We start from the raw sequence: 57,671 nt of genomic DNA, 5'->3' as shown, positions 1-57,671 counted from the left end.
TCCGGGAGGCCGACGAGGCCCGGCGGGGAGCTCCGCTGCCGCAGACGACGGCAGCGCCCGTGCTGCCGCGGCTGGTCGAGCCGCCATTCACGCTCAAGGACAAGACGACGCTGTAGGTGCGCGGCTTCGGGGTCGAGGGCCAAAATCTCGCCAGCGAGGCCGAGTTGCGCGCGATCGTGGCGCCGTATGAAAATCGCAAGCTGACGCTTGCCGATATCTACGAGGTGGCAGACAAAATTACGACGCTCTATCGCAACCAAGGCTATCTGGTAGGCCATGACCGGCCCGTCGCATCATCAAGCTCGTGGTCGTGACGCAGACATGCCACGACCGACGCCCGTCGCAACGTCATGATATTGATGCCGTCGGGCAAGGGAGCAGAAGGCAAACGCACAAGGGCGACATCGACACGCCCCTCGCTGAGAAAGACAAGCTGGGGCTCGAGATCAGCCTCATGAAGGTCGCAGATTGTGTGAGCAGACTTCTCCTCAGCGGGGCCATAATCTTCGCTCGGCATGCTCGCCAAAATCGTCAGTTCCGTTGTGCGCTCCTGCATTGGCATTGGAGCACATCGCTCTCAATCAGCCTTTCCTGCTTGGAGAGCCCCTGCCGGGGCAGCGACGGGCGGTCAAGGTTGGCGCGGCACGCGCCAACCTTGAGGGGCCGGCGCTGGTCCGGCCCACTCGCCACAAGCAGCAAAGGCTTCTCGGCCTCCATCACAACCCCAGCCCGCGTTTCCGCCCGAAGCCCCATTCGATGCCACCGCTGTCGCGCATGACGCCGGAGATGTGCTGACCGATGTGCTTGTCGAGAACGGGTTGCCAGGGCACGAGCTGGAAACCGAGTCCATCCTCGATCATGGCGAAGCGTCCGCTGGCGAGGGTGGCGCCGCCCGTGAGGCGGCCCGGTCACATATTCCCCTGGCTTGCTCGGTTCGTAGGTGAGCCCGCGCTCGGCCGCCATCTGCCGCCCGACACGATTGATCTCGGTCGCTTCCAGGCGGGCGATGAGGTCTTTCGGCGCGCGAATGCGGCCATCATCGAGCCGGGTAGCGAGGCCCTGATCGACAAGGCTCTGGCGGCGACGCTCCATCGCCTCGCTCACCTCTCTGCCGAAGCCCGCCTCCGAGAGCGGCGTCCGGTTGGGTGACGCCAGCTCCCGGTCGAGCCAGGTCGCCCCGTCGCTGCCGATCTGCCGTTCGAGGTCGAGGGTGGAGAGCGTGCGGATCGCGAAGTCCTTGGGGCGTGCGGGGGCGTCATAGGCCATGCCGCGCTCGTCGATGTCGCCGGGGATTTTCCAGTGGTCGGCGTCGATGCGCTCGACATGGCCGGCGCGGCGCAAGGCTTCCAGCCGGCGGACATGGGAGCGGATGAAGGCGTCCGGGTCGCCCTTGAATCGTTCGATCTCGGCGCGGGCCGCTTCCAGATGCTCGCTCGGCCGGTAGATGCTGCCCGATATCGCCGCCATGTCGCGGATGTTGAGGTCCGACGCCCTCGGCTCGGCCTTGGTGGCGACAGGATCGAGCGAGACGACGTGGCCGCGTTTGATCTCGTCGAGCTTGGTCGCATCCGCCGTTTCGACATAGTGAGTGCGCCCGTCCGCGCCGTCGATGACGAGATGCAGCCGGTCGCCCATCTCGTCGCCGGCCAGTCCCTTGGCGAGGACCCGCCCGACGACGGGCTCGGTGATCCGCTTGCCGTGGGTGACGTATTGAGTGGGCGCACGCTCGTCGGCAAGGCCGTGATCGGCGAGCGCCCGGTGCATGGTCTTGATGACGTCGCCGCGTTCGCCAAGCGCCTTCAAGGTCGGCTCGGCCTTGTCGGAGATGGTCCAGCGTCCGGGCTCGGTCTCGGTGGCGAGGTCATAGCGTTCCAGCCGCTTCGCCCGGTCGATCAGCAGATGCCGGTTGGCGCGCACCGTATAGCGCTCGGCGGCATCCGGTCTCAGGTCCACGATGCCCTGGTCCTGTTGCTCGGCGATCAGCATCTTGTCGAGCCGAGTCAGCCGCTCGGCCTCCACCTCGGTCGCGAGCTTGCGGGCGACATCAAGCTCGGTCTGCGGGCCAAGCTCCAGCGTGACCAGTTCGCTCGCCCGGTGGCGGACACCATGGGCGATATAGTCGCCGGCAATGTTAAGAATCCGCCCGTCGTCGAGCGCACCCCGGACGATAATATGGGTGTGAGGATGGCCGGTGTTGTGATGATCGACCGCGATCCAGTCGAGCTTCGTGCCAAGGTCGGTCTCCATCTCCCGCATCAGGTCGCGGGTGAACCCGCGCAGGTCGCCCATCTCGACGGAATCCTCCGGCGCGACGATGAAGCGGAATTGGTGGCGGTCCTCCCGTCCGCGCTCGATGAAGGCGCGGCCGTCCGCTTCGTTCTCGATGGCAGAATAGGCACGGCCCTTCTCGCCGTCGCGCGTCACTCCGTCGCGTTCGAGATAGCGCAGATGGGCGTCGGCCGCCTTGCTCGCCGTGCCGCGCATCTTCGGGCCGCGCGAGCCGCGCTGCGGGTTGAGCTTGACCACCCGCGCCTTGACGACGACCCGGCGCGACCGGAGCCGCGCGCCGCTCCCGTCCCGGCTCCATCCGCCGCCGTCTTTCGGAAAGGAAGCCACCACCTTCGCGCCCCGGCCATGCGCATTGAATCGCCCGCCGCCTTCTCCTTTCCGGCCGCCTGCCGATCCCGATCCACGGCCGATCCGATTGGGGTTGCCGCCGGCCTTGCGGACGGCCACCTTGACCTGTTGCAGGAACGGCAGATCACGCGAACGGACACGCGTTCCCCTCGTGCGGGAGCGCCCCGGCCTGATGCGGAAATCGTCTCTGTCGTTGCTTGCCATGACAGGACGATCGGCATCGGATTCGCGGTGCGCAAGTGCTCGCAAGCACTGATCGTGATATGGCGTAAAAATGATTGCTGTAGCGTAGAAACGGCGGAACGCACCTCGCAGCGGCACTGCGCTTTTTCTATTCTGATCAAGCTGATAGCGAAGCGCGCGGCACTCTCCACACATCGCACAGTGCCGCAAGAGTGCCGATGTCGCGAAGCAAAAACAATGTGCAGACAACCACTTGCGACCGAAGGGAGCGCGGATTGAAAATCCGCTTTATCTTGCCATCTCCGATCGGCTGCCCTTGCTCCCCCGACACAACTCGAAAGACGGCAGAATGCGCGACGTACTCGTTCGCAATTGAAGTTATCATTTGCGAGTTCAGATGGCTGCAGTTTTGCATGAGACATGCGTCCGACAGGCGTCAGTGCAGTCAATCGGGTGTCAATCGGGTTGCAGCCGGGCCGGCGGCGACCTGTTGAACCTGGGGCGTGCGAACCGCATAGAGCTTGCACTCCGTGGAACGATCAATGCAGCGCAATGCCGGCAACGGAACAGCGGATGCGGCGCAAGCGCCGTGCGCTTGCCGAACCGAAATCTGGTCGCGGAAACCTGAGGATTGCCATACCATTCCACCCTTCGGTACCGTGGTTTGTGAGCCTGCCGATTCACGTTATGGTAGACGAAATTCAAGCCGCTTGAGGACGGCGCGCCGGCAACGTAAAGCGCTTCTCCTGCGGCGTCCGACGAGTGCCGCCATGGCGACCGACACCGACCGAATCGATGACTGCGTGCTCGCTCTGCTTCTCCTGGGGCGCCATAATGGCCAGCGCGTTTGGAAATCGTTCGACTGGGATGCAATGGATCGGCTTCACAAGAAGGGTTTGATCTCGGACCCTGTCGGGTGCGCAAAATCCGTGGTTTTGACAGACGAAGGGCTGGAGAGGGCCGAGCGACTGTTTTGCGATTTGTTTGCGGCAAATCCGTGAGGCGGGGCCTGAATAACTTGAACCCGATTTGCAGATTGTGGTCGACATGAACGCGGCTCGGAACGCAAGCCAAGTCGCGAAACCACGCATCGCGAAAGAGACAATTCGTGCCCTCGCGAGCGCCGAATCCTTTGCGCGAGGTCGGAGCTACGCTGACGATGGAGCTGTATCCGACCTGCTTCGACGCGGCGACCGGTTGACCGCGGAAGTCGAGGGCAGCGAGTTCGAGCCTTACCAAGTTTCGATCCGGCTGCACGGCGGTGGCGTTGCGGATGCGCATTGCACCTGCGCCTACGATTGGGGCGGATATTGCAAACATATTGTCGCCGTCTTGCTGAAATTTGCGGACGAGAAGACGCCCATTATCAAACGCAAGCCCCTTGCCGAGCTCCTTGCAGAGCTCGATCAATCGCGATTGATTGAGCTCTTGGAGAAGCGGACCGAGAGCGATCCTGAGCTCGTAACTTGGATCGAGGCGGAACTGGCAACAGCAATCCCGGCGCGACCGCCGCACCGCCCGGACGCCGGTCGACGACGAACGCCGGTCGACCCTGCGCCGGTACGTGAACAGGCCCGCGTCCTGCTCGCCGCACGCAATCGGCGGGGGCGCTATTGGGACGGCTATCGGCCGTCAGGCAACATCGAAGAGCTGCAGCGCCTCGTCGAAAAGGCCGTGCCATTTCTCGAAGTGGGGGATGGTGGCAATGCGCTGCGGATCCTGGAGCCGATCGGCGAGGCCTTTGTCGACGACTGGCTCGATCACTCCTACGATACCGACGAGCACCTGTACGAGCTCTTCGCCGATCTCGGCCGCCTCATGGCAGAGGCGGCGCTGATGAGTGAGCTTGCCGCCGACGAGCGCGACGCCTTGGCCGAGACACTGGAGAAGTGGCAGCGCCGGCTTGAGGAGTATGGTATCGACGAGGGGTTTCACGTCGCCATTCGGGCGCTGCAGACAGGTTGGGACGATCCCGCACTCGCTGCGGTCATGGCCGGGAAGGGCAGGTCATGGCCGCTCTCGGGCGGGGACGACTGGCTGGAGGATTACCTGACGGCGGTGCGGCTGCGGGTTCTCGAGGCTTGCGGCCGAACGGAGGAATATCTGAATCTCGCCCGCGCGGCACGGGCGCACACGAGCTACGCGGGCATGCTGGTCAAGCTTGAGCGGACGCCGGAGGCCATCGCCCATGCGCTGAAATCGTTCAAGAGGCCCGATGAAGCGGTGGTCCTCGCAAAGGCGCTACGCGAAGCGGCGGCGCATGACGATGCGCTGAAGATCGCAGAGACCGGTCTTGGGCTTGCCGGCGATAACGATGATGAAATAGCGGGTTCTTCCGCCGTCCCGCTGGCGTGTTGGCTGCGCGACTACGCAGGCGGCATCGGTAGGACGGCGGTGGCTCTCAAGGCCGCGCTGGTGGCATTCGAACATTCGTTGTCGTTGGAGGATTTTTGCGCCATCCGAACATGGGCCGGCACGGATTGGGATGTGATTCGAAAAGACCTGCTGGAGCGCTTGGCCAGCGCCCCTCATGCCTATGACAGGATTCGCATCTACCTCTCCAAAGGCTTGATCGATGAAGCGGTCCGCGCCGTCGGCGATCGGTTCGGGTACGGCGCTCACGACGAAACCCTCATGCAGCTCGCCAGCGCGGCGCACGCGAGCCATCCCGAATGGGTGATCCGCCTCGCGGTGCATCAGGCCAACAGCATCATGGACGCCAACCGGGCCGGCCATTATTCGCTTGCGGTACAATGGCTGGAGAAAGCCGCGCTCGCCCACGAGGTCCTGGGTCGCGAGGACGACTGGCGGGCCTGCCTCGACGAACTGATCGAGCGGCACCGCCGCAAGTACAAGCTGCGGCCGCTGCTGGAGGGGTTGCGAGGGAGGTAGGGAAGGGCCTGACTTATCAAGTCCCGGAGCGGAAAGCTTGAGCGAGCCAGAGATCGTGGAGTAATGAGGAGTAGTGAAGATTCTCCACTCTCGCTTCAATGAGGCCCATTGGCAATCGGCAGGTGCACGCCGATTCAGATTCTGGCGTTCGGAAGTGTAAATAAGCGTGCAATATTGCACGCCGAAACACAGTTCGAGTATTCGAAACTGTCCGGATGCAGATGTCGTATCGCTACGTCCGGTGGCTCCCAACGCCGTCGACGATAATCGCGCGACCATCATGCTGAACGATCGTCGGTTCTGGGGACATGCTTCTGGCCCCTCATCGCCAGGTAAGACGCTCCATCGTCTGATCCATTATTGGCACCCCGTGCCACCCACAGCAGCGGCCTACCGCACGAGCGGTTTAGTCCATTGGCAAGAACCGGCCTAACCAGGCCGGTCTCACGATGTCCGTTGATGGGGGTAGACCGCCTGCTGGCGGCAGCGAATTATGCTAATTGTCTTTTTATGACGACAATTCCTCCGTATGAATTTGTTACCCCGAGACTACGATTGAGGGCGGGCGAAGCTATGGACGCGGATTCTCTATTCGAGAACTATACGAGTAGCAGAGAGGCATCCATATATTTGCAGCGAAAGCCACATGCATCGGTCAAAGATACTCAATCGATGCTGGAGGCTTGGGGTCAAAAATCATGGAATATTGATGGCCGTTTTGCTTGGGTAATTTCGGAAGACAAGAATGGCGAAGCAATAGGCCTCGTTTTATTGATAACCCGAGGTTAGGAATAATTAGGTCCGGTTTTGTTTACAGGATCGACTTGCATCAAGCGGCATCCGGCGGAAAACGGCAACTAATCGTGACAAAAAAGATCAACTCGCAGAGGAGAGAAAGCTCATGAAAAATCTGACACTAGCCGCAGCAATGCTGCTTATGACCGCGAGTTCCCCGTCTTGGGCTCAGTCGGCCACCGATCGACCGGAGCAAAAAGAGGCACCGGCGGCCACTCAACCGACACCGCCGGCAGGCCAACCTGGAATGGGTAGCTCGCAGGGTATGATGGGTGGGGGCATGATGAACATGATGGGAGGCAGGATGCCCATGATGGACATGATGCAGATGATGATGCGACATTCGGGCGGTGGAATGGATGGCATGGCCACCATCGACCATGTCGAAGGCCGGATTGCCTTCCTGCGCACCGAGCTCAAGATCACGGACGCGCAAACCAGCGCCTGGAACGCAGTCGCCGATGCGCTGCGCGCAAATGCAAAGAGTCTCGGCGAGGTGCGGGCATCGATGATGGCGGGTGCAGCGCCGCAGACCTTGCTTGATCGCCTCACGCTGCAGGAGAAATGGCTGGCTGCGCGGCTCGAAGGCACCCGCGCGATCAAGTCGGCCCTGACAAACCTCGACAGCAGCTTGTCCGACGAACAGAAGAAGACGGCCGACGAACTCCTCGCCCCCCATATGGGTATGATGGCGATGATGTCTGCGATGAAGTCGGGACAGATGGGCCCGGGCCAGATGCAGCCTGGAAGGATGATGCCTGGGCGATGACGGATCGTCCCCTTTGATCTTGTGTAGTGCCAACCACCCGGCCCGGTGCAATCCGCCAAATGGAGGCAAGCCAATGCCAAAAGCTCTGATCAGGATCGTCGCCTTGGCGGGGTTCGCCCCCGCGCTTTCATGCAGCGCCGCTTGGGCGCAGACGCCGTCGGATGCCGACAAGTACTTTTATGGACCGCATATGATGTGGTGGGGTGGAGGGTACGCCATGATACTCGGTCCGCTGTTCATGATCTTCCTGCTGGCGCTGCTCGTCGCTGCCGTCGTCCTGCTCGCGCGCTGGGCCGGCGGGCCGTGGCCCGGAACATACCCGCCGCATCATATGCCGCCGGCTCGCACACCTCTCGACATTCTCAAGGAGCGCTTTGCGCGGGGTGAGATCGACAAGGAGGAGTTCGAGCAGCGGCGCCGGGTGCTTGGCGATTAGGCTGTCGTTGCCGGAGCATGATCCGGAAAAGTGGCTACCGGTTTTCTGAAAAGATCATGCTCAAACAAAAGGATAGAGCGAGATGACGTTTCAACGAAAACATCTCGCTCTAAGCCTGGTTGTCGGGGAAATCGCGCGGAAGCGCCATCGAAAGAAGAAAGCAAGTCCATGCAGATCCTGTTCATTCTGAATGATCCGGCCTACAGCAGCGAGCGCTGCTACAATGGGCTGCGTCTTGCGCTTGCGCTCATCAAGAGCGATCCGGCGACCGCCATCACCGTATTCTTGATGGCCGATGCCGTGGTTGCGGCAAAGACCGGCCAGAAGACCCCCGACGGCTACTACAATGTTGAGCGCATGCTAAAGGGAGTGGTTGCCGGCAAGGGACAAATTCTGTTGTGCGGCAGTGTATGGAGGCTCGCGGCCTTGCTGATACCGAAATGATGCCGGGCGCGCGACGCAGTACCATGGCGGAACTTGCGGGTCTGACGCTCGCCGCTGACAAGGTGCTGGTATTCTAAGCAAGCTAAGGAACTTCCCAGGCGTGCTCACACCGGCATTCGCGTGTGCTGCTTTAGCGGGAAGGCACGTGGTGTCATGACGGCGCGTCGCATTTATCTCGACTATAACGCCAGCACGCCGATCGATCCGGCGGTCGCCGCCGCGATGAAGCCGTTTCTTGCGGATCACTTCGGTAATCCGTCGAGCGGGCACTGGGCCGCGGCGTTCGCGAAAGCCGCCCTTGAAACGGCGCGCGGGCAAATTGCGGCCCTGCTCGGCTGTGAAAAGGATGAGGTCGTATTCACCAGCGGCGGAAGCGAGGCCAACAATCTGGCGCTCAAAGGCGTGTACTACGCACGGCGCGACAGGGGCGATCACATCATCACCACGCAGATCGAACACCCCGCGATTATCGCACCTTGCCAGTTTCTCGAACGCCTGGGCGCGCGGATAACGTACCTGCCCCTGGATCGATTCGGGCGCGTCGATCCCGAAGACCTCAACAGGGCGATCACGCCGCGCACCATCCTTGTCAGCATCATGCACGCCAACAATGAGGTCGGCACCATCCAGCCGATTGAAGCGTGCGCGCGCATCGCCCGCGAGCATGGCGTCCTCTTTCATACCGATGCCGCCCAATCGGTCGGCAAGATTGCAACTGACGTGAACGGGCTCGGCGTCGATCTGCTCTCGATCGCCGGACACAAGCTCTACGCGCCCAAGGGCGTCGGCGTCCTGTTCGTGCGCCGTGGCGTCACGATCGAACCTCTCATTCACGGAGCTGGGCACGAAAGCGGGCGACGCGCCGGAACTGAAAGCGCCTTGTTGGCGGTCGGTCTGGGTAAGGCTTGCGAGCTGGCGCACGATCTCTCGTCGATGGACCGGGTTCGGGCCTTGCGCGACCGCTTCTGGCGCGAATTGCAGTCGCAATTCGCCAACCGCATCGCCCTCAACGGACACCTAACGCATCGCTCAGTTCGTTACTTGAGCGCCACAGGCCCGGAACCAATCGAAGGTTCGCGGCGGAACCGCCCAGGCTCGCGGGCCGCCCGGGGCTATGGTTGCTTTCAAGAGCTCATTTGATTCTAAACCGTCACTAGCCCGTCCTATTCGTGAGAGAGCGGTTTTTTGGTCCGGCGGATACGGCCGCGGATGTCCTCTGACGGGGCGCACAGGATTGCCTTCGGCTTTTCACCGCCTGACGACCCGTACTTTGCAAACGCGCTTGAGGGATGGGGGTTGGGCGAACGGGGGCTCACGCCCCGGCGGTCAAGGACCGAGCGGCAGCAGCGCGCCGGGCAAGCTGCGGATCAGATCGGCTTCGGAACATGCCGCGGCGAAGGCGAGGCGAATGCGGCTCGCGGTCTCGACGACCCGGGCGGCGACTTTCAGGAGACGAAGACGCAGCGTCGCGAACTCGGCAGTGGCCAAATCCCGGACTTTGGGAATGGCGTCGCGCACTGTCAGCATCAACCAATAAGCGGCGGTATGGAGAACGAGGCGGACCTGGTTGGCAAGCGCCGAACGGCAGCTGGTGCGATCGGAGGCGAGCTGCGTCTTGTGCAGCTTGATCAGATTTTCGGCCTGGCCGCGCGCGCAATAGAGGCTGTCGTAGATCCATTCGGCCGAGCCGACATCGAGGCTGGTGACGACGAAGCGGATGTCGAGGCCGAGCGTGGTCGCCTCAATACGAGCGACGGCGCGTCGTTCGCGATCCCAGGATTTTGCCTTGTGGCGCGTCTCGGTATAGCCGCGCAGAACAGCCAGGTTCTCGATGGCGCGTCGCGTGCGGATGTCGTCGGCGACCTCGTCGACTTTTCTGGCGAGCGGCCTGGTACCGGACAGACCGAAGATGTAGTCGATGCCGTTGTTCTCGCACCAGCTCATCGCCTCCGGCCGGGCATAGTGCCCGTCGCCACGAAACGTAATTCGCGTCTTGTGCCACCGCGTCCGGATGTGCCGTACCAGGCGTCGAAGATGGGCACGCACCTCGATGCCGCCCGGCGTCTTGCCGGGCCGCAGCACGACCGCCACGGGCCGGCTCTTCTCCGTGTCATAGACGTGGATCGGCAGGAAGCAGCGTTCGTCATAATGGGCGTTGAACAGCGAGAGCTGCTGATGACCGTGGACGACATCGCAGGTATCGTCGATGTCGAGCGTGACGGATGCCGGCTCGCGCGGGTAGCTATCCATCCATGCGTCGACCAAAGTGTAGGTCAGGCGGATCACGTCGCGCAGGCGCGGAGCATTCTCCAGGCGCGACAGGGTCGGTTGGGAAAACAGATCCCGGCCGGTGTCCGGCAGCCGTCCGCAGGCCAGCTTGAATGCCGGATCGGAGCGCAGATGATCGAGGTCGTCGGCGTCGCCATGCCGGCGCAGAATATCGGCAATCTCGATGGCGGGCCTGTTGGAGCGGGTGTCGGAGCGGGTCATGACCCGCATCCCGCTGCGGATCATCCAGGTGGCGTCACCTCCAGCGACAGGCGATCGAGCGGACTCTGCGTCGCTCGGATCGTATCGGTGGCGACCTGCGTGTAGCGCGCTGTCGACGACAAATTATTGTGCCCGAGCAAGACCTGGATGATCCGGATATCGGTTCCGTTCTCGAGAAGATGTGTCGCAAAGCTGTGGCGCAGCGTGTGCAGCGTGACGCGCTTGGTCAGGCCCGCAGCCTTCACCGCCGACCGGCAGGCGGCATGCAACACGGTCTGATCGATCGGATGATCTTCGTCACGACCAGGGAACAGATAAAGCCGCGGCCGGGCGAGCCGCCAGTAGGTGCGCAGGATACCCAGCAGCTGGGACGACAGCATCACGTTGCGATCCTTCGCGCCCTTGCCGTGGCGCACCTGGATGACGCCGCGGGCGCTGTCGATGTCTTCGATCCGCAGTCCCGCAACCTCCGAGGCCCTGAGCCCGGCCGCATAGGCGGTGGTGAGCGCGGCGCGGCTCTTCAGGCTCGGTACCGCTTCAAGAAACTGAACCACTTCGTCGGCGCTGAGAACGACCGGCAGCTTGCGCGGTTCTCGCGCATAGGGAATGCGCTCTGGGATGAGCGCCTCGCCGAGCGTGACGCCGTAGAAAAACCGTAGCGCACAGACGATCTGGTTTAGCGCCGGCCATGATATGCCGGTCGAGACCAGATGCACCTGGAAGGCGCGGACGTCTTCCAGCTCTAACCGGTCAGGTGATCGGCCAAAATAGCGGCTGAACTTCGAAACCGCGCTGATGTAGGATCGCTGCGTCGCCGGCGACAGATTGCGGACGGTCATGTCTTCGATCATGCGGCGGCGAAGAGGGCTCAAATCGGCCATCTCGATACTCCTGTCTGAGGGGGTGGGCTCCAACACCCACATCCTCTCAGCCAGGAGGCGATCTACGCCACCTTGCCCCTTACGCCGCGGCAGCGGCTTCGTTCAATCCTCAATCGATTCAAACTAGCCCCATCCCGCTCTAGTCTTACTGTCTTACTGTGTCACAAGTTCCTTTGCGATGGTTTGATGGTCCGCGCGCAACATGGACATCGCGACAAGCGCCGGACGATGGCTGCCGTCAGTCTTCGCCGCAGAGTGGCGATCGAGTTCGGAATGTGGCGCTCAGTCCTGAGCGGCGGCGCCGCGGGGTCGATAACCTTCGGGAAGGCGAGGCGCTTGGAAGTGCATGGAGGAACGCGGTTCTGAAGGGGGAATCGTCTCCTGCTCGGAGATCAGGAATCCGTACGCGGCGATGCAGAGGCTCGCATGATGATGGAAACCGCGCCAGCCGCGCCCTTCAAAATGGCCGAGCCCGACCTCTCGCTTGAGCTCCTGATAGTCCCGCTCGATGCGCCAGCGCAATTTGGCGAGATCGACAAGACGGCTGAACCCAATGTCGTCCGGCAGGCTCGAAAGCCACTATTTTGTGGGCTCCTTTTCCTCCTTGGGCCATTCGATCATGAGCCATTCTTCCGGCCAGGGTTCGCTACGATCGAAGTCACGCCGTGCAATACGAAGACGCAGGCGCGCAAAGCGCGACCTGAGCGGGACATTCGTTCCCTCGCGCCAAGTGATCGTCCGCCAAGCCTTTGCCGGGAGACTGAAGGCGAGGTCCTTGGCCTTGACCGGCTGATGCGCCGCATCGCGGCGCAGGCGCTTGGTCGGCCGCCCATGGCCCGGCTTCCAGGTCTTGGGTGGCAACGGCCCGGTGCCGGGCGCCCAGACCGTGGTATTGGACAGAATGCCGGCGACATAAGGCAGTTCAAGCGCCGTGACGGCTGTGCGCAGATCGCTGTGGGTGCCCCGTAGCCAGCGTCCATCAGCACCACGCCACGCGGCAAGCCCGCCGCGCAGGCCGCACGGATCTGTTCGAGCGCGATCTCGGGCTTGGTCTTGAACGCGATCTCCTCAGGCACACCGGTCTTCTTACGGCGGGCGGCGTCAGAGGCCCATGCCTCCGGCAGATACAAACGATAGGCCACCGGCAGGCTCGCATGCCTGTTGGCCAACGACAGCGATACCGCGACCTGGCAATTGTCTTGCTTGCCGAGTTGACCGCAATATTGCCGCGCCACCCCCACCGAATGCGTGCCCTTCTTGGGAAAGCCCGTGTCGTCGATGATCCATGCCTCGATCGGCCCGTGCCGCTAGATCGCGGGCAGCACCATCTCCTGCACCTTCGTCAGCACCTTCTCGTCCGACTAGCGCCCTTCGCCTACGAAATGCAGCAGCGACTGATGTTGCGCCGCCGTCCGTTCCGGTGCCGTTACCGCCATCGGCTGGGGGTTCTCTTGCGGTTATTCCTGATCGCATTCCTGCGCGGCTTCATCATCCGATCAGCGCTTAGTCCAGCTTAGTAACGGACGACCCTGTATTGTCATCGCGGAAGCTTGCCGACATCTGCGTTCGTGGTGCTCAAATTCTTCTTCACCCTGCATGTTCGACAGCGCGTTGTGCCATCACCTTGATCAGATTGGCGCGATAGGCCGACGATGCCTGGATATCCGTCAATAGCCCGTCGGCGGCAATCCTGACGCCGTCGAGCGCGCCCGGCGACCAGTTCGCCTTCAGCGCCGCCTCGATGGCCGGCACCCGCATGACGCCGCTCGAGGATGCGCCGGTGGCGGCGACGCGGACGTCGCCGGATTTGGTCCTGGCGACGAACACCCCGGTCAGCGCGAAGCGCGAGGCCGGATGCGGAAACTTGGCATATCCCGCCTTGGCCGGGATCCGGAAGGACACGGCGGTGATGATCTCGCCGCCCTGGAGCGCTGTCGCAAACAGGCCTTTGAAGAAATCATCCGCCGCGATCGAGCGCTTGTTGGTCTTGATCGTTGCGCCGAGCGCGAGCACTGCCGCCGGATAGTCCGCGGCGGGATCGTTGTTGGCGATCGAGCCGCCGATGGTGCCGCGATGGCGTACGGCCGGATCGCCGATCAGCGAGGCGAGGTGGGCCAGCGCCGGAATCGCCTTCTGCACAGGTCCGCTTCCGGCCACGTCGTAATGGGTTGTCGCCGCTTTGATTGTCACCGCGTCGGCGAAAACCTCGACGCCGACGAGATCCTTGATCTTCCCGAGGTCGATTACGTCGGACGGCGAGGCCAGCCGCTGCTTCATCACCGGAATCAGGGTATGGCCGCCGGCCAGATATTTCGACTCCGTGCCCTTTGTGAAAAGGGCGGCAGCCTCGTCGACGGAGGAGGGACGATGGTAAGTTGTCTCGTACATGATACCTGTTCCCTCTTATGTTGCGTTGCCGTGGATCGCGTGCCACACCCGGTCGGGTGTCGCCGGCATCTCGAGCTTGTTGTTACCGATCGCGTCCGTGATGGCATTGATGACGGCGGCCGATGCGCCGATCGCACCGGCCTCGCCGCAACCTTTGACGCCGAGCGGATTGCCCGGGCACAGCGTCGTGGTGTGGTTCAGTTTGAACGACGGCAGATCGTCCGCACGCGGCATGGTGTAGTCCATGAAAGACGCGGTCACGAGCTGGCCAGAGCTGTCATAGACCGCGCCTTCGAGCAGGGCCTGGCCGATGCCTTGCGCCAGACCGCCATGGACCTGACCTTCGACAATCATCGGATTGATCAGCCGGCCGAAATCGTCGGCCGCGACGAAATTGACGAAGGAGGTCTTGCCGGTGCCGGGATCGACCTCGAGCTCGCAGATATAGGCGCCCGCCGGGAAGGTGAAGTTGGTGGGATCGTAAAACGCGGTTTCCTTAAGGCCGGGCTCCATGCCGTCGGGCAGATTGTGCGCGGTATAGGCGGCGAGCGCGACCATCGGCAGCGCGATCGATTTGTCGGTGCCCGTGACCTTGAACTCGCCGTTCTCGATGACGATGTCGCCCTCGGACGCCTCGAGCAGATGCGCCGCGATCTTCTTGCCCTTGGCTTCGACCTTTTCCATTGCCTTGACGATCGCGGTGCCGCCGACCGCGAGCGAGCGTGAGCCATACGTGCCCATGCCGAACTGTACCTTGTCGGTGTCGCCGTGGACGATCTGCACCTGGCTGATCGGAACGCCGAGACGTTCGGAAACAAGCTGCGCGAAGGTGGTCTCATGGCCCTGGCCGTGACTATGCGAGCCGGTGAGGACTTCGATGGTGCCGACCGGGTTGACGCGAACCTCAGCGGATTCCCACAGGCCGACGCCGGCCCCGAGGCTGCCGACCGCCTTCGACGGCGCGATGCCGCAGGCCTCGATGTAACAGGAGAGGCCGATGCCGCGCAGCTTGCCTTCGGATTTGGCCTTCGCCTTGCGCGCGGGGAAGCCGGCGTAATCGATCGCCTTCATCGCGGCATCGAGCGAAGCGCCGAAGTCGCCGATGTCGTAGGCCATGATCACGGGCGTCTGATGCGGGAATTGCGTGATAAAATTCTTGCGGCGCAATTCCGCCGGATCGGCCTTCAACTGCCGTGCCGCGGTTTCCATCAATCGCTCGATCAGAAAGCTCGCCTCCGGGCGGCCGGCGCCTCTGTAGGCGTCGACCGGGGTGGTGTTGGTGTAGACGCTGATCACCTCTGCGAAGATGTTGGGGATATTGTACTGGCCCGACAGCAGCGTCGCATAGAGATAGGTCGGCACCGAGGAGGAAAACAGCGACATATAGGCGCCGAGATTGGCGTGGGTCTTTACCCGCAGGCCGAGAATCCTGTTGTCCTTGTCGAACGCCATCTCCGCCTTGGTGATATGATCGCGGCCGTGGGCGTCGGTAAGAAAGGCCTCGGTGCGATCACCGGTCCACTTCACCGGGCGCCGCACCTTCTTGGAGGCCCACAGCGCCACCATCTCTTCCGGATAGATGTAGATCTTCGAGCCGAAACCGCCGCCGACGTCCGGCGCGATCACCCGCAGCTTGTGCTCCTGCGCGATGTTGTAGAATGCCGACAGCACGAGGCGCGCGACATGCGGATTCTGCGACGTGGTGTACAGCGTGAAATGTTCTTCCGCCTCGTTGTATTCCGCGATCGCCGCGCGCGGCTCCATCGCGTTGGGAACCAGGCGGTTATTGGTGAGTTCGAGCGAAACCACATTGGCCGCCTTGCTGAAGGCGTCCTTGACCGCAGCCTCGTCACCGATCGCCCAGTCGTAGATCACGTTGCCCGGGGCCTCCGGGTGAAGCTGTGGCGCGCCCGGCTTGATCGCCGCGCGAATATCGGCGGCGGCGGGAAGTTCCTGGTAGTTGACGACGACGGCTTCCGCCGCATCCTTGGCCTGGTTCTTGGTCTCGGCGATCACTACCGCGACGGCCTGGCCTACGAAGCGCACGGTATCCGGCGCCATCGCCGGCCACGCACCCATTTTCATCGGCGTACCGTCCTTGGAGGTAATCGCCCAGCCGCAGATCAAATTGCCGACCTTGTCATCGACGATCTGCTGTCCGGTCAATACGCCAACCACGCCGGGCATTTTCATCGCCGCCGAGGAGTCGATGCTCTTCACCTTGGCATGCGCGTGCGGGCTGCGGACGAAATGGGCATAGGTCATGCCCTGCAGCTTGATGTCGTCGACATAGCGACCCTTGCCGGTGATGAAACGCCGGTCTTCCTTGCGCACCACGCTGGCGCCAATACCTTCAACACCCATTGCATTTCTCCCTGTCGGACCGCGTGACCTCGTAGAATTCTCAACAGACGCCGATCGCAGCCGGTTTTGATTGCTTGAAACCCTGACCGACGCATCAGGGACTATTCCGCGGCTTGCGCGACCTTCATGCGGCCGGCGGCGTCGAGCACCGATTTGACGATGTTGTGATAGCCGGTGCAGCGGCAAATATTGCCTTCCAATTCGTGCCGGACGGTTTCCTCGTCGAGCTTGCCGCCGTGGCGATGGACGATGTCGATCGCCGACATTATCATCCCCGGCGTGCAGTAGCCGCATTGCAGGCCGTGATTGTCGCGGAACGCAGCCTGCATCGGGTGCAGTTCGTCGCCCTTGGCGATACCCTCAATGGTGGTGACATTGGCGCCGTTGGCCTGTCCGACCAGCACCGTGCAGGATTTGACCGCCCGCCCGTCGATATGCACGACACAGGCGCCGCACTGGCTGGTGTCGCAGCCGATATGGGTGCCGGTCAAATTCAGATGATCGCGCAAGAGATGGACAAGAAGAGTTCGGTCTTCGACATCGGCCGAGACAGCCTTGCCGTTCACCGTCAATTTGACTGTAGACACGCGTGGTACCTCCCGGACATTTTTAGTTAGTCTAAACTCAATAAAACCATCACTGGAAGACTTTGTAACCGCGATCTTGGTAGTAGATGTTTTCAAGCCAATCGTATGATTTATCTTGGCTCCCACGCAATTCCATCGCGTCTATTTTCCTCAAGCTTGGGGCCTAACCAAGCGCTCAACGAAAGCAAAGATTTTAACAGCAGACGCCGCCGTGCCCGCGCCCCGGGCGGTCAGTTCGTGCTGCACGCCAGGGCCGCTGCCCGGCAATCCCTATGACGGTCACACCCCGCGTGACGTCATCGAGGATACCCAAAAGCGTACCGGCTGCGAGATCGAACGTGGCTATGTCGACAAGGGATACCGCGGTCACGATGCGCAAAATCCGCACTGCGTCTTCATCTCCGGCCAGAAGCGCGGCGTCTTCGGCACCATCAAGCGCGAACTGCGACGCCGCCAACGCCATTCTCTCTTAGGTCGGCTACTTCCGCCGAGTCCTCGCAAGGCTGAGGTTCTTTTGCGCCGAATCCTGATCGCGCTCTTGCGCCTCTCGATCAGCCGATCAGCTCTCAATCCAGCTCTTTAACGGACGATTACTTACTTAGTAACGGTCACTTCGACTTTTTGTTCGGAAGATTCTATGGGCTGGTGCTCGGCGTCTGCCCAGTAGATGCGCAAGTCCCTCTTGCCGGGCTTGACTGGCAGCTCAAACACGAAGAGATAACGATCCTTCCCAAGCCGAATCAACTGATCGGCGACGGGCATCATCATGGTGTCGTCAGATTCGATGTGAAGGTGCTGTCCGTTTGCTAACTCAGTGCTCGCCGTCAAGTTCGCGGACGTCTCGAAGATGATTGCAAGTCGGGTTCCGACTTCGTCGCCGGTTCGAGGCAGCAAGATTTTCAACGGCGAGGTCTGTCGGGGGAGCGCGCCTTGCACCGGAATGGTGGGGGAGCCCTCATGCCGATGACCCTGTGCAAGCGCAAAGGACCCCTGCATCGGGTTAGTAGCGAACAAACAGACACCAATAACAATTTTCAGCTGGGTTTTCATGATGACTCTTCCTTTTGCTGGGTTAGACACAGCCTTCAATGGACATGATCGTCGGGCGGCGGGAATATGCGCGGCTCCGTATTTAGTTTGGCGATTTCCTCCCTCAAACGCTCGGTATTGAACCACCCTTCTTTTTCGTCTTGGGGAATCCATCGAGCCCGGATGTAACCAAACCGATCGATGAGAAACTCAATGCGGTCCTTTTTCATCTCTATTGATTCTCCATCGCCCTGATCTTGCAAGGTCCTAGCAAAAAGGTAATAGCTCTCCCGCACCTCCCCAGTTGAGTCGTCGACCACCGTAAGGCCATTGTTCGGAAATGGCTTCTCGCTACGAGCAACAACGAGTATTTCCAGCCCCTCAGCAAGCAGCTTAACCCGCGCCGATGCCAAGGTGTGCAACCTTTCAAGATCTTGTTTATTCTCGGGGGAAAAGAACACAAGAAGCACATTGGTGTGGTCCCGATAATCACTCAGCGCCTTTGGTTCGCCTCCAACTCTTTCGAAGTAAAAGTTCGGTGCACCGACCCAGGGGCGCAATGGTATAATAGAAAGCGAAAGCACGCGTGCCTCGAAGCCTTGCGAAAATGCGCGCATGAAGTTGATTACATCCCAGCGGTCCAGCTCCGTAAAGGCCGTGGAAAATCCCGGCATTCCGCTTTCTGGTATTCCATTGGAGATCCACCAGAACATGTCTCCCGCAGTATGAAGCGCCGTATGCGGCGCAGTGAGATCGGCTGGTGGTCGCCTCAACGACTTTCCACCTGGTCCGTCGCCGCGCCCGCCCATTCCATGACAGACAGTGCAATTATCTTCGAAGAGTTGTTTTCCCCTGAAAATGGACAATGTCAGGTAAGGAACTTCAGATCGGCGAAATGTATCTGGAAAACTCGGCACGGCGAGTTGCGACAGAGCCACGGCGCCCCCTGCCAATACGGAGACACCTAACGCGGAGCGCCGCCAGAGGCCAGGCGCGAAGTAACGGCACGCAATCAAAGATCCGGCGACCGCAATCAGCAGCCCTCCCGCAACAAACATCCGAGTAGAAGGGACTGGCCAAGTTGCGGCAATCGATATACGCAGCGGTAACCACCAATACGGCTGATCATGGAGCGCAGGCGTCAGTTGCGAGAGAAGGCTGGCCAAGCCGACAATACCCACCGCCAATGTAAATTCGAGAGTTACCCAGCGTACCGCCGTCATATGAAAGGCAGTCGTTGGCTCAGCGCACCGAAGCTGCGGCAGCAGCACCGCGCGGACGAGGTTCGCAATCGCTAATACGCCAAGCAATAGCAGCGCTTTACCGCAAATCGCGAGCCCATAGGGAGTGCCCAAAAGATCGCCCTGACTGCCAACATATTCAGAAGCAATAAATGCCCCCGAAACGATCGTCGTAGCCATACAGATGATCGCCAAACGAGAGAACTGGAGCATGGCGGAGAAGGCGTAGGCACAACGGTGTATGTCTGGAGCCTTTGCGACCAAAAATACGAGCCCTAGCCAACCAGGCAGGCCCCCAATCCATATGCTGACGGCGCATACGTGAATGATACGACAGGCTGTTGACCATCCGATGTCCGCACCAGCGTGTCCGTTCAACGGCCCCATTGCGCAGACCACGGCGGCGACCACCAGCACCAAAAACAGCCCGGTCTCTTCTGCGTGGTCGGTCGCGGCTTTTGCCAGAAACATCGTCGGCGCAAACAACGCCATACCTGCGATCAGTCTGAACATAGACAACTGGCCTACCCGTGTTTGAAACGCGAAAGTCCTCAGCACATCGGGGCGGGCAAGATTCTCTATAAGCGATAGCTCAGCTGTCGACGCAGCCTCAGCAAATAAGACAAAAATGATTGACAGAATGAACAGGGGCACTGCCCACGGAAAGCTTCTTCTGACAACAGAACGCCATGACAAAATGACCTTTTCTTTGGAGCGTCCGCTCAACCAGACGAAAACGGGCCCGCCGATCAACCACGCAAGGCACAGGGTTCCTAAAGTCTTCCAAACTGCGATGAAGGCAACGATTGTCACGGTACAGGCTGTCTTTCCCTCACCGTGAACTGGAAGCCGTATTTAACCACATGACCGTCCTGAGAGAGCACGCGGTACTTCACTGTATAAATCCCTGCAGCCGCTGGCGGAACGGTAGCGCTAAGACACTTGGGGTCGGCGCCGTGCTTAAGCTCCGAAATAGGTATGGTCGTGCCCTTTTCATCTGTGATCTGCACGGTGGAGAACTTGACCTCGACAGGCTCATTGAAACAAAGATCGATATGATCGGGCATGTGAGTGACCACAGCCCTGCTGCCAGGACTCGATCCAACCAGCGCGGCATGGGCAAACGCCCAGTTGGGCCATACTGCAAAAGCAGCGACGGTCAGGAGAGTACGAAGCGACATCTCATTCTTCTCCACCGTATTGTGGTTTCTCTGTATGCATGCGGGCGAACCAGACGCTGCCGAAAAGCGTCGTCGAAACGTCAATTGGCATCAAAGTCACTACGTGCCGCCGGCATATGTCTAGCCCAGGACAATGCAGGCTGATCGGTCGTGCAAGCGCGGCATCGTCACCCGCTTTGGGCATCAGCTCAGCCATTAGCAGTGTCGCTGCACTGCAGGCATAGATCGGTGACATTCTCCGTGACGCGTTCAACGAGGCGCAGTTTGATGCGCTGTGCAATCTCGCGCTGGATGCGCAGGATTTCATGCTCGCGATTGCCATCAGCGAAGACGACATTGTCGGTTGAGAATGTGAGAGTAAAACTTCAAGTATTCGGCAGATAGCAAGGCCCAGCATCCGATGCAACCAGGACCAAAGAATAGCACCTCGCCTATTTTAATTCCGCTATCAGGTGGCTTACCTCACATTCGCTCGCCCTTAAACTCTACGATGTTGTCAACAATGGGATTGAGAATGAGCTCCACAAGTGCCGCAAGCTTGTCCACCGCGTTCCATTTCTCGGTAGAGTAGCTATAGCGACCGTCAAGGGTCCAAGGTTGAGCCGCCCAATGGCACGAGAGAGGGCGCTTCGTCATATTGTCGCGTCCGTCGATCGAATCGGCCGACTCGTGCAGCAGTTGCTCGCTATGGCGCGGCTCCCGAATGCGACTCCGCACCGACAGCCAATCCGAATGCCGCAGTCGCGCGGTCGAGAAGCCAGTACCTAAAGTCGGCGGAAAAGCCGCCGAAGGCAACCTGTCGCCGGTCTTCGAGCCCGCTTACGCCCGCAATATCGCGAGGATTGATCGCTGCTCAAAATTCGGTCCGGAATTTCTCGAAAGGCACGAATTCTGCGGAGAGCGTCTGGGACACAGCGCTACCATACGAACCGGTTGTTTTGCCAAACGCGCCGTCGTTGATCCCTTGACCTCCCTCTCGCCAACATTGCCGACGTCGGTTCCGATTGTAAATCCGAACAGATGCTCGGTGTCGAAGCCATCGGCCTTGCCGGTTGCGGGGGGAGCACGAACAACACCAACGCGATGAATCCGAAGCGATGGTAAGGAGGCAACAATTCGCGCTTCAGGCTTCATCTTGCTGCACTGCACTATCAAAAAGCAACCGCGCGCGAGCTTCTCCTCGTTCGACGGCAGGAACAATTCCCGATTATAATCGAGACTACTACCTTCTGCCTATACGATGTACCAAATTCTGATGCTGTAATTCCGGCGCGACGGCGCGCCGCAAGCGTGCACGTCGAAGCTTAGCATAAGCACCCCGCGAACCCAGTTCATCGAGTTGCGAACGCGGCAAATCATATCGGGAGGATACAGATGACGTTGAGGAGCAGGGGATTCTTGGCCGGCGTGTCCATCGTCGCCAGTCTGGTTGCCGGGACGTTTAGCGTAAGCGCCAACGACTCGGTCGTCAAAGCAGTGTCCGATTCTAATCAGTGGGCCGTCGCAGGGCACGATTACGCCAACACGCGCTTCAGCCCGCTTAAGCAAATCAACGCCGAGAACGTCGGCAAGCTGTCGCTGGTGTATTCGTTCTCACTCGCATCATTGCGCTCGAATGAGTCCTCGCCGCTCGTCATCGGCAATACGCTTTATGTGACCACATCGTGGGGTCCGAAATACGTTTATGCGCTCGATGCCGCGACTGGCGCGCGCAAGTGGACCTATGAGCCGGAAATTCCCGATGACGTGCTGCAATACGCCTGCTGCGACGTGAATAATCGAGGTGTATCGTATGCCGACGGCAAGCTGTTTGTCGGGCGCCTTGACGGTAAGCTGACGGCGCTTGATGCCGCGACAGGTAAGGCGATCTGGACCACGACCGTTGTCGATTACAAGCAGGGATCGGTCATCACATCGCCGCCGTTGGTGGTGCGCGATAAGGTCATCACCGGCTTTGGCGGCGGCGAATATGGTGTTCGCGGATCGCTTCAGGCGTTCGACATCGCCACCGGCAAACAGGTCTGGCAGACCTTCACCGTTCCGGCACCAGGCGAGCCTGGCAGCGACACATGGAAGGGCGACACCGGGCTGCATGGTGGTGGTGCTGCATGGCTGGTCGGCTCTTATGATGCCAAATCCGATACGGTTTACTGGGGCACCAGCAACCCTGGCCCCTGGAACACTGGCGTTCGGTCCACTGGTGATGGCAATTTCGGCAAGCTGACAAACCTCTACACGGCGTCGACGCTTGCGCTCGATCCCAACACCGGCAAGATCAAGTGGCACATTCAGCAGACTCCCGCTGACGCTTGGGATTATGACGGCGTGAACGAACTCGTCCTTGCCAACCTGAAAATGGATGGAAAGGAAGTTCCGGCGTTAATGAAGGCGGATCGCAACGGCTTCTTCTTCGTCGCCAATCGCGATACCGGAAAGGTTCTTTCGGCGGAAAAATTCGTCGCTTCGACCAACTGGGCCAAGAAATGGGACGTAACCACAATGCGAGCGGTCGAGGATCCTGACAAGCGCCCAGGTCCCGGCCATCCCGCCAAGGACATCTGTCCAAACCTGATCGGCGGCAAGAACTGGCAGCCGATGTCATTCAGTCCGGAAACCGGCCTCGTCTATATTCCGACCAACAACGTCTGCATGGATTGGTCGGTGAGCGATGTCTCCTACAAGCGCGGCGTCTTCTACCTCGGCGCCGAATTTCCGACCAAGGAAGGCCCAGGCGGATTCCTTGGCGAACTCGTAGCTTGGGATCCGGTGAACAGCAAGAAGGTCTGGTCGATCAAGCAGGACCTGCCTTTTAACGGCGGTACATTGGCGACCGGAGGCAACCTTGTATTTTACGGCAACCTGCACGGCGACTTCCACGCGATCGATGCGAAAAATGGTAAGATTCTCTGGAAGAAAAACCTTGGTTCTGGTATCGGCGCTGGTCCGGTCACCTATTCGGTGGACGGCAAGCAATATGTAGCCGTGGTCGTTGGCCGTACCGCATCTCTTCCGGCGTTCCTTGGAGATGTGGGCAAGAAAATGACTGCCGCCGCGCCAGAAGGCGGCGCATTGTTCGTCTTTGCGGTTCAATAAAAACTAAACGACAGGGAGTTGAGGATGCTAGCAAAGCTACTGGGCACACGTGGATCGTCCAGCGACAAATGCAACGCTTGTGTCCACGCGAGTATCCCCGCTGTTGTTGTCGTTCTCACGCTTCTGGCGCCGGCTTCACAGGCCGGCGCCGACGACGCGCAGCCGCTGCGGCTTTGCGCCGATCCGACCAATCTGCCATTCTCAAGCGATAATCCCTCGATGCCGGGCGTCTACCTGGAAATTGGGCAGGCTCTCGGCAAGGCGCTGGGGCGTCCGGTCAGCTATGACTGGTACAAATCCTATTTCGGCAAACGCACAGTACGCGTCACGCTGCTGGGCAAACAATGCGATGCCATGATCGGCCTGACGCCCAGCGAGGATTTCATGGGGCCGGCGGTCATCTTCTCGAAGCCGATCATCAAGGAAGGTTATGCGCTGGTGACCGCAAAGGGACGCAAGGTTTCCAGCATCGACGATCTCAAACAACTCCGCGTGGCGGTGCAATATCAATCGACGCCCCAAAATATTCTTGCGCTGCGCGATGATATAGAAAAGAAAACCGTACTTAGCCCCGAAGAAGGCATGAGGGCGCTCGACGAGGGCAAGGTCGATGTCACGTTCATCTGGGGTCCCGTCGCAGGCTGGCTCAACAAGACCGAATATGGCGGCCGCTACGATATCCAGAGCACCGATGGCGACGGCCTGCTGTGGCCCGTGGCAATTGGCTTTGCAAAAGGCTCAACGGAATTGCGGGATCAGGTTGATGCGCAGATCCCGGGGCTGGCAGCACTGATTCCCGACCTCTCGGCCAAGTATGGCTTTCCGACCGACATCCCAATCAAGCTGAGCGCAGTCGCGCAGCCAGCGGTCATGCATGCCGCCTTGGACACACCGGCGCTACCCGTCGTTCTGGCACAGGCGACAGCCACCCTTACGGCGGCCAATTCAGCAGCCGAGACGCCCGTAGCAACTCCTGAAGCGGTGAGCGAGGGGCGCGAAATTTTCAACGGTACGTGCGCACACTGCCACGGTCCTGACGCCGTACAGAGCGAACGTCGCATCGACCTTCGACGGCTACGAGTTCGGTATGGCGATAACATGCGCAATACGTATTGGAAGACCGTTCACGAGGGACGCCCGGCGAAGGGGATGCCCGCATGGAACGAAGTATTCAAAGATAACCAGCTTAACAACGTGTACGCTTATCTGATGACCGTACAAAGCCCCGCGGAATAACCTGAACTGAATTTGACGCTGCGAACAGGTATCGGAAGCTCACTAGGTTGAGAGGCTTATTCGTATCCATCCTAAGGCAAGGGCAAAGCATGGTGGCGACTGGCAGGTTTCTCCTGAGGGCCGAGGCAAGGACATGACGAGCTTTCTGATTATCGACGATCATCCACTGTTTCGCGAAGCCCTGGGCAACGCAGTGCGTCTGGCTCATACGGATGCCCGGATCCTCGAGTCGATGTCGATCAAGGGTGCGCTCGATATCCTTTCGTCTGAACAAGGAATCGACCTCGCCCTGCTCGACCTTTGCCTTCCGGATGCCGCAGGATTTTCGGGCTTTTTGCGCCTGCGCGAAACCTATCCTCGATTGCCTGTCGCGATCGTATCGAGCGACGAGGACCAGAAAATCGTTCGTGAAGCGCTTTCGCTCGGTGCTGCCGGATATATACCGAAATCGACGTCAAAGAGTGAATTGGCCCTTTCCATCGCGCGCGTGCTCAGTGGTTCGATTTCCGTTCCGAAAAATTTTGTGGTTCGAAACGAGCCATGCGACGCAGATTTCGCGCAGGTTCTGCGCGCGCGGCTGCGGGAACTAACCCCCCAGCAGCTTCGCGTGCTGGATCTGATCCGGTGCGGATTTCAGAACAAGCACATCGCCGTCGAACTCAAACTCGCAGAATCGACCGTCAAGGGACATGTTACGGAGATTTTGCGCAAGCTGAAGCTCTTCAGCCGCAACAAGGCCATCATCGAGATTGGCAAGATCAATTTGTCGGATCCGAAACAGCAAGCCTCTCGGCTTGATCGCGCGAAGCCGACATGATGAGCCCTGACGGCAGACAAACCGGATGTTCTTCTCAAGCGAACGGACCTTCAAAACTATCGCCGCAATCGCTGGCCCGTTTCGAGTTGAGGGAGGATTTTCCCCGGGAATGACAGAATGCTCCGGGTTCTCATCGCGGCTTTTCTTATCGTTGGCGCTTCTCAAACGTTCGCGGCCGATCAATGGCGAATCGGTTTGCAAAAAACCGGTACGTTTGCCTGACAACTGGACGTTATCCGTCGCCATCATCTTGCCGGCGCCGCGAACCTGGATTTGACCAGCGAGGAATTCGCCTCGCCGGATGCGGGCAAGCTCGCGCTCAATTCTGGTTCGGTCGACCTGGCGGTCGTTGATTGGCTCTGGGGCGCGCTTGGAACAAAAATAAAATTCTACCCTTATTCCACGTCTGTCGGCGCGATCATGATCGGAAGGGATTCGCCGATTCATGACATCGCGGACCTCAAGGGCCGCACGCTGTCTATCGCGGGCGGGCTGCTCGACAAGGGTTGGCTCGTCGTTCAGGCTGCTGATACGCAGGGGCGTCACCCGGTAGTCTCAGAACACTCTCTCTCGACGCCGCCTCACTCGCCTGCTTTTACTCCGCCGCGCTGGCCAAGATCCTCTCCGCCGTTGACAGATATTCTATTCTTCGACGGCACTTCGTGAAGCTAGCCGATCTTGATTTGCAAGGGTTGCGCGCCAAGACATACGCAGGTCCCCCAGAAGGATCGCGCCAACGGCAGGGCAAAAACGGTGCAAGAGTGCGCTACTTGGGTGATTTCGGGGGGCAAGTTCCGCTGCGGCTCTCGCAGTGCGGCAGCCCCTCCTATCCAGCCTCCAAATCGTAAATCGGCACCAGAGTATTTCCCCAGCCTGCGGGGATTTTCCTTTATGATCTACAAGACTTACCATGACGCAAGGACTACATGGTAGTAGGTCGCGAATGCCGTCCTGCATCGATCAATGGCCTCGGACGGCCCCGGCAAACGATGGTTCGCAGCTTACGGCCAGCTCCAAAAAGTGACTTCCGCCACAGGTCGCAACTGGCTATATGGAGGGACGTTCTGCATTATTTCGTTCCGGATATATTGTGACCGATACAAGGATCGTTGCAACGTGACGCGATTTTTGATTGTCGAAGACCATCCCTTGTTTCGCGAAGCGCTGGAAAGCGCCGTTTGCGTCGCCATACCCGACGCGGAAATCTTCCAAGCAGCGTCGATCGACGAGGCATTGGAAGTGCTTTCTTCGACCCATCAAATAGACCTTGTCCTGCTCGATCTTTCGATGCCCGGCACCATCGGGCTTTCCGGTGTCATGCGCATTCGGAAAGCATTTCCGAAGAGTCCCATCGTGATCGTTTCTGGCTACGAGGATTTGGAAATTGTCCAGAGCGTTCTCGCGCTCGGGGTCTCCGGTTACATTCCCAAATCGACATCGAAGCGCGAACTCACGGACTCCATTGGTGAAGTATTGCGAGGAACCATCTATCTTCCCAAGCGCTATCGGGAAGCGGCAAGAACGCGACGACCCAGGGTCGACAATCGGGAGCTGCTTAAAAGCCTTCACGATCTGACGCCGCAGCAACTGCGTGTACTGGACATGTTGCGCAGGGGTCTACAGAACAAGCAAATTGCTTATGAACTTAAGATTTGCGAAACTACGGTCAAGGTTCATGTGTCGGATATTTTACGCAAATTGAACGTATTTAGCCGTACCAATGCCATCATAGAAATCTCGAAAATCGATTTTGCGAGTCTGATCTGTTCTCCTCCGGTCAAGCATCAGGTATCTGAGCGTATCGAGACGTAATAGGCCTTGCGGCCGCTTGATCGACCGATACAACGCGATTCGAATGAGCCCATCTCAAGCCAACAGGAATGATAACAGAGATCGCATCTCAGCGGGTTTGACAGGCTTCTTAAGGAGTTCAATGCCGTAGATCGAAGCCTCCCTCGCTGCCTCTACCGAATAGTCCGCAGTGACTATCATGGCGGGAATTTCGATCCTGACCTGCTGGCGTACCGCACTGATGGCCTCCAGACCGCTTTCATTGCCGTCTAGATGAAGATCCGCGATGATCGCATCAGGCGCGCCGCCGAGTGCTCCGATTCGCTCCAACGCATCTGCTGCGGATATCGTCTTGGCGACGTCGCATCCCCATTCTTCAAGCAGGAAGGCCATCGCCTCCGCGCTCGATGAATCGTTTTCAACGAGCAGTATTTTTGCACCTTCGAGTCCGCTGTATTGGAAGTCGACATATTGAAGCTCGCGCCCCGTCTCCGGGTACGCCTCGAGTTCTGTACGAGGCAGGGTGACAGAAAAGGACGAGCCGTGACCTACGCGCGAAGCAAGATGAATTTCATGGCCGAGAGCCGTCGCGAAGCGGCGCACGATCGATAGACCAAGCCCGAAACCGGCTTCATCTCCGTCGCCTGCTTCACCGCGCTGGAATTCCAGAAAGATCGCTTGCCGCTGGCCTTCGGGTATACCAGGTCCGGTATCATGAACTTGTATCTGGAGTTTGTCGCCCTTCTGCCGGCAACCCATCAGGACTCTGCCTTTCTGAGTGTACCTGAGGGCGTTGGCCAACAGATTCTGCAAAATCCGGCGAAGCATCATCGGGTCTGAAATCACCGCGTGGGACGACGGCTGAATCGTCAATGACAAGCCTCGCTTCGCGGCAAACGGCGCGAATTCCTGTTTAAGCGGGTCGAACAAGGACGAAATCAATAGCGGACGCGGTTCCGGCTTCAAAACGCCGACGTCGAGCTTGGAAATATCGAGCAGTGTTCTTAGCAAATCCTCAAGCGTAAGCAAGGACCGGTCAACTTGCTCGATGAGCGCGGTTCCCTGTTCCGAAACAGCCATCTCTGCGAACGCCGAGAGCGTCAGCCTCGCCGCATTTAACGGCTGTAGGAGATCGTGGGTTACGGAAATCAACACGGAAGATTTCAGCGAACTGGCCGCCTCGGCCTGCTGTTTGGCACGATAGAGATAGCCGTTGGTGCGCTCAATCGAACGTAACGCCTCCTGCAATTGTTGGGTTCGGCTGCGAACCTGATGATCCAGCGCGATAGCCGTCTCGAACAATGAAAACGCATTGGATTGCTGATCCATCGACCGTTCCACGCGTGACATCAGCGCGGCGTTGATCTTCCTGAGTTTCGTGGTCTCCCGTTGCAGCGCCTCTACGGAATCTTGATCTTGCGGCATCATGGCGAAACCGGCCTCTTGCCGATCGCAACTCCGGTCAATGTCTGGTTCAGGTGCATTGCGCGGTACTGTTCGCCGTAGGTGTGAAACCCGACCACCCGATTTTCGCGATAAAGTTCAGACATGTCGCGGGCGAATTGATGCTGTTCCGCATCCAGCCGCCGAAACAGACATTCAAAGCCGATATAGAGCGAGACCTCGCCGATCTCTGCCCGTGTTTCAGCAAACAGCTCGAGCATTGCTCCGATCGGATTACGGGCTTTCGCTACGGTGAGGACCATTCCTTCATCGATAGCGCAGTAAAAATTGAGAGATCCGTCGTCAGGATTTACCCGCTGGATCGAGCGTGCATAGTACGTGCCGCCGGCCCGGACAAGAACGGGATGAGAAGCAAACGAAAACATATCAAGGTGGGTGTCACCGATTCCAACTGCACGCGAATATTCCTGGGCAGCCGGCTCCGCATTCAGCTCCTTGACAACGCGCAATTCTATATCAGCTTCGGTTACCACCATCTTTGTCGATGTCGGCTCGAAGTTATCGCATTTGAATAGGCGAAAGGGCAGTGACGTTGTCAGAATGATCAGCACCGCGGCGTCGGTATGGGCCTGGCCGTCGCAAAAGACCCACGTCTGTCCAAAACGCAGACCGTCGCCCGCGGATCCTCCAACGACGTGAATATTATCGAGCGACGCGTAGAGCGCCGACATCACCACATCCTCGCGTTTGCACATGCCATCAATCAGCAAAAGTCCAAAGGATTGTCGATCCGCTACTTCTGGCGAACATCGTGTAAATTCTTGCCGCAGCTCGGCGCCAATTCTGCGGCCATCCTCGACCCGAAATTGGGCGAGATCGAGTAATGGCCTCGCGACTGCGCTAAAGTCCTGCGCGCTAAATCCCAGCGCGACAACGCTGTTGTCATCCCAGCCTCCGGGCGCAAGTTCGCCAGCAGTCGTGCAGCCATAGACCGGAATGGGTCCATAGATTTCAGCGATTTCAGCGGCAAACTCGTGCGGATCATAGCAAGGCGAACAAAAGACGATAACAATCGCCAGTCCGTCCCTGGGCAGTTGCCGGGCAATCTCCGCCGCCGCCTCGACTGCCGACGACGCTTTCGCCTGGACGACGGCGACGCCAGATTCATTGCTGAACCGGTGATCGGTCCTACCCACCTGGTTGATCCCTCTCTCGTCAGCCTTGGTGCGTTGCCAAGGCGTTTTTCTTTGGATGATAGGGCTTTCTTCCGACTACCGCAAGAATATGCAACAAAACTCGGCAGGTTGCCCTGCAGGCGGAACTGCTCAAAGGCCGCCATCCATATCTTCTGACGGTGCTTCTTCCGATTGCGCTGCCGGTGACTGGCCTGCTAGGGGGTCGTGCCGCGCGGTGCTAGACTGGAACGCCCGCACGCTTCAAACGCACCGGATTGCTCGTCCAGCTCCCGGGAACGAAGAGACGTAATGCCACCATTACCGGCACTTCACCCCGCGCAAGCGTCAGCGACACCAATGTTTGGCAATTGGCCATCTTGCCGAGAGATGAGACATGTTGCGGAGCGACACCAACCGAACGATCGCCCTTCATCGGAATCGCTGTGTCATTGATGACCGGCACCGCATCTTTGCCGCCGACGAGGCGGTCGGCCTGAATCAACAGGTCCGACTCCAACGGCGCCGCATCCCAGACGCCATCAGCGATGAAATGGTGCAACTGGTCATAGTCGCCCGGCGCCAGCCGCGCCGCCATAGGCTGGACGCTCTTGCGATCGCTCGGCGCGCCCTGTGACCCAGGCAATCCAGGAACGGCTCAAGCCAGCGCGCAAGCTCTTCTTCCCACCTCGACTTTTTCCAACATGGTCGGCCGTCCAAAAGCCGACCACCCATGGATCATTGAAAACCTGATTCGGGAATCCAGTTGCGCCGATCAAACCAAAAAATCTGCCAAAGTAGCGCTAGGCAATTTCTCGGGCTGTTTGAGTCTGTTGTGCGAACTCGTGCGGCGTCAAGTTGCCGAGTGATGTATCAGACACTCCGCGCGGATGGACCCGTTGAAGGTTTTGATGAACGCGTTGTCGCGTCGGCTTGCCTAACCGGCTGAAGTCCAGCGTGACGCTTCGTTGACAGGCCCACAGATCGAGGTCGCGTGAGACAAACTCCGTTCCCGGCTCGACACGACTAAGGCGGCCATCTTGGCGCGACCAATTCGTCGATGAGCTCAAGACGGTCGGCTTGGTGCTATCCGCGGAGAAATTGAGAGGCTTTCCTTTGACGTGAAGGTAACGATCAGGCCCAGTGCGGGCCAGCCGGGTTGAACTGCCGTGACGCAAGGTCAATCTGTCTGCGGAGGACGCGGGTCGGGCAGGGACGGCGGGATCTGGCTGCGGGATGGGGCTGGGTTGAGCCTGCGGTTTGGACCAACCTGCCAAGCTGGACGACTTATAGTGAAGCCGCCGCCTCGGGCCGCTGCCTTCCGCCTGCCTATTAACCGCAGAAATTCACGAAATGCTTACCATCGTTATGTTTTAACAACCGCGCAGGTCTCGTATGCACGAAGGATACATCGAGATCAGGCTTGTATTCGAGCGCGGATAAATACCGTCTGGGGATACTGTCGTGCGTTCGGATCAAAACTATTTGCTGCAAGCCATCCTTGACAATTTCCCCGGCGGGATCTCGGTCATGGATTGCGACCTGCGCATCATCTTTGCCAATCCGGCGGCGCGCCGAGTTCTCGATCTGCCGGACAGCATGTTTGTCGGTGATCCGCCCTTTCTCGAAGAAATATTCCGCTTCAACGCACGCCGCGGCGAATACGGACCCGGCGACGTCGAACAACAGGTTTCGGCCCGAATGGAACTGGCGAAGGCGCGAAAGCCTCACGTATTCGAACGCCAACGTCCCGACGGGATTACCATCGAGGTCCGGGGCGCTCCGGTCGAAGGCGGCGGGTTCGTCACAACATATATCGACGTGACAGAACGGCGCCGCAATGAAGCCCGCATCGAACACATGGCCCATCACGACGCGTTGACCGAACTGCCAAATCGCGTGCTGTTTCATAAACGCCTGGGCGAAGAACTCGCGCGCATCGCCCGCGGTGGCAATCTCGCCGTGCTATGTCTCGACCTCGACCACTTCAAGAATGTCAACGATACGCTCGGTCACCCGGTCGGGGACGTGCTGCTCAAAATGGTGGCGGAACGGCTCAGCAATTGTTTGCGCGACACCGATGTCGTCGCGCGCTTCGGCGGCGACGAGTTCGCGGTTATCATGCCGATAATAGATGGAGATCGCGACGCCGAAGGGCTGGCGCGCAAGCTGATTGATGTTCTGGGTTCCCCTTACGAAATCCAGGGGCAAGAGATCATTGTCGGGGCCAGCATAGGCATCGCGATTGCACCACGCGATGGCGATGCCACCGAGGGGATGCTGCGCAATGCAGACATTGCCTTGTACCGTGCCAAGGTGGATGGCCGCGGGCGTTTTAGCTTTTTTGAGCCGGAAATGGATCGGCGTATCCAGGCGCGGCGGACGCTCGAGCTCGAGCTTCGCAAAGCCTTGAGCAACGGCGAGTTTGAACTCTACTATCAGCCGGTGGTCAATTTGCGAAGTGGCGACGTCAGCGGCTTCGAGGCCTTGCTGCGATGGCATAATCCCGAGCGCGGCATGGTTTCGCCAGCCGAGTTCATTCCTCTCGCCGAAGAAACAGGCCTCATTATTCCGCTGGGCGAATGGGTCTTGCGCAAAGCCTGCGCCGAAGCGATCACCTGGCCGCTCCCCATTAAAGTGGCCGTAAATCTTTCGCCAGTCCAGTTCAAGAGCCGCAATCTGGTCCAGGCGGTTCTGACCGCGCTGGCTTATTCGCGGCTGCCACCCGAGCGGCTGGAGTTGGAGATCACCGAAACCGTGCTTCTAGGCGACACCGACGCGAATTTGGCCACCCTCCATCAACTGCGCAAACTCGGCGTGCACATTTCGATGGACGACTTCGGCACCGGCTATTCTTCGCTAAGCTATCTGCGCAGTTTCCCGTTCGACAAGATCAAGATCGATCAGTCGTTCGTGCGCGAGCTCACGGAACGGCCGGATTGCATGGCAATCGTCCGCGCGGTTGCCGGCCTTGGAACGAGTCTTGGCATCACGACGACGGCGGAAGGGGTCGAAACACAGGAACAGTTCGACCGCCTTTGTGCCGAGGGTTGCACCGAAATGCAGGGATATTTGTTCAGCCCGCCACGGCCGGCAAGCGAAGCTGTGATGTTGATGTTGAGAAACTCTGTCATGGTCGATGTCGCTTGAGCGTGGCTTGAACTTCGATTCCGCGATAGTGACATTCTCCGATACATTTTTGAGACTGTACGGCATGCATGAATGCCGGCCTGATCAAGGGCGAAGCCTTCGCCGTCGATGCAAACATTAGCGAAGCAGACGCCAGCCGTTGTCACGGCAACACCCTGCCATTGAGCTGATAGACGACGACATACAAAGTCGTGCGTGAAAAATTTCTAAGCCATTGAGCGCGAGTCAGTTTTTGGCTCGCTTGCGGGTTTGAGATTGCAGGGTTCAGGCGCGCACAACCTTCGTGGCGCCTCCGGCCGCGCGTCGCAAGAGGTTTTCGTCGAGCTGGCGTCAGCGGTCTTGTATCAATGTATCCGGTCTCTGATTGGAGCGAGTTTTGCTCCGGACCAATATGGATATCAGCGCGCGCGCGTGCGATCTCATTAATGGACAGGCCTCAACGGGCCATTTGGGTCACCAGTGTCGCATGCGCCGGTAAGACCGATCCTGCATCTCTTCTTATCCTCTCGCAAACCTCATCGAGTAAAGGGTGCGGCGGCTTGCCAACAGCATGGGCTCGACCGCCTGCTTGAGCCGCGTCTTCTCTATCGCGACCATCTCGGTCGACTGGCGACAGCGCCTTCAGGGCTTGCTGTTCGGCGGAAGACAGCGGGCGGATCTCGTCGATCATGACAAGAGCGAAGCGCGCAATCAGCCGCGCGTCCAGCCTGTCGGTCTTGGCGCGCCGCCCCCCGGTCTCGCGGAAAGGCCTTGATGCGGCGCGGATTAACGATGCCGATCGCCTCCAACATGAGGCGGCTAACACCCTCGTGCCGGAGCCTGCGGATGCCATCGGCGATGGTAAGCGAAGGCGCTTGCTGCGCGAACGAGGCTGCTGTCATGGATTAGACTTGTATGCCGACTTGCAGCGCCAGGCCGCCGTCCTTGCGACTGTTCGATCGAGAGACCCGACGCAGACGCCGTTGCCGGGCTACGACCGCGCCCGCGACCAGGAATCCAACGAGCTGTCTGCTTCGCCTGTCACTCTACAGTGACAAGGCCAAGATACCGGAATCCACTTTCCGGGATCAGGGCCTTGGGCCGGACGCCAGTCGGATAGGTCCGTCAGGCGCTTCAGCAACGACCGCGGGCAGGTGGGACCCTAATACTAAAGGACCGTATCCCAAGTCATAGGACAATAGTTGACTAAGTTATCATCAGCGAGAGGAGGCGGGACTATGCATGCCATCTTAGAATCTGAGCCGCGGGCGGCTGACCCGCAACATACGAAAAAGCTTATCAATCTCGTGCCGGTGGCCATCTCCTGGGGAGTGCTGCTCGCCATCTACGTAGGGCTTCGGCTTTACCAGCAGGCATTTGCATTCAAGTACGGCCTGGATTCGACATCCCCCGAATTTGCGACCTACTGGCTGACGCTGTTCAAAGTCGAGGTACCGCTTATTTTCGGGGTGGGCTTCGCCATTTGGGCCTACCTTTGGCTCACCCGGGATAAGAACCTCGACAAAATCGACGCCGAAACGGAACTGCGCCGCTACTTTAGCCTCGTCGCGTGGTTCTTGCTGTATACGTTTTCTTTTCTTTGGATCGCTAGCTTCTTTGGTGAGAGCGATGCCACTTGGCATCAAACCGTGATTCGCGACACCGCGCTTACTCCCAGCCATATCGTCGTATTTTACGCTTGTATTCCACTGTATATCATCTTGGGCGTTAGCAGCCTTCTATATGCTACCACGCGGATTCCCAAATTCTCAAAAGGCTATTCGGTGCCGCTCATCATGGCTGTGCTCGGGCCCGGGCTCATTCTGCCGAACCTTGGCTATAACGAGTGGGGCCACGCGTTCTGGCTCACTGAAGAAATCTTCAGCCATCCGCTCCATTGGGGCTTCCCGGTTCTTGGGTGGACCGGCTTTGCTCTTGGCGGCGTCCTTCTTCAGGCGACCATGAGGATGGCGGAGCTTTTCAAAGAGATCGATGGCGCAAACTTGGCGAAAGCCTGACGCCTTGGCTGATGCCGGCGATGGCGGACAATGCGACTGTAGGCGGTGTCTCTGCTGAATCGACTGACTGACAGGTAGGACACCGCCTTCGGCAAAGAACCGTTGCCTAATCATAAGAATACGAATTACCGGGGGGGGGGAGCATGACTGACAACGATCAAGCAATTTTAGCTGCGGCAGAAATGTCGCCAAGAATAGCGCGCTATTCACGAACTTTCGACTACCTGATTGTCGTCATAGCTGCCTTCCTTGTATGGTCCGTTACGCACATCCATTTTCTCCTTTTCGCTGGGGACTGGGATTTTTTTATTGACTGGAAAGACAGACAGTATTGGATTCTGATAACGCCGATAGTCTCCATAATGTCGGCCGCGGCATTTCAGGCGATCTTCTGGACTCTATTTCGCCTGCCAATCGGAGCGACAGCTAGCGCACTTCTGTTTCTGATCGGCGTCTGGATTGTCAGATACCATGCTTGGGAAGGCATGGCCTACTTCCCGCTCAGTCTCGTTGTTCCAGCGACCGGTCTAGTCGGAGCGATGGCACTCGACTTCATCCTTGTGCTGAGCCGAAGCTGGGTTATAACGGCCGTGTTCGGCGGCGTTATTTATGGTCTCTCGTTCTTTCCGACAAACTGGATTTATCTGGCGCCATATTTCCAGCCAGCAGAGCATATGGGTGAGATGGCGTCTGTTGCCGATATCATCGGCTACGTCTTCCCTCGTTCCGGCACGCCTGAATACATAAGAATTATCGAACGCGGAACCTTGCGCACGTTCGGCGACTCCGCCAACTGGGTCTCAGCGTTCTTTTCTGCGTTCGTTTGCATGTTCGCCTACTCGGTGTTCTGGTTGATGGGTGTGGTCGCCTGCACACCCAAATACATACCGGTGGGATACCGCTTCAAGGAGCTTTATGGCGCTAAAATCGATGCGGGTGCTCTATGAGCAAGATAATGAAAAAGGCGACGTTGCTCGTTTGGGCCGCGACGACATTGCTATTTTCCCTTATGGATCAGGCCGCATTCGCGCACGGCGAGCGGGCGACCGAGCCTTACATCAGAACGCGCACTGTGCATTGGTATGACGTCACTTGGTCAACCGATGCGCTTAACGTCAACGATACAGTAACCGTCCAGGGCAAGTTTCACTTATTGAACGATTGGCCGGATTCGGTGAGTCTGCCCAATCTGGTGTTCCTTTCCAACGGCTCGCCCGGCGCCGTCATGACCCGCGTAGAATCGTACATCAACGAAATTCCCGCACGGCAGTCCACCAAGGGTTTGATCGTCGGACGGGATTATGACTTCAAACTCGTTATGAAGGCGCGTAAGGTGGGACAGTGGCACCTTCATCCGGTCATGAACATCCATGGGGCCGGGGCGGTCGTTGGGCCGGGAGAATGGATAACTGTCAGCGGCAACGAAGCGGATTTCAAGGATCCGCTCACGACCTTGACTGGAAACAAGATCGACGATCTGCAAACGTTTGGCGTTTCACGCGTGCAGATGTGGCAGTTTGGGTTCGGGCTGATTGCCGCGGTGTGGATCCTATGGTGGCTGCGCAGGCCCCTCATCATTTCGCGCTGGCTCGTGGTCAAGAAGGGGCGAGAGGACCTTCTCATCACGCCGATGGACGACAAAGTTGCGGCGGCCCTGCTGGTCCTTTTGGCGATCGTGGTGCTGGTCGGATACACCAGAACGACGTCCGAGTTTCCAGAACTGGTTCCGCTTCAATCGGGGTCTCTTTCCACTCCACCACTGCCCAAGCCGCCCCACGCGGTTGAAATCAAGTTCAAGAGGGCCGAGTACGACGTTCCCGGTCGGTCCATGCGCCTGAGCGTAGAGATGACCAATACGTCCGATCAACCCGTGAGCGTTGGCGAGTTCACCACCGCTAACCTGCGTTTCATAAATAAGAGTCTTCCTGCGGCGGTGGCGGCAGTCAGTTCGAAATTTCCGAAGGAGCTGGTCCCCCGGAACGGCCTTGTCATCGACCATCCGGAGCCGCTTGCACCTGGTGAAAGCCGTCTGGTGAACCTGGATACAACGGATGCGGCATGGGAAGTAGAACGTTTGGTGAGCTTTCTTTCTAACGTTGACAGTAGAATGGGCGGATTGCTGTTTTTCTATGACGGGAAAGGCAACCGCTCCATGAGCGAAGTATACGGGCCCATTGTTCCAGTCTTCAAAAAGACGATCTGAAGCCAGGTTTAATAGGACGAAGCTGCGCGATGGTCGATAAGCTCACGATCAGGAGGTACTCCAGATCGGCATTGCGCGGCCTTTCGTTTGCAGTGCCTCTGCTGGTTTTGTCGTCCCAGCCGGCCTCTTCCCACGGTGGCGTCAGTATGGAAAATGACGTGTGTAGGCTCCGATTGGGAGCATACATCATGCACTTTACCGGGTACCAGCCGCAAGCAACCGGCAGCAGGGAGTTCTGCGAAGACATTCCGGAGACCGGCAAAACGGTGGTGGTGCTGGACGCGGTTGATGATGCTCTGCGCGACATCCCGATCGAGGTGCGAATCGTGCGGGATACGGGAGACAACAGCAATTTGGAGACCATCACCGTTGTGCACCTGCAGCCCAAAGTTTACCCCTCTGGCAGCATTGCCTTGGAATATACGTTCGATAAGGCTGGAAAATTTATCGGACTGGTTACCGCGGGCGCAAAGGGCGAATACGTCTCACGGTTTCCCTTCAGTGTGGCTTCTGGAAAGTCGTTCTACGAGAAATACCTGCTTTTCATCGTAGTTCCATTGGTAGGATTTGCCTTATATCGTTATTCGGCACGTGTCAGAAAGAAATTGGACGCCCGCCTCAGCATACCACCAAACTAGCTGGGATAAGGCCGGTGATTGTTTGGCCAGGAGGGGGAACGGGCCTTGCCGCCAACCTCGCTAGGAGAGCTAGCGCGACCGGCGAGGCGAAGCTGAGGATGCGCGTTGTAATTGCGCTTGTGGTGGCATCGTGTTCTGGATGCTCCGGATCATCGGAGCCGCCGGAGGGGACTTCGGTCGTCAGCTTCGACTATGCGCACGCTGTGCGCCGCGGCTCCTGTTCCCCCGGCAGCAAGCCGGCCGGACCAGGTGCCACCGACGGCCTTACATCGCGCGATGGCTTTCATTATAACGTGAGGGCGCCTGCAAACCTCGATCCGACCTATGCGCATCCGCTGCTCGTCGTCTATGCGCCGGCGGGCTATGATGCGAAACAGAGCGAATCCCTCACCCGCCTCACCACCGAGGCAACCCGCAGCGGCTTCGTCGTGGTTTATGTCGGTAGCCGTCCTCTATCGGTGAAGACGATAGAAAAGCTTGCGCAGCTACCTAAAGAAGTTGCCGCCGTTTGGTGCGTCGATCCAAATCGAGTGTATGCGACCGGCCACTCCGATGGCGGAACGGTGTCGATTGCGCTCGCCGTTCTGGAAGAGACTACAGGCACCGTGTCGGCAATTGCTCCGAGCGCCGCGGGCTTCTCTCGGAAAGACCTCGAAGCCTTTCGATGCCCGAAGCCCATTCCGGTGATGGTCATGCACGGCAAGCAGGACACACATTTTCCGGGCTGGGGAAAGGAAGCCGCCCTGTGGTGGGCGCGCTGCAATGCCTGCGACATCGCAAAACCGCCCGCACCGCAAGCCAGTGGCTGCCTAGCATTCGAAGGTTGCGCACCCAACGGGATGACCGTTTACTGTGAGGGAGGCGGCTCGCATAATGACTGGCCGCCCATGCAAAATCAGATATTGCGATTTTTCGGATCTGCCGGATCCCAAGAGACGCGGTAAGGGGCTCGGCAAGTGAATTCCAGGAAGATATGCAGTGTCTCAAGCCGGCCATTCAGCCGCTGGCGTCGGATACCAAACGACTTTCGAAAACATTGCGAAAATCAGAAAACTTCCAAGCTGAATAAGAAGGGTTGATTCCCTTTGACCGTAAGCGATGTTCCACGATCACCCTCCGGGTGGTCGGCGACTTTTTCGCCTCGAACACGTCGAACAGTTAGCGCCGGCAATGTGCTCAGCACGCGCCATGAGTGATCCGGACGTCGCTTTCCGGCCAAGGCGTTTTGGCGCTAGTTTAGCTAAGTCTTAACAGGCATCTCGTACATTTCAAGCGATTCGAGGCAAGGAAAATGACGAGCTGGCCAGGCCGCCGGGTGATTTCGTCCGGCATAACCCTTCCGCCTCGCCAACGGCGCACGATGGAGCGAACAGATGCGTCTCAGCGACTTTCGGATCCGGTCGAGGGCCTATGCCGGCCTCGGTGGACTGCTGATGATCGCCGGCGGGCTGATCGCCGTGGGGGTCTTTCAGCTCATTGGCGTCGAACGCCAAATAGCGTGGTTCGCCGGCATTACGAGCAACGCCACGCGCAATCTCGAGGTACAGAACGTCGCCGGGCAAATGCTGCGAAACGCCCTCAAGTTCCAGACGGATCAGGACGAAGCGACCATCAAGGCGTTCGACGCCGAGCAGACGAAGGCGATCGAGTTGCTGGCCGCGGCGAAGCAAGCGTCAGTCTCTTCTGAGCGCCGTCGCCTCTATGACGAAACCTCGGACGCCATCACTTCCGCCAAGCAGAATTTCGATAAGCTCGTCGCGGTCGGCACCAACTTTGCCGCGGCACGAGCCAAGCAGTTCTCCCGCGGTGACGAGCTGACGGCTGCGGTGGCGCAGTTGCTCGATGCGGTACGCGGTCAGGGCGAGATCGCCGTCAATCGTCAGGCGAACGAGGTGGAGACGGCGGTGCTTCTCGCCCGCCTTGCGAATTGGCGCTTTCTCGCCACTCATGACGTGAAAGGCCCCGCCAGCGTCAGGACCAATGTTGAGAAAGCGATGGCGGCGCTGGGCGCTCTGCAGAAGAACACGGCGGCGGCGGGCATTCACGATTTACTGCCGGCGGTCAAAGCGGCGCTCGATGCTTATAGCGCAAGCTTCGCCGTGGCCTCGGAAGCGGCCCTGCAGGGGGACGAGCTTTACGAGAAGACAATTGTGCCGCAATTCCTGAAAATCAAGGAGCTCGGAGCCGCGGCACAGCAGACGCTCGATGCTGATCTCGTTCGTACGGCGCAGGACACGGACGAGGCCGTCTCTAACACCATGACGCGACTGAGCCTGTTGGTGGGAATCGGTGTGCTGATCGTCATTTTTCTGGGTTATGTGATCGACCGTGGCATCGTCATTCCGATCTCCGGCATGACCGCGGTTATGAAGAAGCTGGCGGGCGGCGACAAATCCGTCGACGTTCCGGCGCTGAACAACAAGGACGAGATCGGTGAGATGGCGAGGGCCGTCGAGGTGTTCAAGCGCAGCATGATCGACGCGGACCGGCTGGCGGCGGAGCGGCGCGCGGAGCAGGAGAGCAAGGAGCAGCGGCAAAAGGTTATCGAGGATTATATTGTCGAGTTCGATCGCTCGGTGCGCCAGGCGCTCGAGAACATAGCCTCGGCCTCGACCGAGCTGCGCGCCACCGCCACCGGCATGTCGGCGACGGCGGAGGAGACGCAGCGCCAGACCAGGGGGGCGGCGGCGGCTTCGAAGGAAACCTCGGCCAATGTGCAGACAGTGGCGGCGTCCTCGGAAGAGATGTCGAGTTCGATCAGCGAGATCAGCCGGCAGGTGTCGCACGCGTCGCAGATCGCCCGGCAGGCGGTGGAGGACGCGCAGCGGACGAATGGCACGGTGAACACACTGGCGGACTCGGCGCAGAAGATCGGGGAGGTGGTGCAGCTGATCCGGGACATCGCCAGCCAGACCAACCTGCTGGCGCTTAACGCGACGATCGAGGCGGCACGCGCCGGCGATGTCGGCAAGGGCTTTGCGGTGGTGGCCTCGGAGGTGAAGTCGCTGGCGACGTTGACAGCGAAGGCGACTGAGGACATCGCGGCGCAGATCGATTCCATCCAGTCGGTGACGGGCGAGGCGGTGACGGCGATCCAGGGGATCGGCGGAACGATCGGGCTGATCAAAGAGATCTCGACGGCGATCGCCAGCGCGGTGGCGGAGCAGGGGGCCGCGACGCAGGAGGTCGCGCGCAATACCCAGGAGGCGGCGAAGGGGACAGAGCAGGTCTCAGCCAATATCGCCGGGGTCAACCGCGCCGCCGAAGAGACCGGCGCCGTGGCGAGCCAGGTGCTGTCCTCCGCCGAGCAGCTCGGCCGTCAGTCCGAGACGTTGCGTACCGATGTCAACCGCTTCCTCGAGAAGATTCGCGCCGCTTGAGGTGGCGGCACTGAAGCCAGACCAGGCGACATCGCCGATGAGGCTCGGCCGCAGAGAATGACGTTGCTAGGCCGCAGGGGAAAGTCGCGCGGCCCGAAGATCGAGGAGGCATCGCGCACGCCTTTCTTTCCGCGCTCAAGCCGGTGGACGGCGCGGCTAGCTAGACCCCATGTTCGCCGTTGTTCGCAACTTGGGCATTAACCGCAGCAGCGGTCGCCTTTTCCGGCTTTTTGGCAACTGGCATCTTCGCCGTCGGTGATCGCCGACCAATCGATTTCTTAGGTCCGGTACCATCTATCTACCCTGGTGAGCTACGAGGAACGCCTGTAATCGGTCTGGTGCTGCCATCCGCAAAAGACGATAGCCGATTCTAAGATTCACCGCCGGGCGCTTGCCGCGGCTTACCGCATCTCTCCACGCGACCTTGACGACATGAGCGGAGAGTTCGCACGTCTCAACAACGATACATCTCAGAGCGTGTGCGCTAGGCCGGCCGAATTGTTTCGGTCGCCGTGATCGTTTTGGTCGGCATCAACAGCGACGGACGGCGCGAGATACTCGGGCTTGATATCGGCCCCTGCGAGGCCGAGACGTTCTGCACATTCCTGCGCAAGCTCGTTCGCCGCGGCCTGCGCGGCATCAAGCTGGTGATGTCCGACGCCCACGAAGGCATTAAGGCCGCCGCGGGATCACGTCAAATGCGAATTTGCCATCGCGAGCACAAAACAAACTACCGCAGCTAAGACAGACCGCCTGATCATTCTTCTTAGTGACTTCGATGCGCACATTTTTGAGCAATTCGTGTCCGCTTGGCGTGGTGTAGTTGGCGGCAGGTCACCGCGACTGCCGGTCTGTTGCGGGCAGGTCGGCTGGCGATGCCGGAAGGCTGACGGCGGGATCATCGCCGATCGGGGCGATAGTTTTCAACGTCCTGTCGCGGGCGCGCTGCACCATGTACCAGTCTTGGCTGAAGCGGTCGCTTGGCTGGCACGAACGATTGAGCTGCTGCCGGATTGTGTTTCGGTGCACTGCACCAAGTTTGTACCACCGCTCGGACGCTTGGGCGAAATCCGTGATGACCTCGAAGCCATTCTGGTCGAGGCCTGAGACGCAAGGCAGGCGCAGACATTGCCCAATTCAGGCGCTGCGCGATGCGCTTAACTATTAGTCGCAAATACAGTATGTTAGAATCTGCCATTTGCTCTGAGAGAACCCGTTAGAGGATCGCGCGCCGAGCATGGGAGGATACAGAATGACAGCGCTTGTGCCGCCGGATCTGATCCCAAACTGGATACCCGGCGAGAAGATCGCGGACAGTTCTCATCTTGACTGGAGCGGCCTAACGCTCAAGGGGTATCACTATCCTGACCAGGAAGCGAAGATTCCATTAATGCGCGACTACATGATCGTTATCTATGAAGGCGCGAAAGCGATCATGCAACGCAGCAGCGGCGGGCCTTGGCACAGCGATGCCGTAGAAAAGGGAGTGATCTCGCTCCTGACTCGTGCCGAACAGTCGGTTTGGCGATGGGATCGCCCGATCCGGGTGAAGCACATCTACATCGGCCACGAGATTATCGAACAGACCGCCAACCAGGTCTTCGAAAAGGATCTCGATCGGGTGAGAATGGATGATCGGGTCCGGGCGGAGGACCCGATCATCCCTCTTTACCTGAAAATGCTGGAGAGTGAACTCCAGGGCGAGGGGCTCGGCGAAAGACTCTATATTGACTCGATCCGGACGCAGCTCGCCATCCATCTGTTGCGCCACTATGCCAAGGTGGAGTTTAGGCCACCCAAGCTGGGCTCGTTCAGTCCTCGCCTACGGCGAATGATGACCGAGTTCATCGACCAGAATCTTACGAAAAACATCACGCTCGACGATCTGGCGGGTCTTGCCAGACTGAGCAGCTACCACTTCTCGCGCAAATTCAAGGCTGATCTCGGAGTGGCCCCGCACTCTTATGTTCTTTCGCGGCGCATCAAGAGGGCCGAGTGCTTGCTGAAGAGCAGCCGCCTCCCGCTGAAATTGATTGCCGCCGAATGTGGCTTCACCGATCAGAGCCACCTTATCCGCGTATTCCGCAAGTACTTGGGTGTTACCCCAAACAATTTCCGCAACAGCGCCTGATGGTTCTCTGTGCGCGCCCTTGGTAGGCGCCAGCAAGATTCTACCATGAAGCGGGGCAAGCCGGTCCAATACCGGCTCACCCCGCTGCGCTATCTTTCCTGGACAAGACGACCAAAACAGGCCCGTCCGTAGCGCCATCTTCCGCGAGAGAGATCTCCGGCGCACGCGGCGACGCCGAGGTCTTTCAAGGGGAGGAAAACCTATGGCTTCGAGCAAGCAAGCTGATTTTCTGCGTGCACTCTATCAGGATTGGACCAACCGCATGGTTGCCGATCCGAATTTGTCGATCGCGAACCTGCGTAGTATGTTTGACGAATGGGGTCAGCCGGCGCTGGAACCAGAGAATGTCTGCTACAAGAGCGATCGCGTCGGCGGTGTCGAGGCCATCTGGGCGCTTCCTGTTGGCGCCGATAACTCGCGCGCAATCGTCTACACTCATGGCGGCGGCTTTGCAGTCGGCTCGGCCGACAGCCACCGGAAACTCGCGGGACATCTGGCTAAGGCCCTCAATGTCACTGCTGTTGTGCTCCACTATCGGCGAGCGCCCGAGCATCCCTTCCCCGCCCAGATCGAGGATGCCGTCGCCGCCTACAAGGCTCTGCTCGAGAAGGGCTTTGATGCAAAGAAGATCTCGACCGCGGGCGACAGCGCGGGCGGCAATCTCGCTATCGCGAGCGTGCTCAAGATGCGCGATCTTCGCCTGCCACTGCCCGGCAGCGTGATCGCCTTCTCTCCGTGGCTCGATATGGCCCTACGCGGACCCACGCTCGAGACCAATTCAGCTACCGACGCGCTGGTCGGCCGGCCGATTCTCGAAGCAATGGCTGGCATGTTCCTCGGCGGCAAGACGGATCCGCACGATCCGCTCGCGAACCCTCTCGAAAACGACTTCAAGGGCTTTCCGCCGCTCTACATCAACGCCGGCGGGAACGAGACACTGCTCAGCGATTCCGAAACGCTTCATGCCAAGGCGAAAGCCCAAGGGGTGAAGACCGTGCTGTCAGTGGTCCCCGGCATGCAACATGTCTTTCCCGCGCTGGCCGGCCGCGCACCCGAGGCAGATCAGGAACTCGGCCGCATCGCCGCCTGGTACAAGAACCTCTGATTTGGTCACGCGCACCGGCACGCCGGTTCGCGACCCAACCCCACAACATCATGAACAGCGGCACCATTCCTCGCGTGGACAACGGAGAGAGCCAATGAACAATCTTGCCAGGAAATCCAGAACGGAAGCTGACTTCGACGCTATCGTGATCGGCGCCGGATTTGGCGGCATCTACATGCTTCACAAGCTGCGCAATGAGCTTGGGCTCAAGGTCCGGGCGTTCGAAAAGGGCGGCGGCATCGGCGGCACCTGGTACTTCAACCGCTACCCCGGCGCGAAGTCGGATACCGAGGGTTTCGTCTACCGCTACTCCTTTGACAAGGATCTGCTGCAGGAGTGGGACTGGACCACACGTTACCTGGAGCAATCTGAGATCGAGCAGTACCTTAACCACGTCGTCGATCGGTTCGATCTTCGCCGCGACATCCAGCTGAATACCGAAATCGCGAGCGCGGTATTCAACGAGCAGCGTAACCTCTGGCAGGTGCGCACGAGCACGGGCGAAGCCTTCACGAGCCGCTACCTGGTGACGGCGCTCGGGCTCCTCGCGAAGAGCAACATGCCCGACATTCCCGGACGAGACAGCTTCGGCGGCATCCTCGTGCACACCAACGCCTGGCCGCGCGACCTCGACATCACCGGCAAGCGGGTCGGCGTGATCGGTACTGGCTCCACGGGAACTCAGTTCATCGTCGCCGCCGCCAAGCAGGCCGGCCATCTGACAGTCTTCCAGCGCTCGCCACAATACTGCGTGCCGTCCGGCAACGGCCCGGTCGATCGGGCCGAGGTCGTCGAGACCAAGAAGAACTTCGACGCGATCTGGCAGCAGGTGCGCAACTCGGTGGTCGCCTTTGGCTTCCAGGAAAGCGGCGTCGAGGCGATGAGCGTTTCCGAGGAGGAGCGGCGCCGAGTCTTCCAGGAGAACTGGGACAAGGGCAACGGCTTCCGGTTCATGTTCGGCACGTTCTGCGATATCGCCACCAACCCGGAGGCCAATGCGGCCGCGGCGGCGTTCATCCGCTCGAAGATCAAGGAAATCGTCAAGGACCCGGAGACCGCGCGCAAGCTCACCCCGACCGGCTTGTACGCCAAGCGCCCGCTGTGCAACGAGGGCTACTACGAAACCTTCAACCGCGACAATGTCACGCTAGTCTCGATCGAGGAGAATCCGATCGAGGCGATCACGCCCGCCGGGGTGCGCACGGCCGACAGCGTCGAGCACAAGCTAGACGTGCTCGTCTTCGCGACCGGTTTCGACGCGGTCGACGGCAACTATCGTTCCATGGACCTGCGCGGACGCGGCGGGCGGCACATCAACGAACACTGGGGCGACGGACCGACCAGCTACCTGGGGCTGTCCACGCACGGCTTTCCCAATATGTTCATGATCCTCGGACCGAACGGCCCATTCACGAACCTGCCCCCTAGCATCGAGACGCAGGTGGAGTGGATCGGCGACCTCATCGGCCATGCTGAACGTTCACGTGCCTTGACAGTAGAGCCGACCCGGCAGGCCGAGGAGAGCTGGACAAAGACCTGCCAGGAGATCGCCAACATGACGCTCTTCCCGAAGGTGCAGTCGTGGATCTTCGGCGCCAACATCCCCGGCAAGAAGAACACCGTGATGTTCTACATGGGCGGCATCGGGGGCTACCGGAATGAACTGAAGGCGGTAGCGGACAGCGGCTATTCGACCCTGTCGTTCGACCGCTGATCTACCTCGAACTACGTCTGGACAGGGCCGGGTCAACTGGCCCGGCCCTGTCCCATCCATGTCAAGAGAACTAAGAAAGCCAGGGAGGAACTACATGGGCAGAGTCAATGGGAAAGTGGTACTGGTCACCGGTGGCGCAATGGGAATGGGGAAGTCCCATTCCGAGCTTCTGGCCGCCGAGGGCGCACATGTGTTCGTTTGCGACATCGACGCAGAAAAGGGCCGCCAGGTGGTCGACGACATCGGCGGCAGGGGCGGCACGGCCGAGTTCATCAAGCTAGACGTGACGAGCGAGGCCGACTGGCACTCAGCAGTTGCGTCGGTCAAGGCAAAGACCGGTCGGCTGGATGTTCTGGTGAACAATGCCGGTATCCTGATCCTGAAGCCTGCGCACGAGACGACGAACGAGGAATGGGATCGTATTTTCAACATCAATGTTCGGGGTGTTTTCCTTGGTATCCGTGAATGCGTGCCGCTGATGAAAGAGTCCGGTAGCGGGTCCATTATCAACATCTCGTCGATCTACGGGATCATCGCTGCGCCGTCGGCGGGCGCCTACATCGCGTCCAAGGGGGCCGTCCGGCTTCTGACCAAGTCCTGTGCAGTGGACCTTGCGCCCTTCAACATCCGGGTGAATTCGATTCACCCGGGGGTGATCGATACCCCCATGACCAAGGATCTTCTTCACGCCGATCCGGAGACACGCAAGGCGATCCTTGGGCCGACCTTGTTGAACCGCCCCAGCCAGCCCATCGAAGTCTCGCAGGCGATACTCTTCCTCGCTTCGGACGAGTCATCGTTCTTCTGCGGCTCGGAAGTTGTAGTTGACGGCGGTTATGTCGCTACCTGATCGCGGCATCGGTGGCGACCGGCAGCAACTCGATACCGTCAGGAGCGCCCGCTACGAAGCGTTCGCCTTTAGCTGAGGCAGGGTGCCCGCTCCCATGGGCGGGCACAGCTTGAGGTGCTGCATGCGTACCAGGTGCGCACGTCGGCGCCGCCAAGACCGACATCGACATGAATATGGGGATCCTGGCGCTCAAATGGTGACGCCCGGCGGCAGGCGTTACGAGACGCAGGAGAGCGGCCCGGCTTTTGCGCCGGTTGTTGTCGAAGAACGCCTTTTGGTGAAGGAGGCGCCGGTTGCGCCAGCGGCATCAATTGCTTCAGGCATGATCGAGATCGTGATCGGCGCGGCCACGGTTCGCGTTGCGTCCGGGATCGATTCGGCGAGTCTGCAGGCGGGCGCCTTCGGTCGAAAGCGTCCGATCGATTGAAGCCAGGGGCGATGCCGGCCCGGAAGCGACGCGGCCTGATCGAGATCGAACTCGGTGACGGCAAGCGCGTCATCGTTGATGAGAATGTCGACGCTGAGGCGTTGGGACGGGTTCTCGATTTTCTGAGCCGACAATGATCCCTGTTCCGAGCGGCGTCAGGGTCTGGATCGCCACGGGCAGCAGTCTTCAATGCAATATTTCTGCTGGTGGCAGTAGGTGCAATAGCCTGGGAGGCAGTTCAGCTCGTTGCTCATCCGGAACCCGTCGCCGGCCAGACCGTAATGATCGTTGCCACCATTGGCATCATCATCAATGGTTCTACTGCGTTGCTCTTCGCCTCGGGACGTAAGGATGACATCTCAAGCGCAGACCTGAGCCTTTCCTGTGACAGGTGGCAGAACCGCACGTTCGATCGAATCGAAGTCGCTTTGGGACATGTTCAATTCAACACTCAGGCTGAGGGGATCGGCATGACCGCAGAGGATATCGTCATATTTCCATTGCGTTGAGGCCAGGATCCCGTTGCGCGCGTGCAGTTCGATGGTGAGAGGCGCATGCTTGCCGCTGCCGCGGCAGTTTTGATACCCGTCTCCGATACAATAGGCTTCTAGCAACACACAGTTTCTGGCGGCATATTGCGCCGCGATCTCGATATCGATCAGTCCGAAGGCCGGATCGTCGGCTGCACCCCTTTCGTAGAAATAGAAATGGCTGATGCGCCCATAGAAGATCTTGCCGCTTGCCGGGTTGTGGGGCACCTGGGCATCGGCCCTGCCGGGCGTGCGCGGCGGAACGAGACCCATCTCGCAACTCTGTCGGCACGAATAGCACTCTATCATCGTTTCTCCCTCGCGTTCCAGCGTGATTGCTCACCTCCGCGACAGATAGGACGACGCGCATCCAACAAGCCATGATTTCTATCGGTTTGCGTACGGCCTGCTTTACCCCCCGTGGCCGGCTCGGGATGCTTGCCGCGTGCCGTCCATTCCCGATCACGATTTTAGCGATCCCAATCTTACCCACCTATTTTTCTATTTACAAGCAAGATAGACTGTTTATATCTAGCCCGAGGCTTGGGGCCTGACGACGATGCCGAAAAGGCGCATCCGGAAAGTGCTTCGGGGGGAGGAGCAATGACTAATGACTATTGACAATCATCCGCTGGGGGCGGCGATCGCCCGCCTTGCCGTTACGGTGACCGGATGACCGGAGGCGGAAGCGTGCGGATCGTGATCGTCGGCGCCGGTCAGGCGGGCGCTCGCGCAGCCCTCGCGCTGCGCAGCGCAGGCCATCAGGGCTCGATCACGCTGATCGGTGCCGAGCCGCATCTGCCCCATGAACGACCGCAATTGTCCAATGAATTGCTTACTAAGCCCGGTGCGACGGTGCAGTTCATCAAATCCGCTGAACACTGGGCTGCGCAGGGCATCGATCTCTGGTGCGGCACAGCCGTGGTCTCCGTGGATCCGGACCGTCGCGAGGTGGGTGTCGCCGATGGTCGCACTGCGGGGTTCGACCGGCTGCTTCTGGCAACCGGGATGTCGCCGCGGCGGTGTGCGGCGCTGGAAGGATCGGCCATTCCAGTCGGCTACCTGCGCACCATCGGGGATTCGCGGGCCATCCACGACCGTCTCGTGCCGGGCGTCAGGATTGTCGTCGTCGGAGGCGGTGTCATCGGGCTGGAGGTCGCCGCCGCCGCGGTTGCGGCGGGCTGCACGGTGACGGTGGTGGAAGCCGCCCAACGGCTGCTCGGCCGGGCGCTTCCCGACGTCGTGGGCCGTTTTCTGCTGGCTCTGCACACGGCGGAAGGCGTGTCGTTCCGCTATGGGGTCACGCCCACCGGTGTGGAAGGCGGGACGGTCGTTCTTTCGGACGGCACCCGCCTTCCGGCGGACCTGATCGTCGTCGGGATCGGGGTCGAGCCCTCTGCCGAGATCGTGTCGGCGTTCGGCCTGCCGGCGGCCGACAGCTTCAGGGTAGATTCCGCAACGGCGACGGCCTTCGACGGCGTCCATGCGGCCGGCGACGCGGCGCTGCAATACAGCCCCTGGCACGACCGATGGATCCGCGTTGACACCTGGGCCAACGCCCAGAACCAGGCCGTGGCAGCGGCGAAGGCGATGATCGGGCTCAACGTCAGCTACGAGGAGCCGGCGTGGTTCTGGTCCGATCAGTACAAGGTGAACCTTCAGGTCGTCGGCGATGCTGTTGCAGAGGAGCATGTCGTCCGCGGCTCGGTCGAGAGCGGCAAGTTCAGCGTGATCAGCCTGCGTGGCGGCGAGGCCGTCGGCGGCGTCACCGTCAACGACCCGCGCGAGATGGGCGCCCTGCGGAGGCTTGTCGCAGCACGCCTCAGCTTGCCGAGAGCGGACTTGGAGGACGTGCGGTTCGATCTGAGGAGAGCCGCGGCCGCGTAAGGCCGCGTCCGTACCGGGAGGAGAGATCATGAATGCCCGTGTGAAGGAGCCCCTGATCCTCATCGACGATCAGAAGAAGACGTTCAAGGTAGCGCGGAACAACTTCATCGATTCCGAGGTGCTGCAAGCCGAGCGGGATCGGATCTTCGGCAACTGCTGGCTCTATGTCGGCCACGGGTCCGAGCTCAACAAGCCGGGCGACTTCATGATGCGTGAGGTCGGCGGCCGCAGCATCCTGTTCGCCAAGGACCGCGAGGGTGTGGTGCGGGCGATGTACAACACCTGCCCCCATCGCGGCGCGCAGGTGTGCCGTGAGCGCTCGGGCAACGCCAAGTCGTTCCAGTGCTTCTATCACGGCTGGGTGTTCGGCCTTGACGGCAAGCTGCGCAGCCAGCCCGGCGAGGAGGCCTATCCGGAGGGCTTCAAGGACGATCCCAGCTCGAGTCTCAGCGTGGTGAAGCGGATGGAGTCCTATCGCGACCTCTACTTCATCTGTTTCGATGATGATGCGGTCTCGCTCGACACCTATCTCGGCAACGCCAAGGAATATCTTGATCTGATCTGCGACCAGGCGGAAGACGGCCTGGAGATCGTGCGCGGGGCGCAGGAATATGCGATCAACGCCAACTGGAAGCTTCTGACCGAGAACAGCATCGATGGCTACCACGCGGCCAGCACGCACGCGACCTACATGGACTACCTCAAGAGCACCGATGGCGGCCTCACCAGCGTCGCGCTCACCGGCTACGGCCGCGATCTCGGCAATGGCCACGCGGTGATCGAGTATGCTGCGCCATGGGGCCGGCCGGTGGCGCAGTGGATTCCGATGTGGGGTGAGACCGGCAAGAAGGAGATCGGCGAGATTCTCGCGCGCCTCGAAGCGAGGCACGGCAAGGAGCGGGCCGAGCGCATCGCCTACAAGAACCGTAACCTGCACATTTTCCCCAACCTCATCATCAACGACATCATGGCGCTGACTGTGCGGACCTACTTCCCCAAATCGGAAAGCGAGATGCAGGTCAACGCCTGGGCCGCTGCTCCACGGGGTGAGTCAGGATGGGCGCGCAAGTTCCGCCTGTTCAACTTCCTCGAGTTCCTGGGACCGGGTGGCTTCGCCACGCCTGACGACGTCGAAGCACTTGAGCATTGCCAACGCGGCTATCTCAACAGCCGCGAGGTGCGCTGGAACGACATCTCGAAGGGTATGAGCCAGGCTACCCCGGCGATGACCGACGAGGAGCAAATGCGCGCCTTCTGGAAGCAGTGGAATGCGCGCATGACCGGCATGCAGGCGGGGGCTTGAGCGATGAACGCGGAAACGATCGGCTTGGCCAGTAATGCCGTCTCGCGCGCCGAGGTGGAGGACTTCCTCTACTACGAGGCCGAGCTCCTCGACGCTTGGCGCCTGCCCGAATGGCTCCAACTTTTCACTGAGGACGCGACCTACGAGGTGCCGACCACAAATCTACCTGCGGATGCGTCCTCTGACGAGAACCTGTTCTACATCGCCGACGATAGGTTCCGGCTGGGCGAGCGCGTGAAGAGGCTGATGAAGCGGGCGGCGCATGCAGAGTTCCCGCATTCGAAGACGCGCCACATCGTGGCCAACGTGAGTCTGCGAGGCCGGGACGTCGGCAGGCTGGACATCAGCTGCTCCTTCGTCACCTACCGGACGAAGGACAGCGCGACGCACCTGTTCTTCGGCACGCTCCGGTACCAACTCGTGCAAGCGGAGGGGCAGTTGCGCATCCGCTGCAAGCGCGTCCTCCTGGACACAGACGGGCTGCGCCAGCAGGGGCGCCTCAGCATCATCCTCTGATCCGGCGCAGCCGGAGCGAGCATCAACAGATCGGCTTGCCGCTCTGGCAGGCGCGGCAACGGGAGTGGATCGGTTTTGCCTAAGGTACTTGAAGGACATATCGCGCTGGTCACAGGCGGCGGACGCGGCATCGGCCTCGTCATCGCCGACCGCCTCGTCGCCGACGGCGCCAGGGTCGTGCTGGCCAATCTGGACAGGACCGAGGCCGAGCAGGCGGCGCGCGACATCGCCGACCGGCACGGTTGCAACCTGCCGCCGGTGGTGGTCGGCGACCTGTCGCATGAGGATGTGGCCGCCGCTGCGGTGCGGCTGGCGGTCGATACCTACGACAAGCTCGATATCCTGGTCAACAATGCCGGGGGCGGCATTATCCGGCCGTTTCTCGAGCATACGCCAGAGACGCTGCGGGCGACGATCGACCGCAACCTGTGGACGGCGATCTGGTGCACTTGGCACGCACTCCCGGTGATGAAGCGGCAGCGATACGGCCGTGTGGTCAATGTTGGGGCTGATTCCGTCCGCTCGGGTCTATGGGACCATGCCGCCTACAATGCCGCCAAGGGCGGCGTCCACGCAATGGGCACGGGCCTGGCCCGCGAGTTCGCCCGCGACGGGATCACGGTCAACACGGTGGCGCCCTGCGCGACCAACACGCCTCAGATGGAGGAGATCGCTGCCCGCGATCCCGCCCTAGCGGCGCAGTTCACCTCCATCATTCCTCTCGGCCGTGCGGCGGAGATGACCGAGGTGGCCTCCATGGTCGCCTATCTCGCCTCGCCCGAGAGTAGCTTCGTCACCGGGCAGGTCATTAGCGTCAACGGCGGGAGCACAATGCTGTGAGGTTGGACATGATCGAACGGGTGGCGGTCTTCTCCGTCGACGAGGTCCCGGCCGGCGAAATCCGGGCGGCGACGCTGCCCAACGGAGAGACGATCGCCGTCTACAACGTCGACGGTGCCTTCTACGCTACCCAGGATCGGTGCACGCATGGCGAGGCTTCGTTGTCCGAGGACGGGACGCTCTGCGGCAAGTTCGTCGAGTGCTCCTGGCATTTCGGCACCTTCGACGTTACCAACGGTGAGCCTGGCCTGATGCCTTGCGAGATTGCCCTCAAGACCTACCCCGTCACCATCGCCGACGGAACGATCTACGTCGAGTACAACTCATGAGCGACACTCTCACCGACGACCGCCGCGGCGCCCGGTCCTCCCGGATCGAGCAGGCTGGCGCGCCGACCAGCCGGACGCAGGCGGAACGCAGCGACGCCACGCGCCGCAAGGTCATGGACGCGGCGCTGCAGGTGCTGCGCGAGCGCGGCTATGCCGGGTTCCGCACCGAGGCCGTCGCCATAGCCGCCGGCGTGTCGCGGGGCGCGATGCTCCATCACTTCCCCAAGAAGCGCGACCTGATCATCTCCGCCTATGAGTATCTCTACGAGCGGCTGGTGCGGACCAGCTTGGCGCGCGGGCGCGACATCTCGGAATTCGACGCCCTATTCGACGCGCTGATCGAGGACGCCCGGGAGTTCTTCCTGGGCGAGCACTTCCTCGCCGTAATCGACATCGTCGTTTCGGCGGCGAACGAGCCCGACATTCGCAAGGATGTTCTGGAGATATCCAGGAAGAACCGCCTTCCGGTCGAGGAGGCCTGGGCCGACCGCCTGTCCGCCTACCTGCCGCGGGAAATTGCCGAGGATATCGTCTTCATGACATTCAACCTGTTCCGCGGGTTCGCCACCCGCACCTTCCTCGACGACGACAGGCGGAAGTTCGACCACATCACGGCGCTCTGGAAAGAGATGGTGCGCGGCCACCTCGAGCTCGGCGGAACCCTGCCGAAGGACGGGCTCCTCCCTGCGGCGGGAGGCGCCTCCTGAGCCGTTCCGACACCGTCGCGCGGCGTTGAGCGCCGGCAGGTCAGCACAGTCCAACATGTACCAAGCAAAAATGAGGGAGAGAGACCAATCAGAATTCTGGCGCACTTGCCGCACTTTCGTTTATGACGGTCGCCCCGTCCATCGCGCTCGCCGTGGACCCCTACGTCATCGGCGTGAGCGCCGCCATGAGCGGTCCCGCCGCCGGCACCCACCTATGCGGGGCACGCCAAGGGCATGAAGATGTATGTCGACAGCCTCAACGCCAAGGGCGGCATCAGCAGCCGCCAGGTCCAGCTCGTGATCCTCGACGACCAGGGCCAGCCTGCTCGCGCCGCCTCGAACGTGCGGCGCCTCCTCAACCAGGATGGTGCCGTGCTGATTGTTAGCGCCAGCGTGTCGCCCATCATCGCCGAAGCGACGAGAGCCGGCGTGCCGGTGCCCTTCTTCGCGGGTTCGGTCTGCCCGACGGAGACCATGCCGCCTGCCACGCCGCTGCTGTTCTGTTCGACGGCGTTCTCCTCGGTCCATGACAGCATCGCGATGATGGACTTCATCCGCGACCAGTACGGTACCGATATCAAGATCGGCTTCGCGGCCATGGGTATCCCCATCTCGCGGGCCGGCGTCGAGAAGGCCAAGCGCATCGCCAAGGGCTTCGGCATAGCGACCGTTAGCACCGAGATCGCCCCGCCCGGAACGGTCGACTACACGGCCTACGCGACGAAGTTTCAGCAGGCCGGCGCGGATGTCATCTTTAGTTGGGCACCATGGTCGGTTGAGGTCGGCATGCACAACGCGCTGCGGAAGATCGGCTGGGATGGGCACTATGTCACCGCGCAACTCACCGAATCCGAGGAGGAACTCGCCACCTTCAAGGATACGAAGCTGATTGCCATCGGCGCGAACTCGATGCTGTTCGAGGGCCTGGCCGCCATCGGCGCCGCCTCATTCGTCAACTACGCCGCCTTCGGCGTCATCATGATCCTCTTCTTGGTCTACGAGCCGAATGGGCTGGTAGGGATCTGGAAGCGCGTCTTGCTGTCAGTACCCAGGCCGCTACCGACGGGGGCAGAAAGGCGGCGTGCGATGACCGGGCTTGAAGGTCGAAGGTCTCAAGGTCGTCTACCAGCGCTCGATCCTCCCCCTGGACGGCACCGACCTCGACGTGCCGAAGGGAACGGTCGTGCCGCTGCTCGGCGCCAATGGGGTCGGCAAGAGCACGACGCTGCGTGCCATCCCCGGATTCATGGGTGGCGACAGCGCCCGCATCACCGCGGGCTCGATCCGCTACGGCGGCGAGGAGCTGCGCCATCTGCGCCTGCCCGCCACCACCCGACGCGGCATCGGGTTGGTGCCGGAGCGCGACAAGGTCTTTCCCAACCTGACCGTCGAGGAGAACCTCTCCGTCGTGGTCTCGTCGGCACCGCGGGTGGAACTGCAGCGCATCGAGGAGGCCGTCTTCACCTACTTCCCGCGTATTGCTGGCCTGCGCAAGCGCGCCGCGGGACTGCTGTCGGGCAGCGCCGAAGCGCTGAAGAGCAACCCCCGGGTGCAGAGCTCTACCTGGGCAGCGGCGGCAACCGCGATACCTATTTGGAAGGCGCCATCCGTCGCAGGAAGGAGCGCGAGCATGCCCTGCGTTTCGGCGGCCTGGTGGTGCTCAACAAGGTCTCGCTCGGCGTCTCCGCGGGCGAGCTGCTGGCGCTGATCGGCCCCAACGCCTGCGGCAGCATCCTGTTCAACCGCGAGGAACTGGTCGGGCTGCGTCCCTACGAGGTCGCGCGACGGGGCGTCGCGCGCACCTTCCAGCACGCGGAGCTGTCCGGCCGCCTCACGGTGCGCGACAATCTCCTGGCCGCACGCCATTGCCTGATGACGATCGGCCCTCTCGCGCAGATGGTGCGCTCGCCGCGGGTGCGGTGCGAGGAACGGGAGCACCTCGAGGTGGTGGACCGGGCGCTGGAATTCGTCGACCTGGCGCGGCATCGCGACACCGTGGTCGGCGCCATGCCCTTCGGACTCCAGAAGCCCGTCGGCTTCGCGCGCGCTTGCCGCGGAGCCGAAATGCCTCCTCATGGACGAGCCATCCGCGGGCCTGACCCAGGAGGAGCGCGAGGACCTCGCGCACTTCATCGTCGGCATCAAGGACAGGCTCGGAATCCCGATGATCTGGATCGAACACGACATGCAGATGGTCGACGCCATCGCCAACCGCGTGCACGTGCTCGATTACAGCCGCTCGATCGGCGGCGGCGCGCCCAAGACGGTGCTCAGGGACGAGGGCGTCATCCGCGCCTATCTCAGCACGGCGCAGGTCGCCTAAGCATCACCACAATGGAAGGTTGCAGGAAATGAACGCTTTCCAGGATCCGGAAATCGGCAAGTCCGTGGTCGCCGCGGGACTTCAGACAAACTATCTCGAGGAAGGCGAAGGCTTCCCGGCCATCCTGCTGCACGGCTCCGGACCGGGCGTGACCAGCTATGCCAACTGGCGCTTCACGCTGCCGGTGCTGGCGGGGAAGTTCCGCGCGATCGCCCCTGATGCTGCGGGCTTCGGCTATACCGAGCGCGGGGCCGATGCGGACTACACTCTCGATTTCTGGGTCGGCCACATCGTCGGCTTCATGGACGCGCTCAGCATCGAGAAGGCCCATTTCGTCGGCAACTCCTTCGGCGGCGCACTGACGCTGGCGATCGCCGCGCGCTATCCCGAGCGGGTCGACCGCCTCGTGCTGATGGGCGCCGCCGGCGTCCGCTTCGAGCTGACCGACGCCCTCGACGTGGTATGGGGCTACGAGCCGTCGGTTGACAACATGCGCCGGATCATGGACCGGTTCGCCTACAATCAGGCGCTGATCAACGAGGATCTCATCGAGGCGCGCTACAGGGCGAGCATCCGGCCCGGCTACCACGAATCCTATTCCCGGATGTTCCCGGCGCCGCGCCAGCGCCACGTGGAGCGGCTCGCCACGCCGGACGAGGCCGTGCGGGCGTTACCGCACCGGGCCCTGATCGTGCACGGCCGCGACGACCAAGTGATCCCGCTGAGCAATAGTCTGCACATGCACGACCTTATCGAGAGGTCGGAGCTGCACGTGTTCGGGCAGTGCGGCCACTGGACCCAGATCGAGAAGAAGGACCGCTTCAACCGGCTGGTCCTCGACTTCCTTCTCGCAGAGCCGGCCTGAAGGCCGGCCGGCGAGTGACGTGCCCGTCACTCTTGCGGGCCGAGACTGAACAGGACGAGCGAATGCTTGAGCAACTAAGATATGTGCGCCTGCCGACCGCCGCGCTGGCCAAGGCCTCGGACTTCGCGACCGGGATGATCGGCCTCGAACTCACCGAGAAGGGCGAAGACTTTGCGCGGTTCCGCTCCGACGACAAGGCCTATGCACTGGAATACGACGCGTCCGGCCGGACGTCGGACCCCGTCGTCGGGCTCGAGGTGCGCAGCGAGCGGCAGCTCGCCGAGGCAGCTCAGAGGCTGGCGGCGATGGGTCTGACCGTGGAGGAGGTGCCGGCTGAGCTCGGCATGCACCGCCGTTTCAAAGCCGGCATCGCTTTTGCCGACTTCAGCGGCAACCGCTTCGAGATCGTGATCCGCCACCAGGACAAGGCACCGCGCTATTTCCCGAGCCGCGACGCAGGAATCCTCGGACTGTCCGACACCGCCCTGCGCAGCACCGACATCGACCGCGACTGCGCGATCTGGACGGAGATTTTCGGCGCCGAGATCCGCGATTTCGTCGGTCGCTCCATCTATCTCGGCTTCGACGACCGCCATCACCGGCTTTCGCTGCACCCTTCCGGCAGGGGAGGGCTGTTGCAGATCTCGTTCGAGGTCGAGGACCTTAACAACATCATGCAGAACTATTATTTCCTCACCAACCATCAGGTGCGCATCCTGCACGGCCCGGGCAAGCTGCCATGCAGCGGCGAAGTCTTTGTCACCTTCGAGGGTCCCGAACTCGTGGCCTTCCGCTACGGACTGGGCATGCAGACGGTGCAGCGCGGCACCCGGCCGCGCCAGTTTAGCGACGCGCCTGAATCCTACTGCAATTGGGGATCGCAGTCGCTGATCCCCGAACTGTCGGGAGGCGCGATGTGAGCAGCCTCCCCGAACAATGGCGGCGG

General features: G+C 60.4%; 45 protein-coding genes and 10 pseudogenes. 39 read left to right on the top strand and 16 right to left on the bottom strand.

The features are described 5' to 3' along the window. Positions 1–116 precede the first annotated feature (116 nt). Complete coding sequence (locus tag JQ621_RS35410) at positions 117–314, top strand: POTRA domain-containing protein (RefSeq protein WP_312015405.1); 198 nt, start codon at positions 117–119, stop codon at positions 312–314. Between the two features lie 217 nt (positions 315–531). Here the strand turns inward: JQ621_RS35410 and JQ621_RS36120 are convergent, their stop codons facing one another. After that, a complete protein-coding gene (locus tag JQ621_RS36120; protein WP_464165369.1) occupies positions 532–2,841 on the bottom strand; it encodes a DUF3363 domain-containing protein in 2,310 nt (769 codons plus the stop codon). Positions 2,842–3,590: 749 nt separating this feature from the next. On the opposite strand from JQ621_RS36120, the gene JQ621_RS09750 reads away from it, so the two are divergent. From JQ621_RS09750 to JQ621_RS09725, 6 genes are all read left to right on the top strand, one after another. Beyond that, positions 3,591–3,821 (top strand): DUF6429 family protein, encoded by a 231-nt coding sequence (locus JQ621_RS09750; protein WP_212234202.1) that lies wholly within the window; start codon positions 3,591–3,593, stop codon positions 3,819–3,821. A gap of 37 nt (positions 3,822–3,858) precedes the next feature. Next, entirely contained in the window at positions 3,859–5,712 is a 1,854-nt protein-coding gene (locus tag JQ621_RS09745; protein ID WP_409334215.1) for an SWIM zinc finger domain-containing protein, read from the top strand. A 901-nt stretch (positions 5,713–6,613) separates the two neighbouring features. Continuing rightward, positions 6,614–7,276 carry a Spy/CpxP family protein refolding chaperone gene (locus JQ621_RS09740; RefSeq protein ID WP_212234200.1) on the top strand — a complete coding sequence of 221 codons (663 nt, stop codon included), beginning with the start codon at positions 6,614–6,616 and terminating at the stop codon, positions 7,274–7,276. A gap of 217 nt (positions 7,277–7,493) precedes the next feature. After that, on the top strand, positions 7,494–7,712 hold the full coding sequence (locus tag JQ621_RS09735; RefSeq protein WP_212234199.1) for an SHOCT domain-containing protein: 219 nt from the start codon (positions 7,494–7,496) through the stop codon (positions 7,710–7,712). Positions 7,713–7,880: 168 nt separating this feature from the next. Next, positions 7,881–8,156, top strand: coding sequence for a DsrE/DsrF/TusD sulfur relay family protein (locus JQ621_RS09730; protein WP_249125019.1), 276 nt, complete (start codon positions 7,881–7,883; stop codon positions 8,154–8,156). A 153-nt stretch (positions 8,157–8,309) separates the two neighbouring features. Further along, positions 8,310–9,296 carry a cysteine desulfurase family protein gene (locus JQ621_RS09725; RefSeq protein ID WP_212234198.1) on the top strand — a complete coding sequence of 329 codons (987 nt, stop codon included), beginning with the start codon at positions 8,310–8,312 and terminating at the stop codon, positions 9,294–9,296. A gap of 186 nt (positions 9,297–9,482) precedes the next feature. Here the strand turns inward: JQ621_RS09725 and JQ621_RS09720 are convergent. The 6 genes and pseudogenes from JQ621_RS09720 to JQ621_RS09695 all read right to left on the bottom strand — a co-directional run. Then, a pseudogene (locus JQ621_RS09720) lies at positions 9,483–10,577 on the bottom strand (IS1380 family transposase); the annotation flags it as partial. Positions 10,578–10,666: 89 nt separating this feature from the next. Then, complete coding sequence (locus JQ621_RS09715; protein ID WP_212234197.1) at positions 10,667–11,527, bottom strand: tyrosine-type recombinase/integrase; 861 nt, start codon at positions 11,525–11,527, stop codon at positions 10,667–10,669. Positions 11,528–11,680: 153 nt separating this feature from the next. Further along, positions 11,681–12,981 (bottom strand): annotated as a pseudogene (locus JQ621_RS35755) (IS701 family transposase); the annotation flags it as partial. Positions 12,982–13,114: 133 nt separating this feature from the next. After that, the gene (locus tag JQ621_RS09705) at positions 13,115–13,915 is read right to left on the bottom strand and encodes an FAD binding domain-containing protein (RefSeq protein ID WP_212234196.1); all 801 of its coding nucleotides are present in this window, start codon (positions 13,913–13,915) and stop codon (positions 13,115–13,117) included. Between the two features lie 15 nt (positions 13,916–13,930). After that, positions 13,931–16,279, bottom strand: coding sequence for a xanthine dehydrogenase family protein molybdopterin-binding subunit (locus tag JQ621_RS09700; protein ID WP_212234195.1), 2,349 nt, complete (start codon positions 16,277–16,279; stop codon positions 13,931–13,933). Between the two features lie 101 nt (positions 16,280–16,380). Further along, positions 16,381–16,866: a (2Fe-2S)-binding protein gene (locus tag JQ621_RS09695; RefSeq protein WP_212234194.1), complete on the bottom strand. Its 486-nt coding sequence runs from the start codon at positions 16,864–16,866 to the stop codon at positions 16,381–16,383. A 216-nt stretch (positions 16,867–17,082) separates the two neighbouring features. Between JQ621_RS09695 and JQ621_RS09690 the strand changes: the two are divergent. After that, positions 17,083–17,320, top strand: a pseudogene (locus tag JQ621_RS09690) (IS5/IS1182 family transposase); the annotation flags it as partial. Positions 17,321–17,460: 140 nt separating this feature from the next. On the opposite strand, the gene JQ621_RS09685 reads toward JQ621_RS09690, so the two are convergent. Genes JQ621_RS09685 through JQ621_RS09675 form a run of 3 tightly spaced genes read right to left on the bottom strand, consistent with a single transcriptional unit; the run spans position 17,461 to position 20,317 of the window. Next, positions 17,461–17,916, bottom strand: a complete 456-nt coding sequence (locus tag JQ621_RS09685) for a hypothetical protein (RefSeq protein WP_212234193.1) — start codon at positions 17,914–17,916, stop codon at positions 17,461–17,463. A 35-nt stretch (positions 17,917–17,951) separates the two neighbouring features. Then, positions 17,952–19,949 (bottom strand): CopD family protein, encoded by a 1,998-nt coding sequence (locus JQ621_RS09680; RefSeq protein ID WP_212234192.1) that lies wholly within the window; start codon positions 19,947–19,949, stop codon positions 17,952–17,954. Beyond that, positions 19,946–20,317, bottom strand: a complete 372-nt coding sequence (locus tag JQ621_RS09675) for a copper resistance CopC family protein (RefSeq protein WP_211376012.1) — start codon at positions 20,315–20,317, stop codon at positions 19,946–19,948. Before JQ621_RS09675 ends, JQ621_RS09680 begins: the two co-directional genes overlap by 4 nt. Positions 20,318–21,715: 1,398 nt before the next feature. On the opposite strand from JQ621_RS09675, the gene JQ621_RS09670 reads away from it, so the two are divergent. The 5 genes from JQ621_RS09670 to JQ621_RS09650 all read left to right on the top strand — a co-directional run bounded on the left by JQ621_RS09670 (position 21,716) and on the right by JQ621_RS09650 (position 27,275). Then, positions 21,716–23,410, top strand: coding sequence for a PQQ-dependent methanol/ethanol family dehydrogenase (locus JQ621_RS09670; protein WP_212234191.1), 1,695 nt, complete (start codon positions 21,716–21,718; stop codon positions 23,408–23,410). Positions 23,411–23,434: 24 nt separating this feature from the next. After that, positions 23,435–24,646, top strand: a complete 1,212-nt coding sequence (locus JQ621_RS09665; protein ID WP_212234190.1) for a c-type cytochrome — start codon at positions 23,435–23,437, stop codon at positions 24,644–24,646. Between the two features lie 133 nt (positions 24,647–24,779). Then, positions 24,780–25,463: a response regulator gene (locus JQ621_RS09660; protein ID WP_212234189.1), complete on the top strand. Its 684-nt coding sequence runs from the start codon at positions 24,780–24,782 to the stop codon at positions 25,461–25,463. Between the two features lie 273 nt (positions 25,464–25,736). Next, a complete protein-coding gene (locus JQ621_RS09655) occupies positions 25,737–26,129 on the top strand; it encodes a substrate-binding domain-containing protein (RefSeq protein ID WP_212234188.1) in 393 nt (130 codons plus the stop codon). Between the two features lie 450 nt (positions 26,130–26,579). Continuing rightward, positions 26,580–27,275: a response regulator gene (locus JQ621_RS09650; protein WP_212234187.1), complete on the top strand. Its 696-nt coding sequence runs from the start codon at positions 26,580–26,582 to the stop codon at positions 27,273–27,275. A 54-nt stretch (positions 27,276–27,329) separates the two neighbouring features. On the opposite strand, the gene JQ621_RS09645 is transcribed toward JQ621_RS09650, so the two are convergent. The 4 genes and pseudogenes from JQ621_RS09645 to JQ621_RS09630 form a co-directional block, all read right to left on the bottom strand. Continuing rightward, a complete protein-coding gene (locus JQ621_RS09645) occupies positions 27,330–28,679 on the bottom strand; it encodes a hybrid sensor histidine kinase/response regulator (RefSeq protein ID WP_211376205.1) in 1,350 nt (449 codons plus the stop codon). Beyond that, complete coding sequence (locus tag JQ621_RS09640) at positions 28,679–29,854, bottom strand: FIST N-terminal domain-containing protein (protein ID WP_211376016.1); 1,176 nt, start codon at positions 29,852–29,854, stop codon at positions 28,679–28,681. Before JQ621_RS09640 ends, JQ621_RS09645 begins: the two co-directional genes overlap by 1 nt. Positions 29,855–30,074: 220 nt before the next feature. Beyond that, positions 30,075–30,572, bottom strand: a pseudogene (locus tag JQ621_RS09635) (transposase); the annotation flags it as partial. Between the two features lie 123 nt (positions 30,573–30,695). After that, positions 30,696–30,855: pseudogene (locus tag JQ621_RS09630) on the bottom strand (IS3 family transposase); the annotation flags it as partial. A gap of 439 nt (positions 30,856–31,294) precedes the next feature. On the opposite strand from JQ621_RS09630, the gene JQ621_RS09625 reads away from it, so the two are divergent. Together JQ621_RS09625 and JQ621_RS35995 are read left to right on the top strand one after the other, a co-directional pair. Beyond that, positions 31,295–32,980: a putative bifunctional diguanylate cyclase/phosphodiesterase gene (locus JQ621_RS09625; protein ID WP_312015404.1), complete on the top strand. Its 1,686-nt coding sequence runs from the start codon at positions 31,295–31,297 to the stop codon at positions 32,978–32,980. Positions 32,981–32,995: 15 nt separating this feature from the next. Continuing rightward, positions 32,996–33,129: pseudogene (locus JQ621_RS35995) on the top strand (IS5/IS1182 family transposase); the annotation flags it as partial. A gap of 382 nt (positions 33,130–33,511) precedes the next feature. On the opposite strand, the pseudogene JQ621_RS36115 reads toward JQ621_RS35995, so the two are convergent. Then, positions 33,512–33,819: pseudogene (locus JQ621_RS36115) on the bottom strand (IS110 family transposase); the annotation flags it as partial. Positions 33,820–34,197: 378 nt separating this feature from the next. Here JQ621_RS36115 and amoC point away from each other — a divergent pair. The 13 genes and pseudogenes from amoC to JQ621_RS35385 all read left to right on the top strand — a co-directional run. Next, positions 34,198–34,977 carry a bacterial ammonia monooxygenase, subunit AmoC gene (gene amoC / locus JQ621_RS09615; RefSeq protein WP_212234185.1) on the top strand — a complete coding sequence of 260 codons (780 nt, stop codon included), beginning with the start codon at positions 34,198–34,200 and terminating at the stop codon, positions 34,975–34,977. A gap of 143 nt (positions 34,978–35,120) precedes the next feature. Further along, the gene (locus JQ621_RS09610; RefSeq protein WP_249125015.1) at positions 35,121–35,924 is read left to right on the top strand and encodes a methane monooxygenase/ammonia monooxygenase subunit A; all 804 of its coding nucleotides are present in this window, start codon (positions 35,121–35,123) and stop codon (positions 35,922–35,924) included. 8 nt (positions 35,925–35,932) lie between these two features. Next, positions 35,933–37,180 carry a bacterial ammonia monooxygenase, subunit AmoB gene (amoB, locus tag JQ621_RS09605; RefSeq protein ID WP_212234184.1) on the top strand — a complete coding sequence of 416 codons (1,248 nt, stop codon included), beginning with the start codon at positions 35,933–35,935 and terminating at the stop codon, positions 37,178–37,180. Between the two features lie 188 nt (positions 37,181–37,368). Then, complete coding sequence (locus tag JQ621_RS09600) at positions 37,369–37,818, top strand: hypothetical protein (protein ID WP_249125012.1); 450 nt, start codon at positions 37,369–37,371, stop codon at positions 37,816–37,818. Positions 37,819–37,916: 98 nt separating this feature from the next. Continuing rightward, positions 37,917–38,762, top strand: coding sequence for a CE1 family esterase (locus tag JQ621_RS09595; RefSeq protein ID WP_212234183.1), 846 nt, complete (start codon positions 37,917–37,919; stop codon positions 38,760–38,762). Between the two features lie 489 nt (positions 38,763–39,251). Beyond that, a complete protein-coding gene (locus JQ621_RS09590) occupies positions 39,252–41,198 on the top strand; it encodes a methyl-accepting chemotaxis protein (RefSeq protein ID WP_212234182.1) in 1,947 nt (648 codons plus the stop codon). Positions 41,199–41,689: 491 nt separating this feature from the next. Then, positions 41,690–41,881: pseudogene (locus JQ621_RS09585) on the top strand (transposase); the annotation flags it as partial. 569 nt (positions 41,882–42,450) lie between these two features. Beyond that, the gene (locus JQ621_RS09580) at positions 42,451–43,329 is read left to right on the top strand and encodes an AraC family transcriptional regulator (RefSeq protein WP_212234181.1); all 879 of its coding nucleotides are present in this window, start codon (positions 42,451–42,453) and stop codon (positions 43,327–43,329) included. Between the two features lie 202 nt (positions 43,330–43,531). Then, positions 43,532–44,434, top strand: coding sequence for an alpha/beta hydrolase (locus tag JQ621_RS09575; RefSeq protein ID WP_212234180.1), 903 nt, complete (start codon positions 43,532–43,534; stop codon positions 44,432–44,434). Positions 44,435–44,528: 94 nt separating this feature from the next. After that, positions 44,529–46,148 (top strand): flavin-containing monooxygenase, encoded by a 1,620-nt coding sequence (locus tag JQ621_RS09570; RefSeq protein ID WP_212234179.1) that lies wholly within the window; start codon positions 44,529–44,531, stop codon positions 46,146–46,148. A 94-nt stretch (positions 46,149–46,242) separates the two neighbouring features. Continuing rightward, positions 46,243–46,998: a glucose 1-dehydrogenase gene (locus JQ621_RS09565; RefSeq protein ID WP_212234178.1), complete on the top strand. Its 756-nt coding sequence runs from the start codon at positions 46,243–46,245 to the stop codon at positions 46,996–46,998. 196 nt (positions 46,999–47,194) lie between these two features. Then, on the top strand, positions 47,195–47,425 hold the full coding sequence (locus JQ621_RS09560) for a hypothetical protein (RefSeq protein WP_212234177.1): 231 nt from the start codon (positions 47,195–47,197) through the stop codon (positions 47,423–47,425). Positions 47,426–47,601: 176 nt separating this feature from the next. Beyond that, positions 47,602–47,787: pseudogene (locus JQ621_RS35385) on the top strand (cation diffusion facilitator family transporter); the annotation flags it as partial. Here JQ621_RS35385 and JQ621_RS09555 read toward each other — a convergent pair. Further along, positions 47,785–48,228 (bottom strand): hypothetical protein, encoded by a 444-nt coding sequence (locus JQ621_RS09555; protein ID WP_212234176.1) that lies wholly within the window; start codon positions 48,226–48,228, stop codon positions 47,785–47,787. The pseudogene JQ621_RS35385 and the gene JQ621_RS09555 overlap by 3 nt on opposite strands. A gap of 417 nt (positions 48,229–48,645) precedes the next feature. Between JQ621_RS09555 and JQ621_RS09550 the strand changes: the two genes are divergently transcribed. From JQ621_RS09550 to JQ621_RS09500, 11 genes and pseudogenes are all read left to right on the top strand, one after another. Beyond that, complete coding sequence (locus tag JQ621_RS09550; protein ID WP_212234175.1) at positions 48,646–49,842, top strand: NAD(P)/FAD-dependent oxidoreductase; 1,197 nt, start codon at positions 48,646–48,648, stop codon at positions 49,840–49,842. Positions 49,843–49,870: 28 nt separating this feature from the next. Beyond that, complete coding sequence (locus tag JQ621_RS09545; protein ID WP_212234174.1) at positions 49,871–51,145, top strand: aromatic ring-hydroxylating oxygenase subunit alpha; 1,275 nt, start codon at positions 49,871–49,873, stop codon at positions 51,143–51,145. 3 nt (positions 51,146–51,148) lie between these two features. Further along, the gene (locus JQ621_RS09540) at positions 51,149–51,661 is read left to right on the top strand and encodes an aromatic-ring-hydroxylating dioxygenase subunit beta (RefSeq protein ID WP_212234173.1); all 513 of its coding nucleotides are present in this window, start codon (positions 51,149–51,151) and stop codon (positions 51,659–51,661) included. A 75-nt stretch (positions 51,662–51,736) separates the two neighbouring features. After that, a complete protein-coding gene (locus JQ621_RS09535; RefSeq protein ID WP_212234172.1) occupies positions 51,737–52,501 on the top strand; it encodes an SDR family NAD(P)-dependent oxidoreductase in 765 nt (254 codons plus the stop codon). Between the two features lie 8 nt (positions 52,502–52,509). Then, positions 52,510–52,830 carry a non-heme iron oxygenase ferredoxin subunit gene (locus tag JQ621_RS09530; RefSeq protein ID WP_212234171.1) on the top strand — a complete coding sequence of 107 codons (321 nt, stop codon included), beginning with the start codon at positions 52,510–52,512 and terminating at the stop codon, positions 52,828–52,830. Next, entirely contained in the window at positions 52,827–53,537 is a 711-nt protein-coding gene (locus JQ621_RS09525; protein ID WP_212234170.1) for a TetR/AcrR family transcriptional regulator, read from the top strand. Before JQ621_RS09530 ends, JQ621_RS09525 begins: the two co-directional genes overlap by 4 nt. 234 nt (positions 53,538–53,771) lie before the next feature. Beyond that, positions 53,772–54,326: pseudogene (locus tag JQ621_RS35990) on the top strand (ABC transporter substrate-binding protein); the annotation flags it as partial. Positions 54,327–54,633: 307 nt separating this feature from the next. Continuing rightward, positions 54,634–55,245, top strand: coding sequence for an ATP-binding cassette domain-containing protein (locus JQ621_RS09515; RefSeq protein ID WP_212234169.1), 612 nt, complete (start codon positions 54,634–54,636; stop codon positions 55,243–55,245). Positions 55,246–55,611: 366 nt separating this feature from the next. Beyond that, entirely contained in the window at positions 55,612–55,860 is a 249-nt protein-coding gene (locus tag JQ621_RS09510) for an ATP-binding cassette domain-containing protein (protein ID WP_212234168.1), read from the top strand. A gap of 28 nt (positions 55,861–55,888) precedes the next feature. After that, a complete protein-coding gene (locus JQ621_RS09505) occupies positions 55,889–56,725 on the top strand; it encodes an alpha/beta fold hydrolase (RefSeq protein ID WP_212234167.1) in 837 nt (278 codons plus the stop codon). A 62-nt stretch (positions 56,726–56,787) separates the two neighbouring features. Beyond that, on the top strand, positions 56,788–57,645 hold the full coding sequence (locus JQ621_RS09500) for a VOC family protein (RefSeq protein ID WP_212234166.1): 858 nt from the start codon (positions 56,788–56,790) through the stop codon (positions 57,643–57,645). Positions 57,646–57,671: the final 26 nt, after the last annotated feature.

It is taken from the genome of Bradyrhizobium manausense, assembly GCF_018129685.1.
Taxonomy (GTDB): domain Bacteria; phylum Pseudomonadota; class Alphaproteobacteria; order Rhizobiales; family Xanthobacteraceae; genus Bradyrhizobium; species Bradyrhizobium manausense_D.
This window is presented reverse-complemented; position numbering and strand designations above follow the sequence as displayed.

Bases quoted from the DNA above. Each gene is read 5' to 3' on its own strand.
- JQ621_RS36120 (WP_464165369.1), bottom strand. From the start codon at position 2,841: ATGGCAAGCAACGACAGAGACGATTTCCGCATCAGGCCGGGGCGCTCC.
- JQ621_RS09750 (WP_212234202.1), top strand. From the start codon at position 3,591: ATGGCGACCGACACCGACCGAATCGATGACTGCGTGCTCGCTCTGCTT.
- JQ621_RS09740 (WP_212234200.1), top strand. From the start codon at position 6,614: ATGAAAAATCTGACACTAGCCGCAGCAATGCTGCTTATGACCGCGAGT.
- JQ621_RS09735 (WP_212234199.1), top strand. From the start codon at position 7,494: ATGATACTCGGTCCGCTGTTCATGATCTTCCTGCTGGCGCTGCTCGTC.
- JQ621_RS09730 (WP_249125019.1), top strand. From the start codon at position 7,881: ATGCAGATCCTGTTCATTCTGAATGATCCGGCCTACAGCAGCGAGCGC.
- JQ621_RS09725 (WP_212234198.1), top strand. From the start codon at position 8,310: ATGACGGCGCGTCGCATTTATCTCGACTATAACGCCAGCACGCCGATC.
- JQ621_RS09715 (WP_212234197.1), bottom strand. From the start codon at position 11,527: ATGGCCGATTTGAGCCCTCTTCGCCGCCGCATGATCGAAGACATGACC.
- JQ621_RS09705 (WP_212234196.1), bottom strand. From the start codon at position 13,915: ATGTACGAGACAACTTACCATCGTCCCTCCTCCGTCGACGAGGCTGCC.
- JQ621_RS09700 (WP_212234195.1), bottom strand. From the start codon at position 16,279: ATGGGTGTTGAAGGTATTGGCGCCAGCGTGGTGCGCAAGGAAGACCGG.
- JQ621_RS09685 (WP_212234193.1), bottom strand. From the start codon at position 17,916: ATGAAAACCCAGCTGAAAATTGTTATTGGTGTCTGTTTGTTCGCTACT.
- JQ621_RS09675 (WP_211376012.1), bottom strand. From the start codon at position 20,317: ATGTCGCTTCGTACTCTCCTGACCGTCGCTGCTTTTGCAGTATGGCCC.
- JQ621_RS09665 (WP_212234190.1), top strand. From the start codon at position 23,435: ATGCTAGCAAAGCTACTGGGCACACGTGGATCGTCCAGCGACAAATGC.
- JQ621_RS09660 (WP_212234189.1), top strand. From the start codon at position 24,780: ATGACGAGCTTTCTGATTATCGACGATCATCCACTGTTTCGCGAAGCC.
- JQ621_RS09645 (WP_211376205.1), bottom strand. From the start codon at position 28,679: ATGCCGCAAGATCAAGATTCCGTAGAGGCGCTGCAACGGGAGACCACG.
- amoC (WP_212234185.1), top strand. From the start codon at position 34,198: ATGCATGCCATCTTAGAATCTGAGCCGCGGGCGGCTGACCCGCAACAT.
- JQ621_RS09610 (WP_249125015.1), top strand. From the start codon at position 35,121: ATGACTGACAACGATCAAGCAATTTTAGCTGCGGCAGAAATGTCGCCA.
- amoB (WP_212234184.1), top strand. From the start codon at position 35,933: ATGAAAAAGGCGACGTTGCTCGTTTGGGCCGCGACGACATTGCTATTT.
- JQ621_RS09600 (WP_249125012.1), top strand. From the start codon at position 37,369: ATGCACTTTACCGGGTACCAGCCGCAAGCAACCGGCAGCAGGGAGTTC.
- JQ621_RS09595 (WP_212234183.1), top strand. From the start codon at position 37,917: ATGCGCGTTGTAATTGCGCTTGTGGTGGCATCGTGTTCTGGATGCTCC.
- JQ621_RS09590 (WP_212234182.1), top strand. From the start codon at position 39,252: ATGATCGCCGGCGGGCTGATCGCCGTGGGGGTCTTTCAGCTCATTGGC.
- JQ621_RS09580 (WP_212234181.1), top strand. From the start codon at position 42,451: ATGACAGCGCTTGTGCCGCCGGATCTGATCCCAAACTGGATACCCGGC.
- JQ621_RS09575 (WP_212234180.1), top strand. From the start codon at position 43,532: ATGGCTTCGAGCAAGCAAGCTGATTTTCTGCGTGCACTCTATCAGGAT.
- JQ621_RS09570 (WP_212234179.1), top strand. From the start codon at position 44,529: ATGAACAATCTTGCCAGGAAATCCAGAACGGAAGCTGACTTCGACGCT.
- JQ621_RS09565 (WP_212234178.1), top strand. From the start codon at position 46,243: ATGGGCAGAGTCAATGGGAAAGTGGTACTGGTCACCGGTGGCGCAATG.
- JQ621_RS09555 (WP_212234176.1), bottom strand. From the start codon at position 48,228: ATGGGTCTCGTTCCGCCGCGCACGCCCGGCAGGGCCGATGCCCAGGTG.
- JQ621_RS09545 (WP_212234174.1), top strand. From the start codon at position 49,871: ATGAATGCCCGTGTGAAGGAGCCCCTGATCCTCATCGACGATCAGAAG.
- JQ621_RS09540 (WP_212234173.1), top strand. From the start codon at position 51,149: ATGAACGCGGAAACGATCGGCTTGGCCAGTAATGCCGTCTCGCGCGCC.
- JQ621_RS09530 (WP_212234171.1), top strand. From the start codon at position 52,510: ATGATCGAACGGGTGGCGGTCTTCTCCGTCGACGAGGTCCCGGCCGGC.
- JQ621_RS09525 (WP_212234170.1), top strand. From the start codon at position 52,827: ATGAGCGACACTCTCACCGACGACCGCCGCGGCGCCCGGTCCTCCCGG.
- JQ621_RS09510 (WP_212234168.1), top strand. From the start codon at position 55,612: ATGGACGAGCCATCCGCGGGCCTGACCCAGGAGGAGCGCGAGGACCTC.
- JQ621_RS09505 (WP_212234167.1), top strand. From the start codon at position 55,889: ATGAACGCTTTCCAGGATCCGGAAATCGGCAAGTCCGTGGTCGCCGCG.
- JQ621_RS09500 (WP_212234166.1), top strand. From the start codon at position 56,788: ATGCTTGAGCAACTAAGATATGTGCGCCTGCCGACCGCCGCGCTGGCC.